This is a genomic window from Pseudomonas sp. A-B-19 (genome assembly GCF_019947515.1).
Lineage (GTDB): Bacteria > Pseudomonadota > Gammaproteobacteria > Pseudomonadales > Pseudomonadaceae > Aquipseudomonas.
Window position 1 is genome coordinate 1 of sequence record NZ_JAGYGN010000013.1, and the last position, 56,936, is coordinate 56,936.

Here is a 56,936-nt window from a genome sequence, read left to right on the forward strand (position 1 = left end):
TCCGTATGCATATCTAAAGGACGTTCTGACTCGTTTGCCGACGCAGCGGGCGAGTGAAATTACGGAATTGCTCCCGTACAAGTGGGCGCCCGTTTAACTACGCAAGGAGTGTTCGCCGGACGCTTACGCATAGCGAGACGGCGGACGCGACAACTACCTTGAAAGCGCCGCTTTTTTTAAAGCGTGGGCACGCTCCCTTGTAGGAGCTGGCTTGCCAGCGATACTCGTTAACGATGACGCGTGTAAATCGGATAAACGCGGCGCACGTGAGTCCATCGCAGGCAAGCCAGCTCCCACAATTTGATCGGTGTACATCCGTAAGAAACGGTTCGGTCATCAGGCCGCTTTCGCAGGCAAGCCAGCTCCCACAATTTGATCGGTGTACATCCGTAAGAAACGGTTCGGTCATCAGGCCGCTTTCGCAGGCAAGCCAGCTCCTACAATTTGATCGGTGTACATCTGTAAGAAACGGTTCGGTCATCAGGCCGCCTTCGCAGGCAAGCCAGCTCCTACAATTTGATCGGTGTACATCCGTAAGAAACGGTTCGGTCATCAGGCCGCTTTCGCAGGCAAGCCAGCTCCCACAATTTGATCGGTGTACATCTGTAAGAAACGGTTCGGTCATCAGGCCGCCTTCGCGGGCAAGTCTCGCTCCTTCGGGGTCCGTATTGACCCCTGAAGGAGCAATGCCAAACTCAGGCCAGGCTTTTGCTGACCACTTCAAACACATCGCTGGACAACTGCCCCGAAGCGCGAATCCGCTCCAGTTCTCCCTTCATCAAAGCCTGACGGGCGCTGTCGTACTTGCGCCAGCGAGTCAGCGGCGCCAGCTGGCGAGAAGCAATCTGCGGGTTAAAGCCATTCAACTCGATCACCAGATCCGCCAGGAACCGATACCCGGAACCGTCGGCCGCGTGGAAGTTGATCAGGTTCTGCCCGGCAAACGCACCCACCAGTGCCCGCACCTTGTTCGGATTCTTGATGTTGAACGCCGGGTGCTGCATCAACGCCTTGACTCTCTCCAGGCCACCGGGCAACACGCTGCCGGCCTGGACGCTGAACCACTGATCCATGACCAGCGGGTTGTCCTTGAAGTGTTCGGCGAAGCTGGCCAGTGCCTTGGCCTTCTCGGCTTCGAAGGGTGAGTTGACCAGCACGGCGAGTGCGGTCAGGCGCTCGGTCATGTTGTCGCACGCGTCGAACTGCTCCAGGGTTGCCGCCAAAACCTCCGGCTTGCCGCTGAGCATCAGGTAGGACAACGCGATGTTCTGCAACGCACGGCGGGCGAAATGCTCGGCTTCGGCCACGTACGGCGTTTGCTTCGACAATTCGCGATTGGCCTGATAACGCAGCCACAGGCCATCGAACAGCGCGTCAGCCAGTTGCTTGCGGGCAAACTCGCGGGCGACATGGATCGCCTCGACGTCCGCCACTTCGCTGATCTCGGTCAGGTACGCCTCGCTTGGCAGCGAGAGCATTTCGGCGACCATGGCCTGATCCAGCGACTCGTCCGAGAGCACCGTGCGCAGTGCCGACACCAGCCGCTGATCGAGTACCAGCGCTTCACCCTTCTGCTGCTGGGCGATCAACTCTTGCAGCACCTGCACCGACAGCTGCTGGCCGGCATCCCAGCGATTGAAGCCGTCGCTGTCGTGCTGCATCAGGAACATCAACTGGTCGCGGCTGTACGGGAAGCTCAGCTTCACCGGCGCCGAGAAGCCGCGCAGCAACGAAGGCAGCGGCTGTTCGGCGATGTCGACGAAGGTAAAGGTCTGCTCGGCCTCGTTCACGGAAATGACCCGCGAGGTGCCTTGCGCGGTGGCTTCACCGGACAGACGCAGGGCAATCGCTGCCCCTTTGGAGTCCAGCAGCCCCAGTTCGACCGGGATCACGAACGGCAGTTTTTCAACCTTGTCCGGAGTTTGCGGGCAGCTCTGGCGGAAGGTCAGACTGTAGGTTTTCGCCGTCGCATCAAAGGACTCACTCACCGCAAGACGCGGTGTGCCGGCCTGGCTGTACCAGCGTTTGAACTGGGTCAGGTCGACGCCATTGGCATCTTCCATGGCCTTGATGAAGTCATCACAGGTCACGGCCTGGCCGTCGTGGCGTTCGAAGTACAGGTCACTGCCTTTGCGGAAACCTTCGGCACCGAGCAAGGTATGGATCATGCCGACCACTTCCGAGCCTTTTTCGTACACGGTCAGGGTGTAGAAGTTGGAAATCTCGATGAAGCTGTCCGGGCGCACGGCATGGGCCATGGGGCCGGCGTCTTCGGCGAACTGGTGGGTGCGCAGGTAGGCCACGTCCTGGATGCGCTTGACCGTGGCCGAGTTCATGTCCGAGGAGAAACCGGCATCGCGGAACACGGTGAAGCCTTCCTTGAGCGACAGCTGGAACCAGTCGCGGCAGGTCACCCGGTTGCCCGACCAGTTGTGGAAGTATTCGTGGGCGACGATGGCCTCGACCCGTTGGTGCGCGGCGTCGGTGGCGGTTTCGGCCTTGGCCAGCACGGCGCTGGAGTTGAAGATGTTGAGGCCCTTGTTTTCCATGGCGCCCATGTTGAAGTCATTCACGGCGACGATCATGAAGATGTCCAGGTCGTACTCGCGACCGTAGACCTCTTCGTCCCAGCGCATGGATTTCTTCAGGCTGTTCATGGCGTGCTGACACTTGTCGATGTTTTCCGGCTCGACGTAAATGCGCAGCGCCACGTTGCGCTCGCTCATGGTGGTGAAGCTGTCTTCGACGCACCACAGGTCGCCGGCCACCAGCGCGAACAGGTACGCCGGTTTCTTGAACGGGTCTTCCCAGGTCGCCCAGTGCCGGCCTTCTTCACCGGGACCGGAGGCGATCGGGTTGCCGTTGGACAGCAGCACCGGATAGCTGTGCTGTTCGGCCACCACCGTGGTGGTGAACTTGCTCATCACGTCCGGGCGGTCGAGGTAATAGGTGATCTTGCGAAAGCCTTCGGCCTCGCACTGGGTGCAGAACATCGTGCCGGACTTGTACAGGCCTTCCAGCGCGGTGTTGGTTTCCGGGTGGATCCGGACGCTGGTGTCGACCGTGAAGGTGGAACTGGTCGGGTGCAGGGTCAGGTGACTCTCGGTCAGCTGGTACTGCGCATCGGAAAGCGCCTGGTCGGCCAACGTGACCGACAGCAGTTCCAGCTGCTGGCCGTCCAGCACCAGCGGCGGCAGGCCCGGGCCACGCTCGGGGTTGCGGCGCATCACCAGTTGCGCATGGACCAGGCTGTGGTCCTCGTACAACTCGAAGGTCAGGTGCGTTTCGTCGATCAGGTACTCGGGCGCCTGATAGTCCTTGAGGTAGATCATCTTCGGTTGTTCGGTGCGCATGCTGGAGTCCTTACTGATGCACGGCGAGCTGGTAAGCCGTGTATTTACGAATGTTGATCACGCCGGTGTCGAAGATCAGGTATTGACCCTTGACCCCCATCAACGTGCCTTCGGCAATCGGGTTCTTGTCCAGGTTGAAACTGACGATCTTCGCCGGGTATTGCTCGACCGGGTAGCGGATTTCCAGCGGCTCGACATCGGTCACCGGCTGGATCGCCTGCAAGCCGAATCGCTGCTGCAACACAAGCAGACCTTCAGCGCAGCGGTCGAACAGTTGATCACGGACCTCGGCCAGGTTCACCGCTGCCGCATCGCCCTTGAGTAAAGCACGCCAATTGGTCTTGTCGGCCACCTGACTGCGGAACAGGTCCTCGACGAAACCGGACTGCTGGCGGGTCGATACGCGCATGATCGGCAAGGCCTGGCTCGCACCCTGGTCGAGCCAGCGGGTCGGCAACTGGGTGGCGCGGGTAATTCCGACTTTCACCCCTGACGAGTTGGCCAGGTACACCACGTGATCGGTCATGCAGAACTTCTCGCCCCATTCCGGCTCGCGGCAGGTGCCGGCGTCGAAGTGGCAGCGCTCCGGGCTCATGATGCACACGTCGCACTGGGCCAGTTTGGTCATGCACGGGTAGCAGTAGCCCTGGCTGAAACTGGTCTTGGTCTTGCGTCCGCAATGGATGCAGTAGATCGCCCCCAGGTATTCCAGGCGCACTGTGGTGCCGATCAACGGATTGACCGGAACCTCGGTTTCGCCCAGACGCAAAGCGTATTGCACGTTCGGCCCGTCCAGGCGCGCCGACATTTTGCTGATTGCACCGCGACCAATCTCGATCAATGGATGGCATCCGACTTGAACAGGATGTTCGGTACTTCGATCGACTTCGAAGCGCATTCCTGCGGCCCCATGTAGCCGGTACGCTGGTCCTCGGGCAGGTTCTGCATTTCCCAGGCGATCATCGCCTGCAGCGACAGCTCGCGTTGCTCGGCGGTGAGTTTGCCACCGTCGGACCATTTGCCGATTTCCACGGCCAGCTTCAGGTTCTCGTAGATATCAGGGGTGATGTTCTTGATCATTTCGTTAAAAGAGGACATTGGGTCTCCGTCTCTTTATTGCATGTTCTTAAATTAGGCGGCCAGTTTACGGCGGTTATACAACCCGCCCAACAAACCGGTGAAGCATCCGATGAGCAACCCGCTGACATGGGCTGCGTTGGCGATTTCGCCGAAGCCGATCATCGAGACCAGTCCGGACAGGCACAGTAGCAACCACACCAGCATCATCACCAGCACGCCTCGCGGCAGGCGATAAGCCGGGTTTGGCGCCAGCAGCTGGAAGATCCAGCAATGCCCGAGCAGGCCATACAGCACACCGGACAAACCGCCGAACAAGGTCGGGCCGCTGAAGTAATACTGGGCGTAGTTGGACACCAGGCTGAACAGCAGGGTCAGGCCGATCAGGTTGATACTGCCCTGACGCGACTCGATGCGCCGCCCCAGTTCCCAGTACCACATGCCGTTCATCGCCAGGTGCAGGATGCCGAAGTGGATCAGCATCGGCGTGAACAGGCGCCACCACTGCCCCGCCGCCAGGCTGTCGGCCAGTGGCGTGAAGTGGAGGTACTCGCCGACCACGCGGAACTCTAGGAAGGTCAGCCAGCGCAACGTTTCAAGGTTGTCGCCCAGCAGGGTCACTGCACCGACGATCACGCTCAGCAACAGCACCAGCGCGGTGGCCCTGGCATATTTCAATTGTTCGACGAACCCCGGACGCTTGACGGTCTGTGCCAGCGGAATGTCCAGTTGCTGATCGGGGTCACCCGCCGGAAAACGTTCGTACAGCGCACGCACGTCTTCACTGATGTTCTGCGGCACCCACAGTACCTGCTCGCCAGCTTCTTCGCTGACCCGATGGGGCACTTGCATGCGCTTGAGCAAGGTGACGAACCCGCTCAAGTCCACCGCCAGTGGCAGACGCAATACCGCTACAGCACTCATTGCAGCACCTCCGGCCGCTCGACATCGACCCAGACGAATTTATGCGGATCCAGGCGGGTTTCCTGATCCAGTCGGTAGGCAACCAGCTTGCCGTACAGCACCGCGCTGTAATCCAGACAGGCCAGGTTCGGCCGGATCGGTGCCGGTTTGCCGCTACGCCAGTAATGACCGACGAACAACAACGGCTCATCGATGCCATAACGCAGCAAACTGTTCTTTTCGCTGGACGTCAGTGGCGTCCGGGCCACGGGCTCCGGCAGTGCATCGGGCTGGAACACGATGTCGCCGTAGGTTTTCGGATCGTCTTCCCAGAACTTGGTACGGAAAAACGAACGCACCAGCCCATCGCCGCTGGTCATGGTCAGGCCATGGGGCAAGCGCATGTCCGTGCCGCGCAACAGGCGATCGAATACGGTGCAGGCAAAAGATCCCGACTGCGCCGAAGCCTGGAGAAAAGGCTCGTCGACGCAACCGTTGGGGAACAACGCCCGCAGCGGCTCGATCAGCCCGGCATCCCAACAGGCGTGGACCACGCGAAAACGCCCGGCATCGACGAACAATGGCAGCTTATAGAACCATTGCAGGAAGTCGTGCCAGTCGCCCGGATGGCGTTCGAACTGGGTCAGGGTTTCATGCAACAGGCGGGCATGGCGCGGCGTGTGCTCGCGCACGAATTGCTTGCCGCTGCCGGGTAGCGCTGGCGTGCTCCAGCCCAGCGCATTGAACTCGTGGTTGCCCATGATGCACAGCGCCTGACCGGCCTCGACCATGTCGTGGACGATATGCAGCGCCTCGCGAATCCGCGGGCCACGATCGATGATATCGCCGACGAACACCGCCATGCGCGAGGCGTGTCGCCAGACGCCGCCCTGTTTGTGATAACCGAGTCGGTCGAGCAAGTGCTCCAGGGTCAGAGCGCAACCGTGCACGTCACCGATCAGGTCGTAGCTACGCGCGGGATCGAGCATCAGTCGCCTCCAACCCCCAACTTGCTGCCCCAGCCGAGCTTGGTTCGGCAGACCTCATAGTAGTTGTGGTCGAGCGGGTGAATCAGCCGCAGTTTCTGGGCTTTCTTGCTGACGGTAATGGTGTCGCCCGGCGCGCAGGTAAAGTGGTTCTGCCCGTCACACGAGACTTGCGGGTAAATCTGCATATCCTTGGACACGACGATTTTCAGCTCACTGTTGCCATCGACCACAATCGGTCTACCTGACAATGTATGGGGGTACATCGGCACAATCACAATAGCGTCGAGCTTGGGATGCATGATCGGCCCGCCAGCAGACAGCGCATACGCGGTGGAACCGGTCGGCGTGGCGACGATCAGGCCGTCGGCCTTCTGGCTGCAGACGAACTGGCCGTCGATGTACAGCTCGAACTCGATCATTCGGGTGGATTTGCCAGGGTGCAGGACCACATCGTTCAGTGCATCGCCCTGGCCGATGGCCTCGCCGTGGCGACGGACTTCGGCCTGCAACAGGAAGCGATTTTCCACCAGAAAGTGGCCTTCCAGCACTTCGGCGACCTTGGTTTCAAGCTCGTCGGGACGGATGTCGGTCAGGAAACCCAGGCTGCCCCGGTTGATGCCGAGCACCGGAATATTGTGTTTGGCCAGCGCCCGGGCGGCACCGAGCAGACTGCCATCACCACCAACCACAATGACCATGTCGCAGACTTCGCCGAGCATCTTGCGCGACGAGGTTTGCAGGCCGTGCCCTGGCAGCACTTCGGCGATGGTATCTTCGAGGATCACGTGCAGGTGACGATCGAGCAGAAACCGTTTCAGTCGGCGGACGGTATCCAGCACCTGGGAACTGCCCAGGCGACCGATGATGCCGATATTGCGAAATTGCTCCATGGGGCTCCTGCGGGGATCTGTGTGGCGGCGAAAACCACGATTATGGGCGAAAGCCGCCCGTAGACAAAATCCTTTCAGCTTCAAGGGTGTGCCCGGGTTTCAGGCTATGCTCGCAAGATGATGCTATTTCCGGATTTGCTCCACCTGCCCCATCAATTACGCCATCCCGAAGTGCGTGACCTGGCGTGGGTCATCCTCGCGCCGCCCATGCTGGACGGCACCCTGTGGCCACAGCGTCACCCGCTGGCCGGTAGCGACTGGGTGCAGACACCGCAGCGCCTGGAGCATTGGCTGCGGCAACTGGACCGGGACAGTTATGGCCTGCTGCAGTGGCTGGCCCAGGCCCGGACCCGGCGTCTGGGCCTGTATTACGAACGCCTCTGGCAATTCGCCGTGCAGCATGCCCCGGGCATTGAACTGATTGCCGCCAACATGCCGATTCGCCGCGAGGGGCACACCCTGGGTGAGCTGGACATGCTGCTGCGCGACCGCGACGGCGTGCATCACCTGGAACTGGCGATCAAGCTCTACCTCGGCCCGCAATCCGGCGACGGACACGACACTTCCCAGTGGCTGGGTCCGGGCTGCCACGACCGGCTCGACCGCAAACTGGCGCACCTGAGCAAGCACCAATTGCCGATTTCCGCTCGCCCCGAGAGCCGTGAAGTGCTGGCGGCACTGGATATCCAGGTGTTCAGCGCGCATTTGTGGCTGGGGGGTTACTTGCTGTACCCGTGGCCCGGGCAGGCTGCCTCGCCGGCGGGTGCCCATCCGCAGCATTTGCGCGGTCGCTGGTTGCATCAAAAGGATTGGCCGGCGTTGTTGGCCCAGAGCCCGCCCGGGCGCTGGCAACCCTTGCCCCGCCACGCCTGGCTGGCGCCGGCGCATTATTCGGCGGAGCACACCTGGAGCGCTGGCCAGATGCAGGCGTGGCTGGATGACCTGGACCCGTTGGCACCGGCACAACTGCTGGTGCGCCTGACGGAAAATGCCAATGGCGACTGGGAAGAGGCCGAGCGATTGTTCCTGGTGTCGGACCTTTGGCCGAATGTGCCGGGACAGGGTTGAGTCTTGCATTGTCTGATCCGGCCCCATCGTCGGAACGCCGCCCGGACCAAGCTCGCTCCTACACAATGACCATCAGACCTTCTTGTGCTGCTCGACCCATTGCCCATAGGCATTGATGAAATTTTGCAGGAACGGCCTTACCGACTCGGACAACTTGCCCGCCTCGTCGAATGCCGAACCGGCGTTCCCCAGATAGGCTTCCGGCTGCTGCATCATCGGCACATTCAGAAACACCATGGATTGACGCAGGTTGTGATTGGCACCAAACCCGCCGACGGCCCCCGGCGAAACACTGATAACGGCACCGGGCTTGCCGCTCCACGAACTCTTGCCATAAGGGCGAGAACCGACGTCAATCGCATTTTTCAACGGTGCCGGCACCGAACGGTTGTATTCCGGGGTCACGAACAACACCGCGTCGGATGAGCTCACCTGTTGTCGGAAAGTGCTGTAGGCTGCCGGCGGTGAAGCGCCATCGATGTCTTCGTTATAGAGCGGCAGATCGCCGATTTCGACGATGTTGAGCTTGAGATTGGCCGGCGCCAGCTCTATCAGGGCCCGTGCGACCTTGCGGTTGATCGATTCCTTTCTCAAGCTGCCGACCAGGACGGCGATCGTATAGACGTTGCTCATGGGGGATTCTCGACTGTCCGATAGGAAGAGCTTGTAGTTATAGATGACGATTCAAGCAGCGGGCGACTGAAAACGCCGTCCCTGACTATTTTTTTCCCGTAGGAAAACTTACCTCGCTCAAGTACGGTCTACAGTGCCGAAAATTGAGCGTTTTATCTCCAGAGGTTCCAAGCAGATGGCAGCAGTACTCGTCGGTCAGTTCCATGCAAGAGACGCGCAAGGCCGCATTTATTCGGTGCATGAGTTCCAGGACTCCACCCCGGCAGTAGACGGCTCAGGGCCTGTCACCACCTACAAGCTGGCCATTGGCGACCGCGTCAACAAGGTCGACGACAATGAGTTCATGCTGGTGCAAACCGGCGTGACCATTACCCGCGAACCGCAAATCGCCAGCGCTTCATAACCCGTCGTTATGAGCAGAAGTCATATGCGCGGACTTGGGGTAGGATTCAGCCACTGACTCCTCCACCTGCTGAACATGGACTTCATGCATGCGCTTACGCCATATCGAAGTGATCCAGGCGCTCCTGCAGACCGGTCACCTGGGCACCGCTGCCGAATGGCTGCAGCTGCCGGTGGCCGAAGTCGAGCGCTTGCTGCGCGACGCCGAGGATCAGTTGGGTTTCATGCTGTTCGCCAGTGTTCGCGGGCGTTTGCAGGCCACCCGTGAGGCTCGGGAACTGCAAATGGAAATTGCCCGGGTCTACGACGCGCTCGAACCCGTGCAGCGTCTGGCCAACAGCCTCAGGCAATACCTGGCGCCGCCGCTGCGCATCATCTGCACCCCGCCCCTGGCCAACCAATTGCTGCCACACAGCATCGCGACCCTGCGCCGACGTCTGCCCGATGCGCCTTGCACACTGCTGAGCCAGCCCACCCGCGACATCGTCAGAAGCCTGCTGCTGCGTGAAAGTGATCTTGGCCTGAGCCTGCATGATCCTGATCACGCCGATCTCGATTGCCAGGCGATTGCCCAGGGCAAACTTCAGTTGCTCGCCCCCCATGGCTGGCTGCAACCGAAACAGAAATACATTTCACTGCAGGATCTGGCCGGCCAATCGATGATCGGCCTGGAGGGACAGGACCCGCTGAGCCCGGCACTGGAAAACAAACTGCACGGCTTGCGCCCTGCTCCGGTGATTCAAACCCGGGTCCAGACGCATCAGATGATGCGCAGCATGGTCGAGGCCGGCGAAGGCCTGGCCATCGTCGACCCTTTCACCGCCCTCGGCGCCAAAGCCTCGGGACTGGACACCTGCCCGTTGGCGCCAGCCGTGCCGATCACTCTCTACGCCTTGTCGCTGAAAAACGTCGAACCGTCTCCGGCAGTTCAGGCACTGTTGGCTATCGTCACGGAACAAGCCGCGGCGATGCTGACGAACTGAACGGACTTTCCAGCGGATTTTCGAACAGTCGATACCAGAACAGCGCCACTTCGGCGGTGTTCGGGTCAATACCGCGATAGCGCAACTGGTCGATCCCGCCAATTACGTAACCGCAGCGTTCATAGAGCCGGCAGGCCCCCAGGTTGTTGTTCTGGGTTTCGAGCATGATGCCCGGGAGCTTTTTCTTGCGGCTCCAGAATTGCGCCACGTCCAGCAGGGCCTTGGCCACACCATGCCGTCGAGCCGGTGCATGCACCGCCAGTTCGTCGATATGGGCAAAGCCATTCCAGTTGGTACTGACCACCAGATGCCCCACGGGCTGGTCATCCAGATAGGCCATGAAAATCGCGCTGTCGGCCGCATTGCGAAAGCTGCTGAACTCCTCGGGGTCGATACCGTAACACTTGCGATAAGGCGTGATCGGGGTGACCGGCCACTGTGCTACCGGCTTGCCGATTTCGGCCGCACCGTAGGCCGCGACTTCAAAACTGAAATCACTGCCCCAGATGTAAGAGGCAAAACCCTCGTCGGCAACCCGTACCGACAACCCCGGGAAATTCGGATTTATAACCGGCTGCATACTGGGAAAGGTCCTCATTCCTTGATGCAATCGACGGTGTAGCACCGTCCACTGCCCTGATCTTCGTGTTGCAATCCGTGCACATCAGCAACGAACCCCGGAAAGCTGCTATCGAACGTGCGGGCAAACGCCAGGTAATCGATGATCGAGCGGGTCGACTCGGTAAAACGCTCGCCCGGCATGATCAGCGGAATGCCGGGTGGATACGGCACCAGCATCACTGCGGCGATCCGCCCGTCCAGCGCATCGATCGACACTGCTTCGACTTCACCTCGCACCAATTGATCATAGGCATCCGCCGGCTTCATCGCGACTTCCGGCAGTACGGTGTACATGCGTTTGAGGTGCCTGGCGGTGGCGTTGCTGCGATAACAGGCATGTAGCTGATCGCACAGATCACGCAGGCCCATGCCCTGATAGCGCGCGACATTCTCCTGCGCTACGCACGGCAGGCAACTGGCCAGACTGACGTTGGCGTCGTAGCTGCGCTTGAACTCCAGCAATTCGGTAAGCAGCGTGCTCCACTTGCCTTTGGTGATGCCCATGGAGAACAGCACCAGGAACGAATACAACCCGGTTTTCTCGACCACCAGGCCACGCTCCCAAAGGAACTTGCTGACCACCGCCGCCGGAATCCCGTGCTCACTGAGGGCACCACCGGCGGTCAGCCCCGGCATCACCAGCGTGACCTTGATCGGGTCGAGCAACACATAATCGTCGGTCACGCCGCCAAAGCCATGCCAGTCGGCATCGGGCTGCAGCAGCCAGTCCTCGGTGACGACCCGTTCGATGCCTTGCGCCGACGGCGGTTGCCAGATCGAAAACCACCAGTCATCCGCGGCAATGTGCTGGCGCAAATTGGCCAGCGCCCGGCGAAAACTCAGGGCTTCGTCGAACATTTCCTGCAACAGCGAACGCCCGGCCGGCCCTTCCATCATCGCCGAAGCCACATCCAGCGAGGCGATGATGCCGTACTGCGGTGAGGTCGAGATGTGCATCATGAAGGCTTCGTTGAAGCGATCCCGGTCCAGTTGCCGCGCGCCACCATCGCGCACGTGAATCATCGACGCCTGACTGAAAGCCGCCAGCAACTTGTGGGTGGAGTGGGTGGTAAACACCAACGGGCTGTCTTCATCACGGGACGTGCCCATGCCGTAGCGCCCGGCAAAAAACTCGTGAAACGCCGCATAGGCGTACCAGGCCTCGTCGAAGTGCAGCACCTCAACACTGTTGCCCAGTTGCTGCCTGATCAGTTCCGCGTTGTAGCAGAGGCCGTCATAGGTCGAATTGGTCACCACCGCGAGCCTGACCTTCGGCGAACGCCCCTTGGTCAGTGGACTGGCGTCGATCTTGGCCTGGATCGATTCGCGGCTGAACTCGCTCAGGGGAATCGGGCCAATGATCCCCAGTTCATTACGCTCCGGACACAAGTACAGCGGGATCGCGCCGGTCATGATGATCGAGTGCAGCACCGACTTGTGGCAATTGCGATCCACCAGCACCAGGTCATCGCGGGCAACCACCGAGTGCCAGACAATCTTGTTGGCCGTGGAGGTGCCATTGATCACGAAAAAGGTGTGATCGGCGCCGAAATTACGGGCTGCACGGGCCTCGGCTTCAGCCAGGGGACCGGTGTGATCGAGCAAGGAGCCGAGTTCAGGCACCGACACCGAAAGATCCGAGCGCAGGGTGTTTTCCCCGAAGAACTGGTGAAACGCCTGCCCGACCGGACTTTTGTGATACGCCACGCCACCGCCGTGACCGGGGGTGTGCCACGAATAGTTGGAATCCGCCGTGTGTTGCACCAACGCCTTGAAAAACGGCGGCAACAGGCCATCGAGGTATTTGCGCGCGGCGCGGGCCACCTGTCGGGCGAGAAAGGGCACCGTGTCTTCGAACAGGTAAAGGATGCCGCGCAACTGATTGAGCTCGGCCATGGCGTCGGCAGGCGCGTTTTCCAGGGTCACTGTTTCGCCCAGGGCGAAGATCGGCAGATCCGGTGCACGCACTCGCGCCAGACCGATCAGTTCGGCCATGTTTTGCAACAAATGGGAATGAGCGCTGGCGTCCTCAGAGGCAATCAACATGCAGGACAGGCCATGGTAAGTCGACGCCACCAATCGTCCTTCGGTGTAGTCCACCGCCGAAACGACGCTGAACCCTTCCTGCTCCAGCTCCCGGGCAATGCCCCGCACACGGTCGCCGGCAACGCTGTCGGACTTGATGTCGCGATGGACAATCAGGACCGGGAATTTCAAATCTTTATACATGGGGCTCAGCGTCCTGAGGCGGCAGACCAGAGCCTGCCAATCACCTCAGGGTAGAGTGTTGCGGCGGATGTGGCGAGCGGGATGCACCAACTTGTGGCGACCAGGGATCTTCCCTGTGGCGAGGGAGCTTGCTCCCGCTTGAGTGCGCAGCACTCACAAAATTTGCATTGACTGCAAAAAACCGGGGTCGCTTCGCAACCCAGCGGGAGCAAGCTCCCTCGCCACAAAGAGTACTCATTGGAAATGTGGAACTACGCCTGCGCTTCAGCCTCGGCCAACTGCACCCACAACGCCGGAGCACCCGCGGATTTGCCGATGATTTCCAGGCGCGCCGCGTGGCGGGTCAGGTCGTCTTCGCTGGCGCGGATGATGCGCGTCGGCTGGCGATCGGCTGGTAAACGGCGAATTTCGGTGGCCGAATTGTCCGCCCCTTCACCGGAGCCATTGCCATCGGAGGCGTTACCGGCCAGGGACAGACTGGTCTGCCCCCCGGTCATGGTCAGGTAGACGTCAGCGAGAATCTCGGAGTCGAGCAAGGCGCCGTGCAGTTCACGGCCGGAGTTGTCGACGCCATAGCGCTTGCACAAGGCGTCGAGGCTGTTGCGCTGCCCTGGGTGACGTTCCCGGGCCATCATCAGGGTATCGAGGATCGTGCAGTGCTGCGTGATGTCTGCGCGGTCCTGCTGCCCCATCAGGGCGAATTCGTTGTTGATGAAGCCAACGTCGAACGCCGCGTTGTGGATGATCAGCTGCGCGCCCTTGATGAACTCGAAGAACTCTTCGGCCACTTCGGCAAAACGCGGCTTGCCCACGAGGAACTCGTTGGTGATGCCGTGGACGCCGATGGCGCCCTCGTCACTCTCGCGGTCCGGTTGCAGGTACACGTGAAAGTGCCGGCCCGTCAGGCGTCGGCCGATCAACTCGACACAACCGATTTCGATAATCCGGTGGCCGTCGGTCACCGGCATGCCGGTGGTTTCGGTGTCGAGTACAACGGATCTGGTGGCCATCAGTGCTCAGCTCTCAATCGGTATTCGGGCAAAAGCCGCGATATTAACACGCTTGCCGGGGTCTTTCAGATACACCGTGTTGCCCCCATCGTCGGAGCGCCGCAACTCGGTGTATCGGTTGAACTCAATTCAGCTTTGCTTGTACCCGCGCACTTCATCCACGCCACGGTTGGCCAACTGGTCGGCCCGTTCGTTGCCGTGATGGCCAATGTGGCCGCGCACCCATTTCCAGGTGACCTTGTGGCGGTTGACCTGCTCGTCGAGCAACTTCCACAGGTCAGCGTTTTTTACAGGCTCCTTCGCCGCGGTTTTCCAGCCGCGCTTCTTCCAGTTGTCCATCCACTCGTTGATGCCTTTCATCACGTACTGGGAGTCGGTTACCAGCAGCACGTCGCAGGGACGCTTGAGCTCTTCCAGGCCACGGATCGCGCCCATCAGCTCCATGCGGTTGTTGGTGGTATTGGCTTCGCCGCCCCAGAGTTCCTTTTCGACGCCCTTGCACACCAGCAGCGCGCCCCAGCCGCCAGGGCCAGGGTTGCCCTTGCAGGCGCCGTCGGTGAACAGTTCTACGCTATCGCTCATGCCAGTCTATCCAGAAAATGCGCTGGCCCGCCGATCGCTGATCGACAACGGCCGAAGCCGGGGCAGGCCCGGCCGCAAATAAAAAGTATGTATTACGGTTCGATGTTGCGACGGTTGACCTTGGCCATCGGCAAAGGAATCAACTTGCCCATTGGCTCGCGCCGCTCCTGACGGAGCGGTCGCAGGCCCACCACGATCTTGCGCGCCACCAACAGATAGAAGCCGCCGCCCGACAGTTGCCAGTCACCGGCCTTGCGCTCCCAACCGGCCAGGCGGGTCTGCCATGCCGGTGACGCAAGGGGCGGACGATAGCACCCGAAGCGGCGTTTCTCCAGCGCGAAGCCCAGCAGGTTCAGCCAGTCCGCGACCCGTGACGGCGAAATGCAGCGCGCCTTGCGCAACGCATCCTGGGCAAACACATGCCGCAGGCCCCAACTGCTCCAGGGATTGATGCCAATGATCAGCAAATGCCCGCCGGGGCGTACGCTGCTGGCCGCCTCGCGAAGCAAACCGTGGGGCGACAGGCAGAAATCCAGACCATGCTGCAGCACCACCACGTCGGCAGCATGCTCGCTCAACGGCCAGGCCTGTTCCTCGCAGACGATCTCGACCCCCGGCAACGGCGCGCCCAGGCGCACATTACGCTGCACCTGCGGGGCTGACGGCGGGGTCTGGGCCGAGGGGCCGTAATGCACCAGATAACCACCAAAGAACCGCCCGAGCTCGTCTTCGAGCATGCGCCGCTCTTCGTCCAGCAGAAATTGCCCGATGGGACCGGCCAGCCACTCGCGGGCCGCGCTGATCAACGCCAGCCAGTCAGGATCAGCCTGTGCGAACGCTTTATCAGTCATTGCATTCTCCAACACGCCAGGAAGTTCTAAGATGCGCCAATGTTTTCCGCTTGGCGAATCCGACGATGATACAGATCACTGCCCTGCCCGCCTTCACCGACAACTACATCTGGTTGTTACAAGACCACGCCAGCAAGCGTTGCGCGGTCGTCGACCCGGGTGATGCCGCCCCGGTACAAACCTGGCTCGCGGCCAATCCGGGTTGGGTACTGAGTGATATTTTGATCACTCATCACCATCATGACCATGTCGGCGGCGTCGAGTTGCTGAAGAAAGCGACAAACGCGAAAGTCTATGGCCCGGCCAGCGAAAGAATCCCGGCGCGGGACGTTGCGCTCAAAGACAACGACAAGGTCAGTGTACTCGGCCTGGACTTCGATATCTTCACGGTCCCTGGCCACACCCTGGGGCATATCGCCTATTACCATCACGGCTTGCTGTTCTGCGGCGACACCTTGTTTGCCGCCGGCTGCGGGCGGTTGTTCGAAGGCACGCCACAGCAAATGTACAGCTCGCTGACACGCCTCGCTGCGTTGCCGGAAGACACACTGGTGTACTGCACCCACGAATACACCCTCGGCAATCTGAAGTTTGCGGCGGCCGTCGAACCGGACAATCCGCACACCGCCGAGCGCCTGGCCAAAGTCACCCGCCAACGGGAATCCGGGATCATGACGCTGCCGTCGACCCTGGCACTGGAAAAGCTCACAAACCCGTTTTTGCGCTCCGGTGAAACATCCGTTAAAGAAAAAGCGGACGAACGGACCGGCACCGATAACTCGGCGCCCGATATGGTTTTTGCTGCAATTCGAGCGTGGAAAGACACGTTCTAAAGGGGCTTCTCAAGATTGCAACAATTCTGAAAGGTTGACCGCGCAGGGTGCCCTTTCTAGAATCGCCCGACATTTTTGCCCGGAACTTACTTCCAGCCAATGTCGTCACCTATTCGCAAAGCCATCAGTTCAGACGCATTGACCCGCTTGGCTCAAGCCATTGCGGTGGCTGTGTCCGCCACCCTGGCGGGCTGTTCCAGCCATGCGCCGCAGACCGATGCGGCGCATACGTCGAACATCGCCGCGCGCGCCAAGCAGAAGCCGATCTGGCTCAGCGAAAAACCCAGCCCGCAAATTCCGCAGGACGTCTGGGAGCGTATGCGCCAGGGCTTCCAGTTGCAGGACGGGCTGGGCGTCAACCCGCGCATCGAGCAACAGCGCCTTTGGTTCGCCAGCAACCCATCTTTCCTCGAAAACGCCGGCGAACGTGGCAGCTTATACATTCATTACATCGTCGAACGCCTTGAAGAGCGCAACATGCCGCTGGAACTGGCACTGTTGCCAGTGATTGAAAGTGCCTACAACCCGATGGCCTATTCCCGGGCCGACGCGGTGGGTCTTTGGCAATTCATCCCCTCCACCGGGCGTTACTTCAACCTGCGTCAAACCCGTTTCTATGATGGCCGTCGCGACATCACCGCCTCGACCACCGCCGCGCTGGATTACCTGACCCGCCTGCACGACATGTTCAACGGCGACTGGATGCTGGCCCTGGCGGCCTACAACGCCGGCGAAGGCACCGTCAGCCGGGCCATCGAGCGCAACGAGCGTCTCGGCCTGCCGACCGACTACTGGAACCTGCCGCTGCCCGCCGAAACCCAGGCCTACGTGCCAAAGCTGCTGGCACTCTCGCAAGTGGTGATGGCACCGGAAGCCTACGGCGTGAACCTCAACCCGATCGCCAACGAACCCTACTTCCAGGTCGTCGAAATCAACCAGCGCATGGACCTGTCCAAAGTCGCTGAAGTCGCCAACATCGATGAAGACGAACTGTTCCAGCTCAATCCGGCCTTCAAGCAGCGCACCACCATCGACGGCCCGCAGCACCTGCTGGTGCCGACGTCCAAGGCGCAACTGCTGACCAGCAGCCTGCAGACCATGCGTCCTGAAGAGTTGATCAGCAAAAAATCGCTCAAGCCGGTCTTCGAAGGTGCCGACGACACCCAGGTCGCCAGTGTCAGACGCGCCTACCGGGTCAAGCGGGGTGACAACCTCGGCGCCATTGCCAAGGCCAACAACGTTGACGTGAAGGACCTGCAACGCTGGAACAAACTGACAGGCAAGAACCTCAAGCCCGGCCAGACCCTGGTCATGCAGGACACCGGCAAACGCAGCTCCGGGCGCGTCAACACCGTGATTGCAGCCAATACCAAAAAACAGCAGACCACGTACAAGGTCCAGCAAGGCGACTCGCTGTACATCGTGGCCAAGCGCTTCAACGTGGAGATGCAGCACCTCAAGCGCTGGAACCCGCGTGTCGGCCAGGCGCTGAAGCCTGGTCAGATGTTGACGGTGGCCAATCCGCATTAAAAAAAGCCCCTGAATTCAGGGGCTTTTTTATGGCGGGTCGCAAACCTGTAGGAGCTGGCTTGCCAGCGAAGGCGTCGGCACAGTCAACAACAGTGTGACGGTCAGATCGCTTTCGCTGGCAAGCCAGCTCCTACAGGATTGCGACCCGCCGATATTACGCATTAACCCCCCGTCTTTTTCCTGTCCATACAAGCTGTTACTGTACGATCCACAAAGCCCAAGCCGCCTGGATCGGATCCCCTATTTGAAGCGTCCCCTGCTCCTGTTCCTGATCAGCCTGGCGTTGAGTTCCACCGCAAGCGCGACGATCAGCGAAAGCCATGGTTATGCGCAGTTCGGCACGCTCAAGTACCCGGCCCGATTTACCCACTTCGACTGGGTCAACCCGCAAGCGCCCAAGGGCGGTACGTTGCGGGTGATGGCGTTTGGTACCTTCGATACGCTCAACCCGTACACCTTCAAGGGCACCAGCCCGGTCACCACAGCGAATTTCCTGCAATACGGCATCAACGAGCTCAACGAACCGCTGATGGTCGGCACCGGGCAGTACGCGCCGTCAGGTGACGAGCCCGCATCCAGCTATGGCCTGATTGCCCAGTCCGTGGAGTACAACGAGGACCGTAGCTGGGTGGTGTTCAACCTGCGCCCCGAAGCACGCTTCCATGACGGTACGGCGATCACCGCCTACGACGTCGCGTTCTCCTATCGCGTGCTGCTCAAGGAGGGCCATCCGCTGTACCGCACCAGCCTTCAGGAAGTACTGCGGGTCGACATTCTCAACTCGCAGAGAATCCGTTTCGTATTCAAGCGTGCCGGCAATCCGCTGCTGATCCTGCGCCTGGGTGAAATGCCGGTGCTGGCGCAGCACTACTGGAAAGGTCGCGACTTCAAGGCCACCACCTTCGAGCCGCCGTTGGGCAGCGGGCCCTATCGCATCACGTCGGTCACGCCAGGACGACAGATCGTCTTCGAACGGGTCAAGGATTACTGGGGCAAGGACCTGGCGGTCAATCGCGGCAAGTACAACTTCGACCGCATGGAAGTCGAGTTTTACCGCGACAGCGACGTGGCGTTCGAGGCGTTCAAGGCCGGTGAATTCGATATCTATATCGAGCATCAGGCGAAGAACTGGGACACTGGCTACAACTTCCCCGCCATACGCCGCGGTGAGGTAATCAAGGCACAGATTCCCCATCAGATCCCGACCCAGACCCAGGGCCTGTTCATGAACAGCCGGCGTCCGGCATTCTCGGACGCCAAGGTCCGTGAAGCGCTGGGGCTGATGTTCAACTTTGAATGGACCAACCGCACGCTGTTCAGCGGCGCCTACCATCGCGCCATGAGCTACTACCCCAACAGCGAATTCTCGGCCAGCGGTTTGCCGGTCGGGCACGAATGGCTGCTGCTCAAGCCTTATCGTGAACATCTGCCGGCCAGGCTCTTTACCGAGCCGTTCAGCCTGCCGCAGACCGATGGGCACGGCATCCCCCGGGAGACCTTGCGCAAAGCCCTTGGCCTGCTTGCCGAAGCCGGCTGGAAGCTCAATGGCCAGCGCATGCAAAATGCCACCGGGCAGCCCTTGCGACTGGAGTTGCTGCTGGTCAACCCGAACCTGGAGCGCATCCTCCAGCCTTACGTCGAGAACCTGGCCAGCATCGGCATCGACGCTCAACTGCGCACGGTCGATCGCGCGCAATACAAACAGCGCCTGGACCAGTTCGATTTCGACATGATTCTGATGACCCTCAACCAGACGCTCAGCCCGGGCCTGGAACAGTGGCAGTACTTTCATTCCAGCCAGGCCGGGGTCAAGGGCAGCAAAAACTACGCAGGCATAACCAACCCGGTGGTCGATCGTCTGCTCGAGCAGTTACTGGCGGCACAGACCCGCGATGAACAGGTCGCCGCCGGCAAGGCCCTCGACCGCGTGCTGCTGTGGCAGCACTACATCGTTCCCAACTGGTACCTCAATTATCACCGCCTGGCGTACCGCAATCGGCTCGCCTTCGTCACTACGCCGCCTTATACCCTGGGCCTTAACGCGTGGTGGCTGAAATCTTCGGAGAAAGATCAATGAAACCCATCCGCACCCTGCTCTTGCAGGCCAGCGGCCTGTTGTTCGCCGGGCTGGCCTGCGCCGCCCCGCAACATGCCTTGACTCTGTACAACGAGCCGCCGAAATACCCGGCCGACTTCAAACACTTCGATTACGTCAATCCCGACGCGCCCAAGGGCGGGATTTTCCGGCAGGCCGGTTTCGGCGGATTCGACAGCCTCAACCCGTTCATCAGCAAAGGCGTGCCAGCAGACGATATCAGCATGATCTACGACACCCTGGCCAAGCAGGGCCTGGACGAGCCGTTCTCCGAGTACGGCCTGATCGCCCGCCTGATCGAGAAAGCCCCGGACAACAGCTGGGTACGTTTCTACCTGCGCCCCGAAGCACGTTTCCACGACGGCCACCCGATCCGTGCCGAAGACGTGGTGTTCAGCTTCCAGATGCTGACCAAGGATGGCGCGCCGATGTACCGCGGCTACTACAACGACGTGGCCGAAGTGATCGCCGAAGACCCGCTGACCGTACTGTTCAAGTTCAAGCACACCAACAACCGCGAGCTGCCGCTGATCCTCGGCCAGTTGCCGGTGCTGCCCAAGCATTGGTGGGCCGACCGCGACTTCAACAAGGGCAACCTGGAGATCCCGCTGGGCAGCGGCCCGTACAAGGTCAGCGAAGTGAAGGCCGGACGCTCGGTGCGCTATGAACGCGTCAAGGATTACTGGGGCAAGGACTTGCCGGTCAATCGGGGGTTCTACAACTTCGACGTGATGACCACCGACTATTACCGCGACAACACCGTGGCCCTGGAAGCGCTCAAGGCCGGGCAGTTCGACTACTGGCTGGAAATGACCGCAAAAAACTGGGCCAATGCCTACAACACTCCGGCGGTCACCGAAGGTCGACTGGTCAAGGAACAGATTCCCAACGGTAATCCGACCGGTATGCAAGGTTTCGTCTTCAACCTGCGCCGCCCGGTGTTCCAGGATGTGCGCGTGCGCCAGGCCTTGTCGCTGTTGCTGGACTTCGAATGGACCAACAAGCAACTGTTCAACGGTGCCTATGTGCGTACCCGCAGTTACTTCGAGAACTCGGAAATGGCTGCCACTGGCCTGCCTGATGCCGAACAGTTGGCGATCCTCGAGCCGTTGCGCAGCAAGCTGGCGCCGCAAGTGTTCAGCGAAGCGTTCCAGAACCCGACCACCGACGGCAGCGGCATGATCCGCGCCCAGCAACGGCAAGCCTATCAACTGCTGCAAGAGGCCGGCTGGCGCATCGTCGATGACAAAATGGTCGATGCCACCGGCAAACCGGTGGTCATCGAATTCCTGTTGGCCCAGACCGAATTCGAACGGGTGCTGCTGCCGTTCAAGCGCAACCTCAGTGACCTGGGCATCGATCTGGTGATCCGCCGGGTCGACGTCTCGCAATACATCAACCGCGTGCGTTCCCGGGACTTCGACATGATCGTCGGCAGCTTCCCGCAGTCCAACTCGCCGGGGAACGAACAACGGGAGTTCTGGATGTCGGCCGCTGCCGACAAACCCGGCAGCCGCAATTCCATGGGCCTCAAAGACCCGGTGGTCGACCAACTGGTCGAGCAACTGATCAACGCCGATTCGCGCAACAGCCTGGTGGCCCACGCCCGCGCGCTGGACCGCGTTCTGCAATGGGGCTATTACGTAATACCCAACTGGCACATCAAGACCTGGCGCGTGGCGTACTGGAACCACATCGGCCATCCCAAGGTCTCGCCTAAATACGACATCGGCACGTCCACCTGGTGGGTCAAGCCCGATATCAAGCCGGCGCTGGAAGTCGAAACCACACTGCAGGCCGATCCTGCAGGCACGGAGTAATCAGATGCTGGCGTATATTTTTCGGCGACTGCTGCTGATCATTCCGACTCTTTTCGGCATCTTGCTGATCAACTTCGTGATCATCCAGGCCGCTCCGGGCGGGCCGGTGGAACAGATGATCGCCAAGCTCGAAGGCTTCGAAGGCGCCACCAGCCGCATCGCTGGCGGCGGCGCGGAAGTCTCGGTGGCAGGCTCGGCCTATCGCGGCGCCCAAGGCCTGGACCCGGCGCTGATCAAGGAAATCGAGCACATGTACGGCTTCGACAAATCGGCGCCGGAACGCCTGTGGATCATGGTCAAGAACTATGCGTCCCTGGATTTCGGCGACAGCTTCTTCCGCGACGCCAAGGTCATCGACCTGATCAAGGAAAAAATGCCGGTCTCGATCTCCCTGGGGCTGTGGAGCACACTGATCATGTACCTGGTGTCGATCCCGCTGGGGATCGCCAAGGCCAAGCGGCACGGCAGCCACTTCGACGTCTGGACCAGTTCGGCGATCATCGTCGGCTACGCGATCCCGGCGTTCCTGTTCGCGATCCTGTTGATCGTGGTGTTCGCCGGCGGCAGTTACCTGGACTGGTTCCCGTTGCGCGGGCTGACCTCGAACAACTTCGATGAACTGAGCATGGGCGGCAAGATCCTCGACTACTTCTGGCACCTGGCGCTGCCGGTGACCGCACTGGTGATCGGCAACTTCGCGACCATGACCCTGCTGACCAAGAACAGCTTCCTCGACGAAATCAACAAGCAGTACGTGATCACCGCCAGGGCCAAGGGCCTGACCAACCACCGCGTGCTGTACGGCCACGTGTTCCGCAATGCCATGCTACTGGTGATCGCCGGCTTCCCCTCGGCCCTCATCGGCATCTTTTTCACCGGCTCGTTGCTGGTGGAGGTGATCTTCTCCCTCGACGGCCTCGGCCTGATGAGTTTCGAAGCGGCGATCAACCGTGATTACCCGGTGGTGTTCGGCACGCTGTTCATCTTCACTTTGCTGGGGCTGGTGGTAAAACTGATCGGCGACCTCACCTATACCCTGGTCGATCCGCGCATCGACTTCGAAAGCCGGGAGCATTGAGATGAACCTGTCCCCTCTCAATCGCCGACGTTTCGAACTATTCAAGGCCAACAGGCGTGGCTGGTGGTCGCTGTGGCTGTTCCTGATCCTGTTTGGCGCCAGCCTGGGCGCCGAACTGATCGCCAACGACAAGCCGCTGGCGGTGCATTACGACAACAACTGGTACTTCCCGGCGCTCAAGCGCTACCCGGAAACCACCTTCGGCGGCGAATTCCCGCTGGAGGCCAATTACAAGAGTCCCTACATCCGCGAACTGCTCAAGGCCAAGGACGCCTGGGTGCTGTGGGCGCCGATTCCCTACAGTTACCAGAGCATCAACTACGACCTGAAAGTCCCGGCCCCGGCTCCGCCCTCGACGGACAACCTGCTGGGCACCGACGATCAGGGCCGCGATGTACTGGCCCGGGTGATCTACGGTTTTCGCATTTCGGTGCTGTTCGCCCTGACCCTGACCGTGCTCAGTTCGATCATCGGCGTGATCGCCGGGGCCTTGCAGGGTTTCTACGGTGGCTGGGTGGATCTGGCCGGGCAGCGCTTCCTGGAGATATGGTCCGGGCTGCCGGTGCTGTACCTGCTGATCATCCTCGCCAGTTTCGTGCAACCCAATTTCTGGTGGTTGCTGGGGATCATGCTGCTGTTCTCGTGGATGAGCCTGGTGGACGTGGTACGCGCCGAATTCCTGCGCGGGCGCAACCTGGAATACGTACGCGCCGCCCGCGCCCTGGGCATGCAGAACGGTGCGATCATGTTCCGCCACATTTTGCCCAACGCGATGGTCTCGACCATGACCTTCATGCCGTTCATCCTCACCGGCGCCATCGGCACATTGACCGCCCTGGACTTCCTCGGTTTCGGCCTGCCGGCGGGCAGCCCGTCCCTGGGTGAACTGGTGGCCCAGGGCAAATCCAACCTGCAGGCACCGTGGCTGGGCATCAGCGCCTTTGCGGTGCTGGCCTTGATGTTGAGTTTGCTGGTGTTCATCGGCGAGTCCGCTCGCGATGCCTTCGACCCGAGGAAGTGAAATGAATCAGGACAATCTGATCGAAGTGCGCGACCTGGCGGTCGACTTTGTCGTCGGCAATCGCTGCCAGCGAGCGGTCGAAGGTGTCAGCTTCGACATCAAGCGTGGTGAAACCCTGGCCTTGGTCGGCGAAAGCGGCTCCGGTAAATCGGTCACCGCACATTCGATCCTGCGCCTGCTGCCCTACCCGCTCGCCCGGCACCCGTCCGGCACCATCGAATATTCCGGGCAGAACCTGCTGGACCTGAAAGAAAAAACCATCCGTCACATTCGCGGCAACCGCATTGCGATGATCTTCCAGGAGCCGATGACCTCGCTCAACCCCCTGCACTCGATCGAAAAGCAGATCAACGAGGTGCTGGGCATCCACAAAGGCCTGACCGGCAAGGTCGCGACCAAACGCACCCTGCAGCTGCTGGAGATGGTCGGCATTCCCGACCCGCACAAGCGCCTCAAGGCCCTGCCCCACGAGCTGTCCGGCGGCCAGCGTCAGCGGGTGATGATCGCCATGGCCCTGGCCAACGAGCCGGAACTGCTGATCGCCGACGAGCCAACCACCGCGCTGGACGTGACCGTTCAGCTGAAAATCCTCGAATTGCTCAAGGAACTGCAGGCCAGATTAGGCATGGCGCTGCTGCTGATCAGCCACGATTTGAACCTTGTGCGAAGAATTGCGCATCGCGTATGTGTCATGCAGCAAGGTTGCATCGTCGAACAGGCATCGTGCGAAGAGCTGTTCCGCGCGCCGCAGCATCCGTACACTCGGGAACTGCTGGCAGCGGAGCCCGGCGGCAAGCCTGCAAGCAACGTGATCGGCCCGCCCTTGCTGGCGGTCGAGGACCTGAAAGTCTGGTTTCCGATCAAGAAAGGCCTGCTCAAGCGCACAGTGGATTACGTCAAGGCGGTCGACGGCATCAACTTCAGCCTGCCCCAGGGCCAGACCCTGGGGATCGTGGGCGAAAGCGGTTCCGGCAAATCGACCCTGGGCCTGGCGATTTTGCGCTTGATCGCCAGCAAAGGTGCGATTCGTTTTGAAGGCCAGCCGCTGGACTGCCTGACGCAGCAACAGGTCCGGCCGCTGCGGCGGGAGATGCAAGTGGTGTTTCAGGACCCGTTCGGCAGCCTGAGCCCACGGATGTGCGTGAACGACATCGTTGGCGAAGGCCTGCGCATCCACAAGATGGGCACCGCGGCGCAACAGGAACAAGCGATCATTGCAGCACTCAAGGAGGTAGGCCTGGATCCGGAAACCCGGCACCGCTACCCCCACGAATTTTCCGGCGGGCAACGGCAGAGAATCGCCATTGCCCGGGCATTGGTGTTAAAACCGGCGTTGATTTTGCTGGACGAGCCGACTTCGGCCCTCGACCGCACCGTACAACGCCAGGTAGTGGAGCTTTTGCGTTCGCTGCAAACCAAGTACAACCTGACGTATCTGTTTATCAGCCATGACCTGGCTGTGGTGAAAGCGCTGAGCCACCAGTTGATGGTGGTCAAGCATGGCCAAGTGGTCGAACAGGGGGACGCGCAAAGCATTTTTGCCGCCCCCCGACATCCGTATACACAGCAGTTGCTGGAAGCCGCTTTTCTGGCTCCGGCCACTGCGCAATAACCTGAAAAGAGGAGCAACACATGGGTTTTCTCGCCGGTAAGCGCGTCCTGATCGTCGGTGTCGCCAGCAAGCTGTCCATCGCATCCGGCATCGCTGCCGCCATGCATCGCGAGGGCGCTGAGCTTGCCTTCACTTATCAGAACGACAAACTCAAGGGTCGTGTCGAAGAGTTCGCACAAGGCTGGGGGTCGAACCCCGAGCTGTGCTTCCCGTGCGACGTGGCCAGCGATGAAGAAATCGCCAAGGTCTTCGAAGCACTGAGCAAGAAGTGGGACGGCCTGGACTGCATCGTGCACTCCGTAGGCTTCGCACCGGGCGACCAACTGGACGGCGACTTCACCGAAGCCACCACCCGTGAAGGTTTCCGCATCGCTCACGACATCAGCGCCTACAGCTTCGTGGCCCTGGCCAAGGCTGGCCGCGAAATGATGAAAGGCCGCAACGGCAGCCTGCTGACCCTGTCGTACCTGGGCGCCGAGCGCACCATGCCGAACTACAACGTCATGGGCATGGCCAAGGCTTCCCTGGAAGCCGGCGTACGTTACCTGGCCGGCTCCCTGGGCCCGGAAGGCACACGCGTCAACTGTGTATCGGCCGGTCCCATCCGCACCCTCGCCGCTTCCGGCATCAAGAACTTCCGCAAGATGCTGGCCGCCAACGAAGCGCAAACCCCGCTGCGTCGCAACGTCACCATCGAAGAAGTCGGCAACGCCGGCGCCTTCCTGTGCTCGGACCTGGCGTCCGGCATCAGCGGTGAAATCATGTACGTGGACGGTGGCTTCAACACCACGGCCATGGGCAGCCTCGAAGAGTAATCTTCGGTCAGCCTGATAAAGAACCCGCCTCTTCACCGGCGGGTTTTTTATGGCCTGCGATTTCCCTGCCCGATGCAGCCCCTCTGTAGGAGCGAGCTTGCTCGCGAAAAACCCGGGCACGCCGCGTTCATCCAGACTGCGCGCGTTATCGTTGACGACCTTCGCGAGCAAGCTCGCTCCTACAGGGGGCTGTGTTGTTTCAGACATTGCGCAAACAACTGCTGAATCGGCTGCATCCGCTGGCTGTAGCGCTGCAACAGCACGATCTCCCGATAAAAAGTCAGTTCACCCAGCGGGACGATCCGCACCCCTGCTCCATGCTCAAGCCATAATCCGGCTTCGGGCAGCAATGACACGCCTAACCCACACTCGACCATTTTCACGATGGCCTCCAGTTCATCCAGCTCCAGGGCCACATGCACCTCGATCTTCTGTTCGCGCAGAAACCGCGTCACCAGCCGCCCGCCAAACGAATTGCGGTCGTAGCGCACATGCGGGTGCTGGGCGAGCAGTCGCAACGGATCATCGCTGTCCAGATCCGCCGGTACGATGAGCACGAACGGTTCCCGGCGAATCACCTGCGCGAACAACTCCTTGGGCAACTCGAACGGCGGTTTGATCAGGATCGCCAGGTCCACTTCTCCGGTGTCCACCTGACTCAGCAGATTCAGTGACACCCCGGGCACCAGCTTGGGTTCCAGCAAGGGCGCCTGTTGGCGCAATTTCAACAATGCCTGGGGCAGCAGGCCAGTCTGGGCGGTGGCCACCGCGCCGATTTTCAGTTCGCCACGGTACTCACTGACATCATCACTGACGGCCATGCGGCTGAAGGTTTCGAGTATCTCCCTGGCCATCGGCAACGCGCGCTGCCCCGCCGCATTGAGCAGCGCCTGACGCCCGGTGCGGTCGAACAGACGGATGCCCAGCGCCTGTTCCAGGTTGCGAATCTGCGCGCTGACCGCCGATTGTGTCAGGCCGATGTGCATGCCGGCCGCAGCGAAGGTGCCGTGGCGCGCCACGGCGATAAAGGTTTTCAGTTCTCGCAGCATGGCGACCTCGATTGATCGAAATAATTTGAGCTCGATGCAAAAATTATCGTCTTTCAATCAAAAATCACAGGACTAAACTCAACACGTCCACACCCGCCAACGAGGTTCTCCTGATGCAACTGTCCCCATTTCACTTGGCCATCCCGGTCTACGACTTGCCGGCCGCCCGACAATTCTATGGTTCAGTGCTGGATCTGGAAGAAGGTCGCTCCAGCGATCATTGGGTGGATTTCAATTTCTTCGGTCATCAACTGGTGATTCACCTGGCACCGAAAACCCCTTCGCAGGAAGCCGCGCACACCAATGCCGTCGATGGTCACGATGTGCCGGTGCCGCATTTTGGCGTGGTGCTCGGGATGGCGGAATGGGAGGCGCTGGCCGCACGATTGAAGTCGCTGGGGACTCGCTTCGTGATCGAGCCAGGCATTCGTTTTCAGGGGCTGGTGGGTGAACAGGCGACGATGTTTCTGTTTGATCCTTGCGGCAATGCGCTGGAGTTCAAGGCGTTCAAGGACATTGGGCAGTTGTTTGCCAAGTGAACGTTGTGGTGCCTGTTCGGACCTCTTCGCGGGCAAGCTCGCTCCCACAGGTTTTTGTGAACGCCACAAATCCACTGTGGGAGCGAGCTTGCTCGCGATGAGGCCCGCCAACCCAACTGCGATCTAACGGCTCATCACCCGCTCGGCCTCACCCAGCAGCTCCTCGATCGAGTCATGAACAACGGGGTCATATTCGACCTGGGTAACACTGAACCGAATGTCATAACTGCGATGCGCCGTGGCGTTGCGCTCATCGAGAATCTCATTGAGCCGGGCCTTGATCGCCTCAATCTCCACGACGCTGGAACCGGTCAGCAATGCCACGAACCGGTCGCCTTCGAGTCGGCCGACCACATCGCTTTCACGAAAACCGATACGCAGGACATCGGCGAACGTCTTGAGTGCATCGTCACCTTTGGTCCGGCCATACAGATAGCAGATGTGTTTGAATTCATCGAGGGTGAAGTACAGCAGCGTCGCCGACGTCTCCAGTTCCCGGCAAGCCTCCAGCCCGAGCCGGGCCAGTTCGGTGAAACCATGGCGATTGGACAGCAGCGTCAGCTCGTCCATGCTCGCCATCTGCACCCCCGCCAGCTCTTGCTCGGCCTGACGCGCCAGATCCCGCAGCCGTTCACGTTCTTGCTGTGGCGTGAGCAACGGGTTCGCGGATCGACCCGATTTGCCCGCTTTACCTGAAATCAACATCGTTCACTCCTTGGCGGATATGTTCATTAGAGTCGCCCATGCCCGCATTGACTCCCTGTTAGCGTGCCGCTGGTCAGCTACCCGCCACCGGACACGGCCCTCCTGCATCGGCCCAGCGCTTGAACCGGGTGACGAAGATATCGTGTGGTACCGGCACCGGCGCGCGATTGCCGCCCGGATTCCAGCCCCACAGCACCAGTTTGTCGTCGCTGACGTGTTTGATCAGCGCGGCGAAGTCCCGGTCGCCGTTGCTGGAGCGATCCTTGATCATCGCGCACAGCCGGTCGGCCGGGAGGCCAATCCAGGCCATCCGCTGTGCTGCCGGCGGCAGGCTCCAGTGTGGCGCCCCCGGCGGCGCGTGCGGACCGTAACTGGCCGGCGGATTGCTTTGCCCATGGCACGTTGCACAGGGCAACCCGGCCGAGCCCTTGCCGTCCATGCCGCGCACGACATTCATCGCGTGGGGCACGCCGGCATCGAATTGCAGCGGCGAATCACCGGGAATGTGGCAGTTCTGGCAACGCGGGCTCTGGAAGACTTTCTGCACGGTGTCGAACGCCTGCAAGGCCTCGCGGTCTTCGGCGAACACGTGCGATGCGTAGGCGATGAGACAGATCAGGATCACCGTCCCAAGCAACCAGTGATGTCGTTTCATCTCACACTCCCGACAGCTGCAACGGCAACTCCCGCAGGCGCTGCCCGGTCAGGGCAAACACTGCATTGGCCACCGCCGGTGCCGTGGGCGGCACACCGGCTTCGCCGATACCGCCGGGTTTGTCGCTGCCGGGTACGATATGCACTTCGACCACCGGCATTTCGTTGAGCCGCAGCACCTGATAGTCGTGATAGTTGGACTGCACCACCTGCCCGTCCTTGAGCGTCAGCTTACTGTGCAAGGCGAAGCTGAGGCCAAAGGTGATGCACGATTCCATCTGCGCGGCGACGCTCTGCGGGTTCACCGCAATGCCGCAGTCCACCGCACACACCACCCGATGCACGCGGATGGCGAGGTTGTCCTGGGACACCTCGGCCACCTGGGCCACGTAGCTGCCGAACGACTCATGCACCGCCACACCCAATGCATGGCCGTCCGGCAGCGGCGCGGTCCAGTTGGCCTTCTCCACCGCGAGGTTCAGCACACCGAGGTGACGCGGATGGTCCTTGAGCAAGGTGCGTCGATATTCCACCGGATCCTTGCCGGCCGCCGTGGCCAGTTCATCGATCAGCGATTCCATGACAAACGCCGTGTGGGTGTGCCCCACCGAACGCAGCCACAACACGCTGATCCCGGTTTGCGGTGAGTGCAGTTCGATCTGGTGATTGGCCAGTCCTTCGAAGTAAGGGCTGTCGGCCACGCCTTCGACGGAGGTCTTGTCGATCCCGTCCTTGACCATCCTCGCTTCAAGGGAAGTCCCGGCCATGATCGACTGTCCGACCAGCACATGCTTCCATGCCAGCGGCAGGCCGTCGGCCCCCAGCCCGATACGCGCATGGTGCAGGAACGCCGAGCGGTAATAGCCACCGCGGATGTCATCTTCCCGCGCCCATACGGTTTTCACCGGTGCACCGGCGGCCTTGGCGACGTACACCGCTTCGCTGACGAAGTCCGAGGTCGGGTTGGCCCGGCGCCCGAAGCCGCCACCGAGAAACTCGGTATGGATCTCGACCTGTTCGGGTTTGAGCCCGGTGATTTTCCCGGCGACCATTTGGTCCAGGGTCTGGAACTGGGTGCCGGTCCAGATTTCGCACTTGTCCTTGGTGATGCTCACCGTGCAGTTCAGTGGCTCCATCGGCGCGTGCGCCAGATAAGGCACGCTGTATTCAGCGTCAATCGTCTTGGCCGCTTTCGCCAGCGCAGCCTGGGTATCACCGGCCTGACCGGCGTTCAGGCCGGGGGTAGCGGCGAGTTTGCGGAAGTTTTCCAGCAGCGCCTGGCTATTGAGCCCGGCATTCGGCCCCGGGTTCCACTCGATTTTCAGCGCATCGCGCCCCAGCTTCGCCGCCCAGAAATGATCGGCGATCACCGCGATGCCGGTCGGCACTTGCACCACTTTGTGCACGCCCGGAATCGCCAGCGCTTCGGCGCCTTCAAAGGATTTGACGCTGCCGCCGAAGGTGGGTGAACGGGCGACCATCGCTGTCATCAGCCCGTCGAACTGCACATCCATGCCGAATTTCGCCCGGCCAGTGATTTTCTCCGGCGTGTCCAGACGCTGGGTGGGTTTACCGATCAGCCGCCAGTCTTTGGCGTCCTTGAGTTTGATCGAGGCCGGGTCCGGCCGTGGCAATTGCCCGGCGTCATCGGCCAACTCGCCATAAGTTGCACGATGCTCACCGGCAATGACTACGCCCGATTCGGTATGAATCTCGGATGGAGCGACATTGAAGCGCTTGGCCGCCGCGTCGATCAGCATCAAGCGTGCCGCCGCGCCGGCCTGTCGATAGCGGTCGAATTCCATCCAGGTCGAGGTCGAACCACCAGTGATCTGCATCCCGCCAAACCCGGGCATGCCGTAATCGGCGGCCGATGCCGGGGAATGCTCGACGCGGATTTTCGACCAGTCGGCGTCGAGTTCTTCGGCGATCAGCATGGTCAGGCCGGTCCAGATGCCCTGGCCCATTTCCGAATGGCCGAGCAACACGGTGACGCTGTTGTCATTGCCAATGCGCAGGAAGGCGTTGGGCGCAAACACATTGCCCTGGTTCTCTGCGCCCATGGCGAACCGATGAGCGCCAGGAATGACAAAGGCGACCACCAGTCCACTACCCAGCAACGCACTGCCCTTGAGAAAACCACGGCGCGATAACGCGTTGATGCTGTTCATGGCCACCTCAACCCAGCTCGGCGGCGCGCTTGACCGCCGCGCGAATGCGCGGGTAAGTGCCGCAGCGGCAGATGTTGCCGGACAGCGCCTGATCGATGTCGCTGTCGGTCGGTTTCGGAGTTTTCGCCAGCAACGCCGCCGCCGACATGATCTGCCCGGACTGGCAGTAACCACACTGGACCACGTCGAGTTCTGCCCAGGCCTGTTGCACCGGGTGCGAACCGTCCGCGGACAGGCCTTCGATGGTGAGAATCTTCTGTCCATGGGCCACGGCGGTGGCCGGTGTGATGCAAGAGCGTAGCGGAGCGCCATCGACGTGCACGGTGCAGGCCCCGCATTGGGCTATGCCACAACCGAATTTGGTGCCGGTGAGGTGGGCGACATCGCGCAAGACCCAGAGCAGCGGCATGTCGGCGGGGACATCCAGCTCCTGATCCTGGCCATTGATGTTCAGGGTCAGCATGGCGCAATTCCTCAGACTCACAGTGATCTGAAGGGGCGTCGCTGCAGCCTTGTACAACCTGCGCGCGCCTCGGGTTATCCCTTCAGCTAAGCGCAGATTTGCCGGCAGACCGTGGTGCATCGACCACCGGTCATCAAAAGGCCGCCTCGATGGGCGGCCATGGGGCCATTTTCTCGATCTACGGTACGACCGAGCGACCACAGGCTGACTACGCTGAAAGTCCGGGACATGCGTAACCTGCAGAGGAGTTGGCACCATGCTACATGTACAAAAACTCACACCCTGCCTGTGGTTCGACGATCAGGCCGAAGAGGCCGCGAAATTCTATTGTTCGATCTTCGATCATTCGAAAATCACTGCCGTCACCTACTACGGCCACGCCGGTTTCGAGCTCCATGGCCGGCCGGAAGGTTCGGTCATGACCGTCAGCTTCGAACTCGACGGGCAGAGTTTCACCGGTCTCAACGGCGGGCCGTCATTCAAGTTCAATGAGGCGGTGTCGTTTCAGGTCAATTGCCTGACCCAGGAAGAAGTCGACCATTACTGGGGCAACCTGTCGGCCGGTGGCGCGCCCGAGGCCCAGCAATGCGGTTGGCTCAAGGACAAGTTCGGGCTGTCATGGCAGATCGTGCCCGTGGCAATGATGGACATGATCAAAGACCCCGACACGAAAAAATCCCAACGGGCCATGCAGGCGATGATGCAGATGAAAAAACTCGATATTGCGGCATTGCAGCGCGCCTTCGACGGCGAGAGCTAATACACTCGGGCACTGACCTGCCCAGGAGTGAGCATGAAGCACGCCGTTGCCAAAAACGCCGACAAGGCCCCGCGCTTCTGGCGCGATGACGCCCTGCCCTTCATCGAAGCCCGCTCCATCGCCGACGGGCGCGAAGTCTGCTACACCCGGCATGCCCACGAACACTTCTCCATCGGGGCGATCACCGCCGGACGCAGCACCTATCTCCATGAGCAGTCGGCGTTCGAGGTCAGCGTCGGTACCGTCGTACTGATGAACCCTGGCGACGTCCATGCCTGCAACCCGATCGAAGACCAATCCTGGTCGTACCTGATGCTGTACGTCGACACGCCGTGGCTGACCGATTTGCAGCATCAGCTCGGGTTCAGCGATGACGCTGCGTTTCGCCGGTTTTCGGTCACCCATACGCGGGATGCCCGTCTGTTTGCAGGCCTCAACGATTTGTATGAGGTGCTGGTCGATCCGCAACAGGACGTCTTGCGCAAACAAAGCCTGGCGGTGGAGTTCTTCAGCGAAGTGCAATTGCAGCTCAACCCGGTAGCACAGCCGCTGCGCGAGCCCAACTTCAAACTGGAACGCGCTGCCGAATATATCCGCGACAACTGTACACACCAGCTCAAGCTCGAAGACATTTGCGCGGCGGCACAACTGTCACCGTCCTACCTGATACGGGCGTTCAAACTACATTTCGGCATGACGCCCCACGCGTTCCTGGTCAACCGGCGCATCCAGTACGCCCAGGATCAACTGCGCAGCGGCAAACTGATCGCGGACGTGGCACTGGAAGCGGGGTTCGCCGATCAGGCGCATTTTCAACGGACATTCAAACAGCACCTGGCGGCGACGCCGGGGCAGTATCGGGGGGGAGGCACTGGCTGAGTCTGTGGCCCGACTGAATCTGTGGTTTGGTTGAGTCTGTGGCCTGACTGAGTCTGTGGCTTGGTTGAGTCTGTGGCGAGGGAGCTTGCTCCCGCTCGGCGGCGAAGCCGTCGCAAATCCTGCATGCAAGATTTATCTGAAGGAAAGCGGGGGCCGCTTCGCAGCCCAGCGGGAGCAAGCTCCCTCGCCACAAAAGCTGTAACTTCGCCACAGAATTTGTAGTGACCGCCGTTACGGCAGCAACAGATACACCGCACTCACTACCAGCAACAACGCCATCGCTCGATTGAACAGACGCATCCCCGCCGCATTGTTCAGAAAACCGCTCAAAAACGTCCCGGCATAAGCCCAGCTACCGACCGACACATAACAGATCACCAGATAAATCGCCGCGAACTGCCACACCAGCCGTGCCTCGCCATCAGCAACAAACGCGCCCATGCCGGCCACGCAGGCCAGCCAGGCCTTCGGGTTGAGCCATTGCATGATGGCGCCATACAGCATCGACGGGGCCTGGGCCGCTTCCCGGGCTTGCACCTGCCCGTTGTCAGCCGCCAGCTTGAAGGCCATGTACAGCAGAAAAGCCACGCCCGCCCATTGCACCCCCTGCGTCAGCGCCGGCCAGCGTTGCAACAATTCATGCAAGCCCAACCCCATCAGCACCAGCAGCAAGACAAACCCCAGCGTAGCCCCCGCCACATGGCGCTGGCTGGCCCTGAAGCCGAACCGGGCGCCCGAACTCAGCGCCACGATATTGACCGGCCCCGGCGTGATCGAGGCGACCAGCGCAAACGCCGCCATGGACATCATCAGACTCATTGCACACCTTCTTCCATCGAGTTGAACAAGGCCCTCAAGGTAAAGAGCCGAGCGGCTCGCGTATTGAAGAAAACTGCCCTGTATCGCTATGACCTTGTATCGCTATGACCCTGTATTTCTATGAGTAGTAACCCACGACGCTTTTCACTTTGGTCAATGCAACACGCAGCGAGTCCATGTCCACGGAGCCCAATGCCAGGCGGATCGCGTGGGGCACATGGGTTGATATCGCAAAGGGCTCGGCCGGCGATACCGACACCTGTTCGCGCATCAGCGCCATGGCGATCTGGTCAGCGCGGGCGTCCTCCGCCAATGGCAGCCAGATGAAATAAGAGTTCGGGTGACTGATGGTCCTGAGCCCTGCCAGCACCTCGCGAGCCAGGGCTTGCCGGGCCTGGGCGTCCGCGCGTTTTTGCGCCTCAAGCTGGCTGACAGTGCCATCGTCGAGCCAGGCCGTGGCGATGGCGGTCATCACGCCGGGGGTGTTCCAGGTGGTCGCCATGACGGTGCGCTCGAAGGCAGCGATCCATTGCGCGGGTGCGGCAATGAAGCCAACGCGCAGCCCGGTGGCGATATTCTTCGACAGACCGGACACGTACACCGTCCGCTCAGGCGCCAATTCGGCCAGCGGTGGCGGTACGTTTTCGGCCAGAAACGCGTAGGCGGCGTCCTCGATGATCGTCAGGTCATGCCGACGCGCGATCGCCACCAACTGCTCACGCTGATCGAGGTCCATCACCCAGCCCAAGGGGTTATGCAAGGTCGGCATCGAGTAGACGGCCCGTACCGAACGGCTGCGGCAGAGTTTTTCCAGGGCGGGCAGGTCAGGCCCGGTATCCGTGACCGGAATCGGCAAGACCTCCAGATGCAGGGTTTCGGCCAGCGTCTTGAAGCCGGGATAGGTCAGCGCATCGGCGGCGATCACATCGCCGGGCTTGAGCAGCGTCATCATCGCCACCGCCAGGCCATGCTGGGCGCCGCTGACGATCAACACCTGCCCGGCCGGCACGCTCAGCCCGCGGTCAAGCAGATGACGCGCGACCGAAGCCCGCTCATGCAGGCGCCCCGCGTGAGGCTGATAGCGCAGAAGGGATTCCAGGTCACCGGACAACGCCAACTGACGCAAGGCAGCACGCAGCAGGTCGGCCTGACCGGGCAAGGACGGGTAGTTGAAATTCAGGTCGATCATCCCCGCCGCCACCACGTGCTGGGAGATGCCCTGCCCCGGCGGCAGCGAAGTTTCCCTGACAAAGGTCCCGCGACCGGTTTCGCCGCTGACCAGCCCCATGCCTTCCAGTTCGGCATACACCCGGCTGGCGGTGACCAGCGCCAAACCGTGCTCGGCGGCCAGTTGCCGGTGAGTCGGCAGGCGCGTGCCAGGCGGCAATCGCCCGCAACGGATGTCGGCAGCAAAGGCATCCACCAGGGTTTTGTAGCGGGATCGAGGCATGTCGAGATGTATCCATGACAATTTTTTGATTGTATCGATAGTCGCTCATACGATGAGTTTCGTGCAATCAGCCAATGAGCGTAAGCCAAATGGAACGGACCTCGAACCTGCAACACCAGACGCTGGAAAACAGCACCGGCGGCTGGATCAACGGCCTGATCGGCGTGGTCATTTTCAGCGGCTCGCTGCCGGCGACACGGGTGGCGGTGCTGGAGTTCGATCCGCTGTTCCTGACGGTCGCCCGCGCGACCATCGCCGCGATCCTGGCGCTGTGCCTGCTGGGGTTATTCAAGGAAAAACGTCCGGTGCGCCAGCAACTGATACCGCTGCTCATCGTTGCCATGGGCGTGGTCATCGGTTTCCCGTTGCTGACAGCGCTGGCACTGCAATACGTGACGTCCGCGCACTCCATCGTCTTCGTCGGCCTGCTGCCTCTGGCGACGGCGGTGTTCGGCGTCCTGCGCGGCGGCGAGCGGCCACGGGCGGCATTCTGGATTTTCTCGGTGCTGGGCAGTTTGCTGGTGGTCGGGTTTGCCCTGTCCCAAGGCCTGACCGCCTCCCCGCAAGGCGACATTCTGATGCTGCTGGCCATCCTCGCCTGCGGCCTGGGTTATGCCGAGGGCGCGAAGCTGTCGCGCACGCTCGGTGGCTGGCAGGTGATTTGCTGGGCGCTGGTGCTGTCGCTGCCGGTCGTGGCGGCGCTGAGCTGGATGCGTATGCCGGCTTCGTTCACCGGCATCAGCACGCCGGCCTGGTTCAGCCTGGCTTACGTCTCGCTGTTCAGCATGCTGATCGGTTTCGTGTTCTGGTATCGCGGACTGGCCCAAGGGGGCATCGCCGCCGTTGGACAATTGCAGCTGCTTCAGCCGTTTTTCGGGCTTTCCCTGGCCGCCACCCTGCTGCATGAGCATGTGAGCCTCGGCATGCTGGGTGTCACCGTTGCCGTGATCCTTTGCGTCGCCGGGGCGAAAAAATTCGCCAGATAGCCCGGCGTAGCAAGCAAACAATCACTCCCCGTTCAGCGCATCGATGATAGGGCAAGCGGCTCCGTCGCCTGCATCGCATTGCCGCACCAGTTCGCCAAGCACCTGCTGCATTGCACCAAGGTCGGCCATCTTTTTCTCGATCATGCCCATCTTTCGCACGGCCAGCGCCCGGGTCTCGCTACAAGCGCGGGCCGCATCCAGTGTCAGCAGTGTGCCCACCTCATCCAGGGTGAATCCCAGCGCCTGTGCCCGTTTGATAAAGCGCAGCCGCTTGACCTGCTCCGGTAGATAGTAGCGATAACCAGCGAGCGGTTTTGGCGGCTCATCCAGCAAGCCGCGTCGCTGGTAATAGCGAATAGTCTCGATGTTCACTCCGGCAGCTTCCGCCAATTTGCCGATACTCATTGCCATCGCTATCACACCCCCCTTGATTCTGTACTTGGGTACGGAGTGTAAAGTGACTCTAGGTTAGACCGATTCAATGGAGAAGACGATGGTTCAACCAATCGGCAAGGGGACGAATGCCGGCGATCCCTCCACCGTGCACAAATGAGGCCGCCATGAGAGCCATCATCCTGGAATCCGTGTTGACCTGCCCCCACTGCAATTTCGCCAAGCGCGAAGCCATGCCCACAGATGCTTGCCAGTTTTTCTACGAATGTGGCAATTGCAGGACTCTGCTGCGTCCAAATCCCGGTGACTGCTGTGTGTTCTGCTCGTTTGGCTCGATGAAGTGTCCGCCGATCCAGGAGCGGCGCGGATGCTGTGGCATCGGGACGGACGCTCCCCCACACGTGGGGAAGCCCGTTTTTGGGGGGAGAGGTAGGGGCAGGAAGTAGCCGGAACGTAGTGCTAAAGGCCCAAGGCTTGCGGCCAAACGTCTTTTACTCAAATGGCCTGATTATTGCTCTATTGCTCATAGGAGCTCCCAATTTACCAGGCACCCATGTAAAAGCAGCGGTTATGGGAGGTGTGTCATGTGGAATCAGCCTCTGATGCTTATGATGATCTACCTTACGATCACCCTCAGCATCGGCTGGTTGTGGTCCATTGCTATCCTGTATTGGCTTTGATCCAGGGGAAAAGTGAATCACTACCTGATTTTATAAACACAAATGGCTGGCAGCTTCACGCACTGAGGAAGTCAGTCAACCAAAATCGAGGTTCTCGAGGAGAGACTGTTTTACTCGTTCAACCTGAAGATCACATCCCCGCCAATCACCTTCTGCGCAGCATTGATCAGTGCCTCGATCTGAACGCCCCCCTGGAGTCGAAGAAAATTTCCACCTTGTTTGGTGAAGTATCTGCCGCCCATCGACGGGATAATAAGTGTAGACATAAATAGCAAGATTTTACTGTATGGATAAACATATTGCATACAGTCATTGTTTAAGGTAAGTAAAAAGTGCCTTGGCGGGACTTGCAGGGAGCATCTGCAGGGACCGCGACCGGGCTGGATGTTGACGCATCCAGCCCTGGTCGCTCTTTTCCACTTCGGTGCCGAGACCACGTTGGCGCAGGCCGTCAGAGCCATCCCAAGGGTCATGGATTTTTTCCAAAAAAAACCCGCGCAAGGCGGGCAAGAAAGTAAGGAGCCTGAGGGGATCAAGCGGCACGAGTGTAGACCATCAATCCCATAGCGTGACCTGTTCCTGTGCAGCAGCGGTTTCGGTGCGGCTGATGGCTCGTCGTGCCTGAGGGATTCGTTTTTTTGTGGTCGATTGCTTTGCGGTCCGAAATTCGCTGTCGATTTTCCGGTGGAGGCCACCCGTGACGCGATCTATGCTGCGCCCATGAACCTACATAGAACGTTGCTTCCACTCCGTGCCGAAATGGTTCGCGCCATGCTCGAGCGAGACACCTCCTACGAGGGCGTGTTCTTCACGGCGGTCAAGACCACAGGCATCTTCTGCCGCCCCGGTTGCACCGCCCGCAGCCCGAAGCCTGCGAACGTCGAGTTCTTTGCCAGCGCCGAACAGTGCCTGGCGGCGGGTTACCGCGCCTGCCTGCGCTGCAAGCCGATGGACACCGCCGCCAGCGCGCCGGACTGGGTGCAGAAACTGTTCAAATCGATAGACGCCGACCCGGAACAGCGCTGGACCGACGCCCATCTGTTGGCCGAAGGCATCGAACCGCTGAAACTGCGCCGCTGGTTCAAGCAGCATTTCGGCATGACCTTCCACGCGTGGCTGCGCGCCCGGCGCCTGGGCATGGCGCTGGGCGGGATCAAACAGGGCGACTCCATCGACGACGTTGCTTTCGATTCCGGCTACGAGTCCCTGAGCGGTTTTCGCGATGCCTTCCAGAAGTCGTTTCACGTCACTCCAGGCCGTGCGGCCAACAGCGAGCCTTTGCTGTTCACGCGCCTGACCACACCGTTGGGGCCGATGATCGCCATGGCCGAACGGCGAGGGCTGGTACTGCTGGAGTTTCTCGATCAGGCATCGCTGAATCCGGCGGTCGACGCGCTGCAGAACCGTTTCGGATATGCCGTGGCGCCGGGACACAACGTTCATTTGCAGCAGATCGAAGCGCAATTGTCCGCGTATTTCGCCGGCATCCTCACTGAGTTCAGCGTTGCCCTGCACATGCCCGGCAGCGAGTTCTCCCGCCGGGTCTGGGCTGAACTGGCGAAGATCCCTTACGGCCGGACCACCACCTACGGCGCCATCGCGGCGAGCCTGGGCAAGCCCGGTGCCAGCCGCGCAGTGGGCCTGGCCAACGGGCATAACCGCTTATCGATTGTCGTGCCATGCCACCGCGTGATCGGCGCCGACGGCTCGTTGACCGGCTACGCTGGAGGCCAGCCGCGCAAGGCGTTTTTGCTCAGGCTGGAGAACGCGGCGATGCAGCTCACGGAGCAACTGGCGCTCTGATCCCCCACGTCTATTTCATAAGGAAGGAAGCTCGATGGACAGGCTCGACAATCAACTGCACCAACTGCATCACGAGGGCTTGCTGATCCTCACCAACGTCGCCGATGCCGCCGGGGCGCGGCTGGTGGAGCAACTGGGCAACAAGGCCGTGGCCACCAGCAGCGCGGCGGTGGCCTGGGTGCATGGCTACCCGGACGGCAACACCTTGCCCCTTGAACGCCTGGTCTCGACCGTCGAGTCGATTGCCCGGGTCATCTCGGTGCCGCTGACGGTGGACATCGAAGCGGGGTATTCCGATGACCTGGAACGGGTGGCCCAGGTGGTTGATGCGGTGATCGCCGCCGGCGCTGTCGGGATCAATATCGAAGACGGCTCCTCACCGCCGGAGTTGCTGGTACGCAAGATTGAAACCGCCCGCCAGGTGGCCGATCGCCGTAACGTGAACCTGTTTATCAATGCGCGCACCGATGTCTACCTGCGGGGCCTGGTACCTGCCGAAGATCGCGTCGCCGAAACCCTCAGGCGCGCCGCGCTGTATCAGGCGGCCGGGGCCAATGGCCTGTTTGCGGCGGGCGTTACCGCCGAGTACGAGATCAAGGCGCTGTGCCAAGGCACCTCGCTGCCACTGAATGTGCTGGGATTCCCCGGCCTGCCGGCCCCCGAAGTGCTCGAGGCACTGGGCGTACGCCGGCTGACCGCAGGTTCGGGCATCGCCGAATTCCTCTACGGTGCCATGGCCTGCATAGCCAAAAGCTTTATGCAAACCGGCAAGCTCGACACCCACAACCTGAAGGCCTTCACCTATGGCGAAGTGAACGCCCTGTTGAAACCGTCCGGGAAAGCCTGAGCCCATGTCTGACGGCTATCGGGCGGCCAGTGAGTTCCTGGCCGCCATCGATGACGACTGGCGCCGCCACATCGACGCCATCGGTCCGTGCCTGCACCAGCCGCATGCGGCGCGTGATCCGTATGAGTCGCTGGTACGGGCGATTGCCTATCAGCAACTGCATGCCAGGGCCGGCGATGCGATTGTCGGCCGGCTGCTGGCGTTGTTCGGTACGGATTCGTTTCCCAGGCCTGAACAGATCGTCGCGACAGATTTCGACCAACTGCGCAGTTGCGGCTTTTCCGCGAGCAAGATCGCGACCATTCAGGGCATCGCCCAGGCGTCGCTGGCCGGCGTGGTACCGGATTACGCCACGGCGCTGGCCATGGACGATGAAGCGCTGATCGAACGTCTGATCACGCTGCGCGGTGTGGGCCGCTGGACCGTGGAGATGCTGCTGATCTACAGCCTGGAGCGGCCGGATATCCTGCCGGCCGATGACTTTGGCGTGCGTGAGGGTTATCGACGGCTCAAGGGCCTGGAGGTGCAGCCGACGCGCAAGCAGATGATCGAGATCGGCTCGGCGTGGAGCCCTTATCGGACGGTAGCTTCCTGGTATTTGTGGCGGGTGCCCGGGCGGTAGACCGCGTTATCGTTCTTCGCTGCGATGCGGCGACCCGACAAGCCAGCTCACAGGCCTTATGTCGAACACAAAACCCGTAGGAGCTGGCTTGCCAGCGAAGGGGCCAACCCATTCACCACCAATGCAACGGCCTATCACGCTTGCTGATCAATGATGACTCTCCCCGGAGCCCGGCGCATGTTGAATACCCGACCGCAGGGATTCGCCAGCGCGACACACTCCAACAGATCAACTCGACCTCAGCCTTCAAACGCTGGGCAGGCTTCGAAGTCACCCTGACGGTCTAGGCTGTACCGGGTACGTTCAAGATAGCCGGAGGCTCTCATGCAACTCGAAGGTTCCTGCCATTGCGGCGCGGTGTCGTTCAGTTTGACCAGCGCCCACCCCTACCCTTACCAGCGCTGCTACTGCTCGATCTGCCGCAAGACCCAGGGCGGGGGCGGTTATGCGATCAACCTCGGGGGCGATGCCGCCAGCCTCAGGGTCCGCGGGCGCAAGCACATCGCGATCTACCATGCACGGATCAAGGAAGAAGGCGACAAACGCGCCCACAGCAGCACCGCCGAGCGGCATTTCTGCTCAGTCTGCGGCTCGGGTCTGTGGTTGTTCAGCCCGGAGTGGCCGGAGTTGATTCACCCGTTCGCTTCGGCCATCGATACACCACTGCCGGTGCCGCCGGAGCACACGCACCTGATGCTCGGCTCGAAGGCGCCCTGGGTGGAAGTCCAGGTCCTGCCCGGCGATAAACAGTTCGACGAATATCCCGAAGAGTCCATCGCCCAATGGCATGAACGGCTGGGTGTGAGCCGTTAGCTTTGTCCTGCTGATGGTCCCTTCGCAAAAACAACACCGAATAATCAGGCCGCTGCCGGCACACCACTATGAAAGCGGAACTCCACGTCGGGCGATTCGATCAGTTCCTGTTCGGCGGCGCGGACCTTGTCGATCACCTGGGCGATGTCCTTGGCGTCCCCATATTGATAAGCCAGCTTCAGGTAACCCTGGAAATGCCGGGCCTCGCTCTTGAGCAGACCGAAATAGAACTTGCCCAGTTCTTCGTCCAGATGCGGCACCAGCGCTTCGAAACGCTCGCAACTGCGGGCCTCGATGAACGCCCCCACCACCAATGTGTCTACCAGTTTCACCGGCTCGTGACTGCGTACCACCTTGCGCAGCCCCGAGGCGTAACGCCCGGCGGACAGCTGGCGCAGTTCGATCTTGCGGCGTTTCATCAGGCGCATGACCTGTTCGTGGTGCACCAGCTCTTCCCGGGCCAGGCGCGACATCATGTTGATCAGGTCGACGTGGGAGTGATACTTGGCGATCAGGCTCAACGCGGTGCTGGCGGCCTTGAATTCGCAGTTCTTGTGGTCGATCAGCAGGGTTTCCTGATCGGCCAGCGCGGCCTGGATCCAGCCGTCGGGGGTGCGGCAGCCAAGGAACTCGTGAATTTCGGGAAGGATCATGGGGCTCACGGACTAATAGGTTCAAACGAAGGGCGCCGATTATACCGGCCTGCCCATAGACCACCAGTCTGCCAACCGTTGATATGCGTCAACTCCCCGAATCGCACACAACAACTATAGTTGTGCAACGCCATGCTTTTTTTATTTTCAGGAGATCGCGCTCATGCAATCCGTACGCAGCATTCTGGTGGTCATCGACCCCGAACACTCCGAAAGCCTGGCGCTCAAACGGGCCAAGCTGATTGCTGGCGTGACCCAGGCGCATCTGCACCTTCTGGTGTGCGACCCCAAGCATGATCACAGCGGCATGCTGGGCGTGCTCAAGGCCGCTTTAGTGGAGGACGGTTACAATGTCACCACCGAGCAGGCCTGGAACAAGAGCCTGCACGAAACCATCATCGATGTGCAGCAGGCGGAAGGTTGCGGCCTGGTGATCAAGCAACACTTTCCCGACAGCGCACTGAAAAAGGCCCTGCTGACACCCGAGGACTGGAAACTGCTGCGCCAATGCCCTTCCCCGGTACTGCTGGTAAAAACCGCTGGCTCGTGGAAAGACAAAGTGATCCTGGCAGCCGTCGACGTCGGCAACACCGACCTGGAACACCGCCACCTGCACGACACTATCATCGATCATGGTTATGACATCGCAACCCTGGCCAAGGCCCACTTGCACGTAGTCAGTGCCCACCCGTCGCCGATGCTGTCGGCGGCCGACCCGACGTTTCAACTCAGCGAAACCATCGAGGCGCGCTATCGCGAGCAATGCAAGTCGTTCCAGGCTGAATTCGACATCGACGATGATCACCTGCACATCGAGGAGGGCCCGCCGGACGTGCTGATTCCGTTCATGGCGCACAAGCTGCAGGCGGCAGTGACGGTGATCGGTACCGTAGCGCGTAGCGGGTTGTCGGGGGTGTTGATCGGTAATACGGCGGAAGTGGTACTCGATTCGGTCGAGAGCGATGTGCTGGTGCTCAAGCCGCAGGAGATTGAGGATCATCTGGAGGAAATTGCCGGCAACCATTGAGATTTTTGGCGCCTGTGAAATCGCCTTCGCTGGCAAGCCAGCTCCTACAGGTCTTGCACCGTCCTGCAGGAGCTGGCTTGCCAGCGAAGCTTTTGACGGTCAGCCGCCAAAAACATCCTTGAGGAACCCCGGCGCAATGTAGCGCTGGTAATGGGCCTCGGAGAGCAGGAAAAATTCCCGATCGATGGCATCGCGCAATTCCGGCAGATTCCACTCGCGAAACTCCGGCAGCAACACCATCCCGTAGGCTTCCAGGTTATTGATCACCCGCGCGCCCCGGGCGATCAACTGGTAGGCCCAGCAATATTCCGACTGATGGGGCACGAAGCGGATCTTGCGTTGCTCCAGCTGCATTCGGAGCAGCGCCGGATCGAAAATCTCCACCTTGGCAGCCATCACCTGGGACAGCAACTGCTCAAGACGCAGCCATACCGCGCGCTTTTCTTGCTCGTTGTAACCGTTCCAGTGGATCACTTCGTGGTGGAAACGCTTGCAGCCACGGCACACCAGGTCACCGTAGACAGTGGAGCAAAGGCCGACGCACGGCGTCTTGATGGTCTGATTGGGCATAGATAGGCAAAACGCGAAAAAGCAGAACAGGCCGGCATGTTAGCCCTTTGTCGGCCATTGATCACCCCTCAAAGTTCAAGGCCTTGGGGGAATCGGGGTTTGCCGGCGGCCTCCACCAAAGTCCAATAAAACCTGACTTACCTTTAATTTTTTTTTGCCGTAGAATCAGCCTGCCTTTTTAGGCGCCAATGTCCGTTAGAAGCTGTTTTCAAAGCGTCACGAGCACAGTCGTTCCTTCAGAGCGGTGTTGGCGAGGGGTTTTTCCAGCGGGGAAAAGCCCAACGCCAACCCTCATCAGCTCCCGTTCTGCAGGCGTAAAACTTTGAAAGCAGCTTCTGTAAGGAATTGTCGGCAATTCTGGCTAAGTGGCTCACAACGCCATGCAGCGCATGAGTACGGCAATTTCGGGATGAGCGTCCCGGACACCCATTTGGGACCACTGATGAGGGTAATACTGTGCTTGAAGCCTACCGCAAACATATCGAAGAGCGCGCAGCACTGGGTATCGTTCCCCAGCCGCTAAACGCCGAACAAACTGCAGGCCTGGTCGAGCTGCTGAAAAATCCCCCGGCTGGCGAAGAAGCATTCCTCGTTGACCTGATCACCAATCGCGTTCCGCCAGGCGTGGACGAAGCAGCCTATGTCAAGGCCGGTTTCCTGTCCGCCATCGCCAAAGGCGAAGCCAAATCCCCCCTGATCGACAAGAAGCGCGCTGTTGAACTGCTCGGCACCATGCAGGGCGGCTACAACATCGTGACGCTGGTAAACCTGCTGGACGACGCCGAACTGGCGCCAGTGGCTGCCGAAGAACTCAAGCACACCCTGCTGATGTTCGATGCCTTCCACGACGTCGCTGAAAAAGCCAAGAGCGGTAATGTTCACGCCAAGGGCGTGCTGCAATCCTGGGCTGACGGCGAGTGGTTCGTGAAGCGCCCGACCCTGGCCGACAAGATCAGCCTGCGCGTGTTCAAGGTCACCGGCGAAACCAACACCGACGACCTGTCCCCTGCCCCTGATGCCTGGTCCCGTCCGGACATCCCGCTGCACGCCCTGGCCATGCTGAAAATGGCTCGCGACGGCATCGTGCCGGACGAGCAAGGCGTCACCGGCCCGATGAAGCAGATCGAAGAAATGCGCAACGCCGGCTTCCCGATCGCCTACGTCGGCGACGTGGTCGGTACCGGTTCTTCGCGTAAATCGGCGACCAACTCCGTACTGTGGTTCTTCGGCGACGACGTTCCTTACGTGCCGAACAAGCGTGCCGGCGGTTTCTGCTTCGGCAGCAAGATCGCTCCGATCTTCTACAACACCATGGAAGATGCCGGCGCACTGCCAATCGAATTCGACGTATCCAACATGCACATGGGCGACGTGATCGATCTGTACCCGCATGCTGGCAAAGTCTGCAAGCACGGCACTGACGAAGTCCTGACCACCTTCGAAATGAAGACCCCGGTCCTGTTGGACGAAGTGCGCGCTGGCGGCCGTATTCCGCTGATCATCGGCCGTGGCCTGACCGAGAAGGCTCGCGCCGAGCTGGGTCTGCCACCTTCGACCCTGTTCAAGAAACCTGAAGCACCGGCTGAAAGCACCAAGGGTTTCACCCTGGCGCAGAAAATGGTCGGCAAGGCTTGCGGCGTGACCGGCGTTCGTCCGGGCACCTACTGCGAACCGAAGATGACCACCGTCGGCTCCCAGGACACCACCGGTCCAATGACCCGTGACGAACTGAAAGACCTGGCGTGCCTGGGCTTCTCGACCGACCTGGTGATGCAGTCCTTCTGCCACACCGCGGCCTATCCAAAGCCGATCGACGTGACCACCCACCACACCCTGCCTGACTTCATCATGACCCGCGGCGGCGTTTCCCTGCGCCCGGGCGACGGCATCATCCACTCGTGGCTGAACCGCATGCTGCTGCCAGACACCGTCGGTACCGGTGGTGACTCCCACACCCGTTTCCCGATCGGCATCTCGTTCCCGGCCGGTTCCGGCCTGGTCGCGTTCGCCGCAGCCACTGGCGTCATGCCGCTGGACATGCCTGAGTCGATCCTGGTTCGCTTCAAAGGCGAACTGCAGCCAGGCGTCACCCTGCGTGACCTGGTTCACGCCATTCCTTACTACGCGATCCAGGCTGGCCTGCTGACCGTAGAGAAGAAAGGCAAGAAGAACGCCTTCTCCGGTCGCATCCTGGAGATCGAAGGTCTGCCTAAGCTGACCGTCGAGCAAGCGTTCGAACTGTCTGACGCCTCGGCCGAACGTTCGGCTGCCGGTTGCACCATCCAGCTGTCCAAAGAGTCGATTGCCGAATACCTGCAGTCCAACATCACCCTGCTGCGCTGGATGATCGGCGAAGGCTACGGCGATGCACGTACTCTGGAACGTCGCGCTCAAGCGATGGAAGCCTGGCTGGCCAACCCTGAGCTGCTGCAAGCGGACAAGGACGCCGAATACGCCGAAGTCATCGAGATCGACCTGGCCGACATCAAGGAGCCTGTGCTCTGCGCGCCGAACGACCCGGATGACGCTCGCCTGCTCTCCAGCGTTGCTGGCGAGAAGATCGACGAAGTGTTCATCGGTTCGTGCATGACCAACATCGGTCACTTCCGCGCCGCCGGTAAACTGCTGGAGCAGGTCAAGGGTCAGCTGCCAACCCGTCTGTGGCTGTCGCCGCCGACCAAGATGGACGCTCACCAGCTGACCGAAGAAGGCTACTACGGCATCTACGGCAAGGCCGGCGCACGCATGGAAATGCCAGGCTGCTCGCTGTGCATGGGTAACCAGGCACGTGTAGAGCCGAACTCGACTGTCGTGTCGACGTCGACCCGTAACTTCCCGAACCGTCTGGGTGACGGCGCGAACGTCTACCTGGCTTCGGCCGAGCTGGCGTCCGTGGCCTCCATCCTGGGTCGCCTGCCGACCGTCGAGGAGTACATGGAATACGCTGGCAAGATCGACAGCATGGCGGCCGATGTCTACCGCTACCTGTCCTTCGACCAGATTGCCGAGTTCCGTGAAGCTGCTGCGAACGCCAACATCCCGGTCGTTCAAGCTTAACGTTGCAACGCAATGAAAAACGCCGCCCATCGTGAGATGGGCGGCGTTTTTTTATGCCTTCTCCCACAGGTTATGCGCCAGCCTTCAGGGCATGCTGCACCGCCCCGTCCACACTCAGACCACTCAGAATCACACCGCTGGATTGCACCTGCGCCAACGCCGTTTGCGCGTCGTCCTTCAGGCGCGCCAGAATCAGCCGCTTACCCTCTTGATGCACCCGCACGAAAAACTCCTGCAACGCCTCGATGCTGGTGCCATCCAGATCTGGCGATTCCTCAAGACTTAGAATTACCGTATGAATCGGCGTTTGCGAATGCCGGATCAGACGCAAGGCCCCACCCAGAATCCGCTCGACGTTGGCAAAGAACAACGCTTCCCCCGGTCGCACAATCAGCACGCCAGGCACGGCTTGCGCCGTTGGATGGCGTTGCAGGTCGACAAAGTCGTGACCGCCATCGATGCGTCCCAGGATCTGTATATCCGCCGCCGACATCTGCTTGAGCATCAGCAACACACTGATCGCCACCGACACCAGCAAGCCATCCAGCACCCCCAGCACCAACACCGCACCCACGGCGCAGATCACCAGCAAGCGGTCTCGGCGCCAGATGAAATAGCGTCCCAGCGGCTGCAGGCTCAAGCCTCGCCCCAGGGCATGGATGACGATGGCGGCGAGGATCGGTTCCGGGGTCAGGGCGATATAAGGCAACACCGTCAGCACGATGAGCAGCACCACCAGCGCCGCCACGATACCGGCCAGGCGCGAAGTGGCACCCGCCGCCTCATTGGCCGACGAGGCCGAATACCCCGCTCCCGCCGGCATGCCGTGGAACAGACCGGACAGCAGGTTGGAAGCCCCCAGGGCCAGCAGGTCGCGGTTCGAGTTGACCCGGTCGCGATGTTTTAGAGCAAAAGAACTGATCGAGCCGTAGGACTCCGCATACAGAATCATCACCATGGCGAACGCCAATTCCCCCAGACGCAGCCAGTCGGCAAACGGCAGTACCGGCAGCTCAGGCACCTCCAGGCTCAGGTCGATCACGCCGATCAGCTTCACGCCATAGGCCGGCAGGGCCAGCCACTGCCCCGCCGCAATGCCGATCACCACCACCAACAAACCTCCCGGCAAGCGCCGAAACCGCGCAAATAGCCATAACAAGGCCAATGCCACGCTGCCGACGCCAGCCGCCACCCAGTTCCACTGCGGCAGTTGCTCCAGCAATTGCGGCAGCAAGCGCACCAGATTGGCATTGGTCAAATGCACGCCGACCACGCTGGCGACCTGTTTGAGAATGATGGTCAGCGCCAGGCCAAAGGCAAACCCGCGCAACACCGGCTTGGCGATGAACGAGGTCACACTGCCGAGCTTGAACAGCCCGGCCAGCAAGAAAAACGCCCCGGTCACCAGCACCAGGCCGATGGCCAGGGTTGAGCGCAACTGAGGGTCGCCATTGGCCAGGGTGGCGGTCGCGGCGGCCAGCACGGCGGCGGAAGATGAAGTGGCCGAGACAATCGCAAAGCGGCTGGTGCCAAACAGGCCATAACACAGCAACCCGGCAAACAGGGCGATCAGCCCGGCCTGGGGCGCCAGTGCGGCGATGCTGGAATAGGCGACCGCTTCGGGCAGCAGCAGGCCGGCAATCGACAAACCCGCCAGCAGGTCCTGCCAGCGATTGGGTTGCTCGGTGGGGTTAGCGTTTGGGGCGCTCGACAATCCAGTGTCTCCAGGCGAAAAAAAACCGCTGCACGTATCGCGTGCAGCGGCCACTGTAGCTGAAAATCAAAAGATCGCAGCCTTCGGCAGCTCCTGCGCTGACCGAGTACATCCGCGGGTGCCCCCGATCCCTGTAGGAGCTGCCGCAGGCTGCGATCTCTTGATCTTTGACCTCAGGCAGTCAGCGAGTAGATCAACGCCGTGATCGCTACCAGGCCCACCGCCGTCACGAAGACGTTGGACGCCTGGCCGCGATAGCGCGCCATCGCCGGCACCTTGCGGATGGCGTACATCGGCATCAGGAACAGGATCGCCGCGATCACCGGGCCACCCAGGGTTTCAATCATGCCGAGGATGCTCGGGTTGAGCGTGGCGACGATCCAGCAAACCACCAACATGAAGGCGGCGGTCATGCGGTCCAGGGCCTTGGCCGACGGACGCTTGCCGCTCTTGACGATCAGGCCCTTGAGGCCTTCGCTGGCGCCGATGTAGTGCCCCAGGAACGACTTGGAAATGGCCACGAAGGCAATCAACGGCGCTGCAAAGGCGATGGTCGGGTTGCTGAAGTGGTTGGCCAGGTACGACAGGATCGACAGGTTCTGCGCCTTGGCTTCAGCCAGTTGCGCTGGCGACAGGGTCAGCACGCAACTGAAGACGAAGAACAGCACCATCACCACCATCAGCAGGTGGGCGCGGGACAGGATCTGCGAGCTGCGCTCCTCGGCGTGCTCGCCGTAGCGACGCTTCTGGTCCACGGCGAACGCCGAGATGATCGGCGAATGGTTGAACGAGAACACCATCACCGGAATCGCCAGCCACATCGTGTGCAGCAACGCCGAAGGCGCCGGTACGCTGCTGGCGGTGGCCAGGATCCCGCCGTTCCAGTGCGGAACCAGGTACACCGCCAGGAACAGCAGCGCGACAATGAACGGGTAGACCATCAGGCTCATGGCCTTGACGATCAATTGCTCACCGCAACGTACCACTGCCAGCAGGCCGAGGATCAGCACCAGCGACAGCACGGCGCGCGGTGGCGGCATGATGTGCAGTTGATGCTCGAGGAAACTGCCCACGGTATTGGTCAGCGCCACGCTGTAGATCAGCAGGATCGGGAAAATCGCGAAGAAATAAAGCAAGGTGATCAGGGCACCGGCCTTGATGCCGAAATGCTCTTCCACCACTTCGGTGATGTCGGCGCCTTCGCGACCGGACAGCACGAAACGGGTCAGCCCGCGGTGTGCGTAGAACGTCATCGGGAACGCCAGCAACGCCAGGATCAGCAGCGGCCAGAATCCGCCCAGGCCTGCGTTGATCGGCAAAAACAGGGTTCCGGCACCAATCGCCGTGCCAAACAGGCCCAGCATCCAGGTGGTGTCTTGGCGATTCCAGCTCGACAGCGTCGCTGGTGTCGCGTCTACATAGCGTTCGTTAACGCTATTGGCCTGATCATTCATCCGGTGGGATCTCCACATTCCGGTCACTTGCCACCCGGTCAGGACGCGTCGGAATACCCGACAGGCGGCGCCCTGGCCGGAACAGGGGCGCGATTCTGGAGGATTAGTTAGCAGAAGCAAAGACTTAGGTGAGGAACGGTGGTACCAGATAGCCGAAGATCCCCTGTGGGAGCGAGCTTGCTCGCGATGGCTTTGGCACATCCAACAACTATTTGACTGACACACCGCTATCGCGAGCAAGCTCGCTCCCACAAGGAATTGCGGTGTTTTCGAGGCTACGTTTCATCGCCAGATGGTATCCGTCACTTGATAAAGGTCCAACGCAATGTATTTTTAACTGACCTGTGTCCCCCTCGGAGTCTTCCCATGCCACTGGTTCGCGTCGACATCAAAAAACATCAGGACCCTACCCACGCCAAGCGCATCGGCCAACTGATCTACGCGGCCATGCACAGCACCATCGGCGTGCCGGAGAACGATAATTTTCAGATACTCGCCGAACACGATGCGCAGCATTTCATCTTTGATCCCGGTTATCTGGGTATCAACCGCACGGACCAGTTGGTGGTGATCCAGATCACCATGAGCGAAGGCCGGACCGTCGAGCAGAAAAAAAACCTCTACAAAACCATCGCCGAAAGCCTTCATGCAGAGCTCGCGGTGCGTCTGGAGGACATTTTCATTAATCTGGTGGAAGTGAAAAAAGAGAACTGGTCGTTTGGCAACGGGATTGCCCAGTACGCCCTCTGAAGTTCAACCTGCAGACCCGAGAGAGCCCCATGCCCGTAACCGTTCTGGTACTGGTTGAAACCATCAATGATTACCTGCCCATCCTCGAACATCAGGGCTTCCATCTGATTCTGGCCCCGACGCCCGCCGAGCGCACCGAGGCCATCGCCCGCCACGCCGGGCAGATCGATGCCGTCCTCACTCGCGGCCCATTGGGGCTGTATGCCGATGAAATCGCCGCGCTGCCCCACCTCAAGATCATCTGCGTGCTCGGCGCCGGCTATGAACACGTCGACCTGCAGGCCGCCGCCGACCGGGGTATCACCGTCACCAATGGCGCCGGAGTCAACGCCTCGTCCGTCGCCGACCATGCCATGGCGCTGCTGCTGTCGCTGGTGCGCGACATACCCCGCTGTGATGCGGCCGTACGACGCGGCGAGTGGCCGAAGATCATGCGCCCTTCCCTCGCTGGCAAACGCCTGGGCATCCTTGGCCTCGGCGCGGTCGGCATGGCCATCGCCAAACGCGCCAGCGCCGGTTTCGACATGAGCATTGGTTACCACAATCGCCAGCTGCGCAGCGATGTGCCCTACACCTACTGCTCGACCCTGACTGAACTTGCGCACACGTCGGACTTCCTGATCGTCGCCACGCCCGGCGGTCCGGCCACCAGGCATCTGGTCAATCACCAGGTGCTCGAAGCCTTGGGCCCCAAGGGGTTTATCGTCAACATCGCCCGGGCCAGTGTGATGGCCACCGCTGACCTGATCAGCGCCCTGGAGCAACGCCGGATCGCCGGTGCCGCGCTGGATGTGTTCGACGCCGAACCGAAGGTGCCGGATGCGCTCAAGACCCTGAGCAACGTGATCCTCTCGCCCCATGTCGCCGGGCTGTCTCCGGAAGCCGCCCAAGGTACTGTCGAACTGGTGGGCAAGAACCTCGTGGCGTTTTTCTCCAATCAACCGGTACTGACGCCGATCGACTTGCCACCCGCCACGAGCCATGTCGCCCAGTGACGGCGATTCAAACAGCTGTATCAAAAACAATGATTGGCCGGCAACACGCTCACCTATAAGAGCCGTTCGCGGTTGTGGGCGTGTCATGTGCGCATTAGATTAGCCAATAGTTTCAGGCCTCCAGAATAAGCAGAAGGGATAAGCATGGCGCTTAATGACCAGTCCACCCGTATCCGCACCGGCGAAGAACTCGATGCCAGCCTGATCGATCCGTACCTCAAGGCCCATATTCCGGGGCTCAGCGGTTTGCCGCGGATCAGCCAGTTTCCGGGCGGCGCTTCCAACCTCACCTACCTGCTGGAATACCCCGAACAGGAATTCGTCCTGCGTCGACCGCCCTTCGGCCACAAGTCCAAGTCGGCCCACGACATGGGCCGTGAATTCCGCATCCTCAATCAACTGCGCGACGGTTTTCCGTACTGCCCGAAAGCCTATGTGCACTGCACTGACGAATCGGTGATCGGTGCCGAGTTCTATGTCATGGAACGGGTCAATGGCATCATCCTGCGCTCGGACCTGCCGCCGGAGCTGGGCCTGGATCCGGCGAAAACCCAAGCCTTGTGCAAGAGTTTCATCGACAAGTTCGTCGAACTGCACCGCGTCGATTACAACGCCTACGGCCTGGGTGATCTGGGCAAACCCGAAGGTTACGTGGCGCGGCAAATCAAAGGCTGGAGCGACCGCTACGAAAAAGCCCTGACCCCCGATGCGCCACAATGGCAAACGGTCAAAGCCTGGCTCAACGACAAGATGCCGGCCGACCATCCGGTTTCCAGCATCGTGCACAACGACTACCGCTTCGACAACGTGATCCTCGACACGAACAACCCGATGAAGATCATCGGCGTGCTCGACTGGGAACTGACCACCCTGGGCGATCCGCTGATGGACCTGGGCAACACCCTCGCCTACTGGATCGAAGCCGATGATCCAGCGCCGGTGCAGATGATGCGTCGCCAGCCAAGCCACGCGCCGGGCATGCTGACCCGCCGCGAGTTCGTCGACTACTACGCCGAACGTTCGGGCATCCGCATCGACAATTTCGACTTCTACTACACCTACGGCCTGTTCCGCCTGGCCGGCATCGTGCAGCAGATCTACTACCGCTTCTACCACGGCCAGACCCAGGACAAACGCTTCGCGCAGTTCATCCACATGAACAAGCTGCTGGAGCAGATGAGCTTGCAGGTCATCCAGAAATCCAGCCTCTGAGCCCGATTCGGTTCGATTACACACAATCCCCTGTAGGAGCGAGCTTGCTCGCGAAGGTCGTAAACGATAACGCGAGCCTACTGACCAAACGCAGCAAATCCACCTCCACCGAACAGCATTGGCCTCTACCCCGGCATTCGACTGCATAACAAGACTCTTTATAAGGGAATCCCATGTCCAAGACTCAGTTGTTCGACCTCGACGGCAAGATCGCTTTCGTCTCCGGCGCCAGCCGTGGCATCGGCGAAGCCATCGCCAAACTGCTCGCCCAGCAAGGCGCCCACGTGATCGTCTCCAGCCGTAAACTCGAAGGCTGCCAACACGTGGCCGACGCGATCATCGCCGCCGGCGGCAAGGCCACCGCCATCGCCTGCCACATCGGCGAAATGGAACAGATCAGCCAGGTCTTCGCCGGCATCAAGCAACAGTTCGGCCGCCTCGACATTCTGGTCAACAACGCCGCGACCAACCCGCAATTCTGCAACGTGCTGGACACCGACCTCGGCGCCTTCCAGAAAACCGTCGACGTGAACATCCGCGGCTACTTCTTCATGTCGGTCGAAGCCGGCAAACTGATGCGCGAAAACGGCGGCGGCAGCATCATCAACGTCGCCTCGATCAACGGTGTTTCGCCGGGGATCTTCCAGGGCATCTACTCGGTGACCAAGGCGGCAGTGATCAACATGACCAAGGTGTTTGCCAAGGAGTGTGCGCAGTTCGGGATTCGTTGCAATGCATTGCTGCCGGGGTTGACGGACACCAAATTCGCTTCGGCACTGGTGAAGAATGAGGCAATCCTGAATACCGCACTGGCGCAGATTCCGTTGAAGCGCGTGGCGGATCCGAGTGAGATGGCGGGGGCAGTGCTTTATCTGGCGAGTGATGCGTCGAGTTATACGACTGGGATTTCGTTGAATGTGGATGGGGGGTTCCTATCCTGATTCAGTAGTTTGATGCAAAGAGAGGCAGCGATTGCTGCCTCGATTGACCGGCGATTAGTGATCGACACATTTTTTGTCCCCCCCCCCAGAACCGGTGCGCAAAATCCACCCACCTGGCACAAAAATAAAGATCCGCGAATCATTTATGGCCCGGCCGTTGGCATTTGCACCTTATCGCTGCCCCTTGGGCCGCCACTCTTTCGAGAATCCCCCCCGCTCCCGCGCCCAGACAATCGCTTCATTGCGGCTGTGCACATTGAGTTTGGAATACAGCGCCGCCACATGGTTTCGCACCGTATACGGTGCGAGTTTCAGGCGCGCGGCGATTTCCTTGTCGGCCCGGCCTTCACAGATCAGGCCCAGCACTTCGCGCTCACGGGCAGTCAGGTCGGTGAAGGGCATACGGGGCCACTTCGGTGAATTGACGTCCTTCACCCTGGCCAGTTTTTCGATCAGCGTACGGCTGAACCATGAGGCGTCCTTCATCGCTTCCTCGATGGCCGACACCAGTTCCAGCTCGGTGCGCCTGCGCTCGGTGATGTCCACCAGCACCAGCAGATAGCAGGGGTTGTCCTGAATGTTCACCGTGTCCGCCGACACGGTGCAATCGATCAGCCCGGCGTCTTTTCTGCGCACGCGCACATCGATGCGGTCCAGACTGCCGGTTTTCTCCAGCGCGGCGAACAGCCAGATGCGCGCGTTTTTGTCATCGATGAAATCGATCTGCGCAATGCTGACCCCAAGCACTTCCTCACTGGGATAGCCGAGGGTATCGAGGAACGCTTCATTGACATCCAGCACCCGTTGATCAGCCGCGCCACACAGCAGAATCGGCACCGGGGACAGGCGAAACGCTGTGGCGAAGCGTTGCTCGGCGCTGACCCGGTCGGTGACATCGTCCATGATCAACACCAGCGATTCCGGTTTGCCATGGCTGTCGGTCAATACCAGGCCGCGCACGCGGTGGACCCAGGCACGCCCTTCGTCCGCCGCCGAGGACACCTCCACCAGCACATCGCTGAACGTCTCGCCACGGGCCACACGGTTGATCGGATAGCTGTCGGCTGGCACCCCATGGTTGTTGCAATGGCGCAAGGCGAAGCGTTTGGCATAAGCCTCGGCGTTGGCACCCAGATCGCCGACTTGCGAGACACCGTGCATGGCCAGCGCCGCCTCGTTGGCCCACAGGATGCTCTGGTCGGGGTCCAGCAGAATCACCCCGTCGGACAGGCCGGCGATGATTTGCTGCAGCTGACGGCGATTGGTTTCGGTGGTCAGGACGTCCTGGCTCATAGGATCTCCACGCGTGCAGCGGCGCAGTCATGCGCCGGTCTGTGAAGATTACGACCACGGGCGTTCATGATCGTGCAGTTGTGTCTGCGTAGGAGCTGCCGCAGGCTGCGATCTTTTGACTTTCAGGCTGCCGATTGACTGGCAATCGTCGCCGAAGCCGCCAGCATCGCCCGCAACAGCACCGCACACCCCGCCGCCAGGTCATCCGGCGCGGCGTTTTCGATTTCGTTGTGGCTGATGCCGCCTTCGCACGGCACGAAGATCATCCCGGCCGGGCCGAGTTCGGCGAGGAAGATCGCGTCGTGCCCGGCGCCGCTGACGATGTCCATGTGTGACAGGCCCAGACCCTGGGCGGCGCCGCGCACCGCTTCGACGCAGCCCTTGTCGAAATACAGCGGCGGGAAGTCGGCCGTTGGCGTGAGCTCGAAGGTCAGGCCGTGTTCTTCGCAGGTGGTTTCGATCACTTCGCGCACTTCGGCGATCATCGAGTCCAGACGCGCCGGTTCCAGATGGCGGAAGTCCAGGGTCATGCGCACTTCGCCGGGGATGACATTGCGCGAGCCGGGATAGGCTTGCAGGCAACCGACAGTGCCACAGGCATGGGGTTGATGGCTGAGGGCGGCGCGGTTGAGCGCACCGACGATCACTGCGGCACCGACCAGGGCGTCCTTGCGCAGGTGCATCGGGGTCGGGCCGGCATGGGCTTCGACGCCGCGCAGTTTCAGGTCGAACCATTTCTGCCCGAGGGCGCCCATCACCACGCCGATGGTCTTGCGTTCGTCTTCCAGGATCGGGCCTTGCTCGATGTGGGCTTCGAAATAAGCGCCCACGGCATGGCCGGTGACCTGACGTGGACCGGCGTAACCGATGGCGTTCAATGCCTGCCCCACGGTCACGCCATCGGCATCGACCTTGGCCAGTGTTTCCTCAAGGGTGAATTTCTCGGCGAACACGCCGGAACCCATCATGCACGGCGCGAAGCGCGAGCCCTCTTCGTTGGTCCAGACCACCACTTCCAGCGGCGCTTCGGTTTCGATGTTCAAGTCATTGAGGGTGCGCAGCACTTCGACGCCGGCCAATACACCAAAGCAACCATCGAACTTGCCGCCAGTGGGCTGGGTATCGATGTGGCTGCCGGTCATCACCGGCGGCAGGTCGGGATTGCGCCCGGCTCGACGGGCGAAGATATTGCCGACGGCGTCGATGCTGACGGTGCAGCCGGCATCGCTACACCACTTGACG

At 60.8% G+C, this 56,936-nt stretch carries 52 protein-coding genes and 1 pseudogene (1 of these 53 running past the window's edge); 27 read left to right on the forward strand and 26 right to left on the reverse strand.

Annotation, left to right across the window (positions count from 1 at the left end; all coding sequences use genetic code 11):
* The coding region (locus KGA81_RS15880; protein WP_223545205.1) for a transposase domain-containing protein at nucleotides 1-97 on the forward strand (97 nt) is incomplete at its 5' end.
* A 598-nt stretch (nucleotides 98-695) separates the two neighbouring features.
* Here the strand turns inward: KGA81_RS15880 and pepN are convergent.
* From pepN to KGA81_RS15910, 6 genes are read right to left on the reverse strand one after another with little or no spacing between them, the layout of a single operon-like run.
* Nucleotides 696-3,353, reverse strand: coding sequence for an aminopeptidase N (gene pepN / locus KGA81_RS15885; protein ID WP_223547146.1), 2,658 nt, complete (start codon nucleotides 3,351-3,353; stop codon nucleotides 696-698).
* Nucleotides 3,354-3,363: 10 nt separating this feature from the next.
* The gene (locus KGA81_RS15890) at nucleotides 3,364-4,194 is read right to left on the reverse strand and encodes a DUF2797 domain-containing protein (protein ID WP_223547147.1); all 831 of its coding nucleotides are present in this window, start codon (nucleotides 4,192-4,194) and stop codon (nucleotides 3,364-3,366) included.
* Nucleotides 4,191-4,451, reverse strand: coding sequence for a YeaC family protein (locus KGA81_RS15895; protein WP_223547148.1), 261 nt, complete (start codon nucleotides 4,449-4,451; stop codon nucleotides 4,191-4,193). Before KGA81_RS15895 ends, KGA81_RS15890 begins: the two co-directional genes overlap by 4 nt.
* Nucleotides 4,452-4,484: 33 nt before the next feature.
* Complete coding sequence (locus KGA81_RS15900; RefSeq protein WP_223547149.1) at nucleotides 4,485-5,354, reverse strand: rhomboid family intramembrane serine protease; 870 nt, start codon at nucleotides 5,352-5,354, stop codon at nucleotides 4,485-4,487.
* Entirely contained in the window at nucleotides 5,351-6,325 is a 975-nt protein-coding gene (locus KGA81_RS15905; RefSeq protein WP_411736561.1) for a metallophosphoesterase, read from the reverse strand. Before KGA81_RS15905 ends, KGA81_RS15900 begins: the two co-directional genes overlap by 4 nt.
* Nucleotides 6,322-7,212, reverse strand: a complete 891-nt coding sequence (locus KGA81_RS15910) for an NAD(+) kinase (RefSeq protein WP_223547151.1) — start codon at nucleotides 7,210-7,212, stop codon at nucleotides 6,322-6,324. Before KGA81_RS15910 ends, KGA81_RS15905 begins: the two co-directional genes overlap by 4 nt.
* Before the next feature lie 117 nt (nucleotides 7,213-7,329).
* Between KGA81_RS15910 and KGA81_RS15915 the strand changes: the two genes are divergently transcribed.
* Nucleotides 7,330-8,280 (forward strand): DUF1853 family protein, encoded by a 951-nt coding sequence (locus tag KGA81_RS15915; protein ID WP_223547152.1) that lies wholly within the window; start codon nucleotides 7,330-7,332, stop codon nucleotides 8,278-8,280.
* Between the two features lie 72 nt (nucleotides 8,281-8,352).
* On the opposite strand, the gene KGA81_RS15920 is transcribed toward KGA81_RS15915, so the two are convergent.
* Nucleotides 8,353-8,913, reverse strand: coding sequence for an NADPH-dependent FMN reductase (locus KGA81_RS15920; RefSeq protein WP_223547153.1), 561 nt, complete (start codon nucleotides 8,911-8,913; stop codon nucleotides 8,353-8,355).
* Nucleotides 8,914-9,088: 175 nt separating this feature from the next.
* Here KGA81_RS15920 and KGA81_RS15925 point away from each other — a divergent pair, with 175 nt between their 5' ends.
* Both KGA81_RS15925 and KGA81_RS15930 read left to right on the forward strand, forming a co-directional pair.
* Complete coding sequence (locus KGA81_RS15925; protein WP_223547154.1) at nucleotides 9,089-9,316, forward strand: hypothetical protein; 228 nt, start codon at nucleotides 9,089-9,091, stop codon at nucleotides 9,314-9,316.
* 88 nt (nucleotides 9,317-9,404) lie between these two features.
* Nucleotides 9,405-10,298, forward strand: a complete 894-nt coding sequence (locus KGA81_RS15930; protein ID WP_223547155.1) for a LysR substrate-binding domain-containing protein — start codon at nucleotides 9,405-9,407, stop codon at nucleotides 10,296-10,298.
* Here the strand turns inward: KGA81_RS15930 and KGA81_RS15935 are convergent.
* From KGA81_RS15935 to KGA81_RS15955, 5 genes are all read right to left on the reverse strand, one after another.
* On the reverse strand, nucleotides 10,264-10,878 hold the full coding sequence (locus KGA81_RS15935; RefSeq protein WP_223547156.1) for a GNAT family N-acetyltransferase: 615 nt from the start codon (nucleotides 10,876-10,878) through the stop codon (nucleotides 10,264-10,266). The genes KGA81_RS15930 and KGA81_RS15935 overlap by 35 nt on opposite strands.
* Nucleotides 10,879-10,892: 14 nt before the next feature.
* Entirely contained in the window at nucleotides 10,893-13,148 is a 2,256-nt protein-coding gene (locus KGA81_RS15940; RefSeq protein ID WP_223547157.1) for an Orn/Lys/Arg decarboxylase N-terminal domain-containing protein, read from the reverse strand.
* Between the two features lie 251 nt (nucleotides 13,149-13,399).
* The gene (gene dnaQ / locus KGA81_RS15945; protein ID WP_223547158.1) at nucleotides 13,400-14,158 is read right to left on the reverse strand and encodes a DNA polymerase III subunit epsilon; all 759 of its coding nucleotides are present in this window, start codon (nucleotides 14,156-14,158) and stop codon (nucleotides 13,400-13,402) included.
* A 129-nt stretch (nucleotides 14,159-14,287) separates the two neighbouring features.
* Nucleotides 14,288-14,740, reverse strand: coding sequence for a ribonuclease HI (rnhA, locus tag KGA81_RS15950; protein WP_223547159.1), 453 nt, complete (start codon nucleotides 14,738-14,740; stop codon nucleotides 14,288-14,290).
* A gap of 92 nt (nucleotides 14,741-14,832) precedes the next feature.
* The gene (locus KGA81_RS15955; protein WP_095946203.1) at nucleotides 14,833-15,591 is read right to left on the reverse strand and encodes a class I SAM-dependent methyltransferase; all 759 of its coding nucleotides are present in this window, start codon (nucleotides 15,589-15,591) and stop codon (nucleotides 14,833-14,835) included.
* A gap of 65 nt (nucleotides 15,592-15,656) precedes the next feature.
* On the opposite strand from KGA81_RS15955, the gene gloB reads away from it, so the two are divergent.
* From gloB to fabI, 8 genes are all read left to right on the forward strand, one after another.
* On the forward strand, nucleotides 15,657-16,424 hold the full coding sequence (gene gloB / locus KGA81_RS15960) for a hydroxyacylglutathione hydrolase (RefSeq protein WP_223547160.1): 768 nt from the start codon (nucleotides 15,657-15,659) through the stop codon (nucleotides 16,422-16,424).
* A gap of 99 nt (nucleotides 16,425-16,523) precedes the next feature.
* Complete coding sequence (locus KGA81_RS15965) at nucleotides 16,524-17,954, forward strand: transglycosylase SLT domain-containing protein (RefSeq protein ID WP_223547161.1); 1,431 nt, start codon at nucleotides 16,524-16,526, stop codon at nucleotides 17,952-17,954.
* A gap of 256 nt (nucleotides 17,955-18,210) precedes the next feature.
* Nucleotides 18,211-20,031 (forward strand): extracellular solute-binding protein, encoded by a 1,821-nt coding sequence (locus KGA81_RS15970; RefSeq protein ID WP_411736562.1) that lies wholly within the window; start codon nucleotides 18,211-18,213, stop codon nucleotides 20,029-20,031.
* Nucleotides 20,028-21,869, forward strand: a complete 1,842-nt coding sequence (locus KGA81_RS15975; protein WP_223547163.1) for an extracellular solute-binding protein — start codon at nucleotides 20,028-20,030, stop codon at nucleotides 21,867-21,869. Before KGA81_RS15970 ends, KGA81_RS15975 begins: the two co-directional genes overlap by 4 nt.
* 4 nt (nucleotides 21,870-21,873) lie before the next feature.
* Nucleotides 21,874-22,947 carry a microcin C ABC transporter permease YejB gene (locus KGA81_RS15980; RefSeq protein WP_223547164.1) on the forward strand — a complete coding sequence of 358 codons (1,074 nt, stop codon included), beginning with the start codon at nucleotides 21,874-21,876 and terminating at the stop codon, nucleotides 22,945-22,947.
* A gap of 1 nt (nucleotide 22,948) precedes the next feature.
* Nucleotides 22,949-23,968 carry an ABC transporter permease gene (locus KGA81_RS15985; protein ID WP_223461820.1) on the forward strand — a complete coding sequence of 340 codons (1,020 nt, stop codon included), beginning with the start codon at nucleotides 22,949-22,951 and terminating at the stop codon, nucleotides 23,966-23,968.
* A gap of 1 nt (nucleotide 23,969) precedes the next feature.
* Nucleotides 23,970-25,580, forward strand: coding sequence for an ABC transporter ATP-binding protein (locus KGA81_RS15990; RefSeq protein ID WP_223547165.1), 1,611 nt, complete (start codon nucleotides 23,970-23,972; stop codon nucleotides 25,578-25,580).
* 20 nt (nucleotides 25,581-25,600) lie between these two features.
* Complete coding sequence (gene fabI / locus KGA81_RS15995) at nucleotides 25,601-26,395, forward strand: enoyl-ACP reductase FabI (RefSeq protein ID WP_223547166.1); 795 nt, start codon at nucleotides 25,601-25,603, stop codon at nucleotides 26,393-26,395.
* A gap of 179 nt (nucleotides 26,396-26,574) precedes the next feature.
* Here the strand turns inward: fabI and KGA81_RS16000 are convergent, their stop codons facing one another.
* On the reverse strand, nucleotides 26,575-27,444 hold the full coding sequence (locus tag KGA81_RS16000; protein WP_223547167.1) for a LysR family transcriptional regulator: 870 nt from the start codon (nucleotides 27,442-27,444) through the stop codon (nucleotides 26,575-26,577).
* A gap of 113 nt (nucleotides 27,445-27,557) precedes the next feature.
* Here KGA81_RS16000 and KGA81_RS16005 point away from each other — a divergent pair, with 113 nt between their 5' ends.
* Nucleotides 27,558-27,983, forward strand: a complete 426-nt coding sequence (locus tag KGA81_RS16005; protein WP_223547168.1) for a VOC family protein — start codon at nucleotides 27,558-27,560, stop codon at nucleotides 27,981-27,983.
* Between the two features lie 123 nt (nucleotides 27,984-28,106).
* Here the strand turns inward: KGA81_RS16005 and KGA81_RS16010 are convergent, their stop codons facing one another.
* The 4 genes from KGA81_RS16010 to KGA81_RS16025 all read right to left on the reverse strand — a co-directional run bounded on the left by KGA81_RS16010 (nucleotide 28,107) and on the right by KGA81_RS16025 (nucleotide 31,976).
* Complete coding sequence (locus tag KGA81_RS16010; RefSeq protein ID WP_223547169.1) at nucleotides 28,107-28,688, reverse strand: GGDEF domain-containing protein; 582 nt, start codon at nucleotides 28,686-28,688, stop codon at nucleotides 28,107-28,109.
* 73 nt (nucleotides 28,689-28,761) lie between these two features.
* Nucleotides 28,762-29,343, reverse strand: a complete 582-nt coding sequence (locus KGA81_RS16015) for a hypothetical protein (RefSeq protein ID WP_223547170.1) — start codon at nucleotides 29,341-29,343, stop codon at nucleotides 28,762-28,764.
* A gap of 1 nt (nucleotide 29,344) precedes the next feature.
* A complete protein-coding gene (locus tag KGA81_RS16020; RefSeq protein ID WP_223547171.1) occupies nucleotides 29,345-31,513 on the reverse strand; it encodes a xanthine dehydrogenase family protein molybdopterin-binding subunit in 2,169 nt (722 codons plus the stop codon).
* A 7-nt stretch (nucleotides 31,514-31,520) separates the two neighbouring features.
* Nucleotides 31,521-31,976, reverse strand: a complete 456-nt coding sequence (locus tag KGA81_RS16025; protein ID WP_223547172.1) for a (2Fe-2S)-binding protein — start codon at nucleotides 31,974-31,976, stop codon at nucleotides 31,521-31,523.
* Between the two features lie 256 nt (nucleotides 31,977-32,232).
* Between KGA81_RS16025 and KGA81_RS16030 the strand changes: the two genes are divergently transcribed.
* Complete coding sequence (locus KGA81_RS16030; RefSeq protein WP_223547173.1) at nucleotides 32,233-32,736, forward strand: VOC family protein; 504 nt, start codon at nucleotides 32,233-32,235, stop codon at nucleotides 32,734-32,736.
* A gap of 33 nt (nucleotides 32,737-32,769) precedes the next feature.
* Nucleotides 32,770-33,615 carry an AraC family transcriptional regulator gene (locus tag KGA81_RS16035; protein ID WP_223547174.1) on the forward strand — a complete coding sequence of 282 codons (846 nt, stop codon included), beginning with the start codon at nucleotides 32,770-32,772 and terminating at the stop codon, nucleotides 33,613-33,615.
* Between the two features lie 231 nt (nucleotides 33,616-33,846).
* Here the strand turns inward: KGA81_RS16035 and KGA81_RS16040 are convergent, their stop codons facing one another.
* A complete protein-coding gene (locus KGA81_RS16040; protein WP_223547175.1) occupies nucleotides 33,847-34,434 on the reverse strand; it encodes a LysE family translocator in 588 nt (195 codons plus the stop codon).
* Nucleotides 34,435-34,552: 118 nt separating this feature from the next.
* Entirely contained in the window at nucleotides 34,553-35,884 is a 1,332-nt protein-coding gene (locus KGA81_RS16045) for a PLP-dependent aminotransferase family protein (protein WP_223547176.1), read from the reverse strand.
* An 89-nt stretch (nucleotides 35,885-35,973) separates the two neighbouring features.
* Between KGA81_RS16045 and KGA81_RS16050 the strand changes: the two genes are divergently transcribed.
* Nucleotides 35,974-36,870, forward strand: a complete 897-nt coding sequence (locus tag KGA81_RS16050) for a DMT family transporter (RefSeq protein WP_223547177.1) — start codon at nucleotides 35,974-35,976, stop codon at nucleotides 36,868-36,870.
* 21 nt (nucleotides 36,871-36,891) lie between these two features.
* Here KGA81_RS16050 and merR read toward each other — a convergent pair whose 3' ends face one another.
* Nucleotides 36,892-37,281: an Hg(II)-responsive transcriptional regulator gene (merR, locus tag KGA81_RS16055; protein ID WP_263293358.1), complete on the reverse strand. Its 390-nt coding sequence runs from the start codon at nucleotides 37,279-37,281 to the stop codon at nucleotides 36,892-36,894.
* Nucleotides 37,282-37,430: 149 nt separating this feature from the next.
* Between merR and KGA81_RS16060 the strand changes: the two are divergent.
* From KGA81_RS16060 to KGA81_RS16085, 5 genes and pseudogenes are all read left to right on the forward strand, one after another.
* Nucleotides 37,431-37,637 (forward strand): annotated as a pseudogene (locus tag KGA81_RS16060) (GDCCVxC domain-containing (seleno)protein); the annotation flags it as partial.
* 1,026 nt (nucleotides 37,638-38,663) lie between these two features.
* Nucleotides 38,664-39,746, forward strand: a complete 1,083-nt coding sequence (locus tag KGA81_RS16070; protein WP_223547179.1) for a bifunctional transcriptional activator/DNA repair enzyme AdaA — start codon at nucleotides 38,664-38,666, stop codon at nucleotides 39,744-39,746.
* Between the two features lie 34 nt (nucleotides 39,747-39,780).
* Nucleotides 39,781-40,593: an isocitrate lyase/phosphoenolpyruvate mutase family protein gene (locus KGA81_RS16075; protein ID WP_223547180.1), complete on the forward strand. Its 813-nt coding sequence runs from the start codon at nucleotides 39,781-39,783 to the stop codon at nucleotides 40,591-40,593.
* A gap of 4 nt (nucleotides 40,594-40,597) precedes the next feature.
* The gene (locus tag KGA81_RS16080; RefSeq protein WP_223547181.1) at nucleotides 40,598-41,215 is read left to right on the forward strand and encodes a DNA-3-methyladenine glycosylase family protein; all 618 of its coding nucleotides are present in this window, start codon (nucleotides 40,598-40,600) and stop codon (nucleotides 41,213-41,215) included.
* 324 nt (nucleotides 41,216-41,539) lie between these two features.
* Complete coding sequence (locus KGA81_RS16085; RefSeq protein ID WP_223547182.1) at nucleotides 41,540-42,028, forward strand: GFA family protein; 489 nt, start codon at nucleotides 41,540-41,542, stop codon at nucleotides 42,026-42,028.
* 44 nt (nucleotides 42,029-42,072) lie between these two features.
* On the opposite strand, the gene KGA81_RS16090 is transcribed toward KGA81_RS16085, so the two are convergent.
* The gene (locus KGA81_RS16090) at nucleotides 42,073-42,681 is read right to left on the reverse strand and encodes a tRNA-(ms[2]io[6]A)-hydroxylase (RefSeq protein ID WP_007986374.1); all 609 of its coding nucleotides are present in this window, start codon (nucleotides 42,679-42,681) and stop codon (nucleotides 42,073-42,075) included.
* A gap of 163 nt (nucleotides 42,682-42,844) precedes the next feature.
* Between KGA81_RS16090 and KGA81_RS16095 the strand changes: the two genes are divergently transcribed.
* Entirely contained in the window at nucleotides 42,845-43,708 is an 864-nt protein-coding gene (locus KGA81_RS16095) for a universal stress protein (RefSeq protein WP_223547183.1), read from the forward strand.
* Between the two features lie 99 nt (nucleotides 43,709-43,807).
* Here KGA81_RS16095 and KGA81_RS16100 read toward each other — a convergent pair whose 3' ends face one another.
* Entirely contained in the window at nucleotides 43,808-44,278 is a 471-nt protein-coding gene (locus tag KGA81_RS16100; RefSeq protein ID WP_223547184.1) for a DUF1289 domain-containing protein, read from the reverse strand.
* Nucleotides 44,279-44,734: 456 nt separating this feature from the next.
* Between KGA81_RS16100 and acnB the strand changes: the two genes are divergently transcribed.
* Complete coding sequence (gene acnB, locus KGA81_RS16105) at nucleotides 44,735-47,335, forward strand: bifunctional aconitate hydratase 2/2-methylisocitrate dehydratase (protein ID WP_223547185.1); 2,601 nt, start codon at nucleotides 44,735-44,737, stop codon at nucleotides 47,333-47,335.
* Between the two features lie 70 nt (nucleotides 47,336-47,405).
* Here the strand turns inward: acnB and KGA81_RS16110 are convergent, their stop codons facing one another.
* On the reverse strand, nucleotides 47,406-49,049 hold the full coding sequence (locus KGA81_RS16110; protein ID WP_223547186.1) for a SulP family inorganic anion transporter: 1,644 nt from the start codon (nucleotides 49,047-49,049) through the stop codon (nucleotides 47,406-47,408).
* A 173-nt stretch (nucleotides 49,050-49,222) separates the two neighbouring features.
* Nucleotides 49,223-50,503 carry a serine/threonine transporter gene (locus tag KGA81_RS16115; RefSeq protein ID WP_223528806.1) on the reverse strand — a complete coding sequence of 427 codons (1,281 nt, stop codon included), beginning with the start codon at nucleotides 50,501-50,503 and terminating at the stop codon, nucleotides 49,223-49,225.
* A gap of 366 nt (nucleotides 50,504-50,869) precedes the next feature.
* On the opposite strand from KGA81_RS16115, the gene KGA81_RS16120 reads away from it, so the two are divergent.
* From KGA81_RS16120 to KGA81_RS16135, 4 genes are all read left to right on the forward strand, one after another.
* Entirely contained in the window at nucleotides 50,870-51,253 is a 384-nt protein-coding gene (locus tag KGA81_RS16120; RefSeq protein ID WP_223547187.1) for a tautomerase family protein, read from the forward strand.
* Between the two features lie 29 nt (nucleotides 51,254-51,282).
* Nucleotides 51,283-52,248 (forward strand): 2-hydroxyacid dehydrogenase, encoded by a 966-nt coding sequence (locus KGA81_RS16125; protein WP_223547188.1) that lies wholly within the window; start codon nucleotides 51,283-51,285, stop codon nucleotides 52,246-52,248.
* 144 nt (nucleotides 52,249-52,392) lie between these two features.
* Nucleotides 52,393-53,460 (forward strand): phosphotransferase family protein, encoded by a 1,068-nt coding sequence (locus tag KGA81_RS16130; protein ID WP_223547189.1) that lies wholly within the window; start codon nucleotides 52,393-52,395, stop codon nucleotides 53,458-53,460.
* A 173-nt stretch (nucleotides 53,461-53,633) separates the two neighbouring features.
* Nucleotides 53,634-54,401 (forward strand): SDR family oxidoreductase, encoded by a 768-nt coding sequence (locus KGA81_RS16135; protein WP_223547190.1) that lies wholly within the window; start codon nucleotides 53,634-53,636, stop codon nucleotides 54,399-54,401.
* Between the two features lie 171 nt (nucleotides 54,402-54,572).
* Here KGA81_RS16135 and KGA81_RS16140 read toward each other — a convergent pair whose 3' ends face one another.
* Nucleotides 54,573-55,694, reverse strand: a complete 1,122-nt coding sequence (locus tag KGA81_RS16140) for a helix-turn-helix transcriptional regulator (protein WP_223547191.1) — start codon at nucleotides 55,692-55,694, stop codon at nucleotides 54,573-54,575.
* A gap of 122 nt (nucleotides 55,695-55,816) precedes the next feature.
* Nucleotides 55,817-56,936: the 3' portion of a Zn-dependent hydrolase gene (locus KGA81_RS16145; protein ID WP_223547192.1), read on the reverse strand. The gene runs 161 nt beyond the window's last position; the window shows 1,120 of its 1,281 coding nt (coding positions 162-1,281); its start codon lies beyond the right edge, outside the window; the stop codon is at nucleotides 55,817-55,819.

What these genes read in the sequence shown, in the direction of transcription:
- pepN (WP_223547146.1), bottom strand. Translation starts at nt 3,353, where the DNA reads ATGCGCACCGAACAACCGAAGATGATCTACCTCAAGGACTATCAGGCG.
- KGA81_RS15895 (WP_223547148.1), bottom strand. Translation starts at nt 4,451, where the DNA reads ATGTCCTCTTTTAACGAAATGATCAAGAACATCACCCCTGATATCTAC.
- KGA81_RS15900 (WP_223547149.1), bottom strand. Translation starts at nt 5,354, where the DNA reads ATGAGTGCTGTAGCGGTATTGCGTCTGCCACTGGCGGTGGACTTGAGC.
- KGA81_RS15910 (WP_223547151.1), bottom strand. Translation starts at nt 7,212, where the DNA reads ATGGAGCAATTTCGCAATATCGGCATCATCGGTCGCCTGGGCAGTTCC.
- KGA81_RS15915 (WP_223547152.1), top strand. Translation starts at nt 7,330, where the DNA reads ATGATGCTATTTCCGGATTTGCTCCACCTGCCCCATCAATTACGCCAT.
- KGA81_RS15920 (WP_223547153.1), bottom strand. Translation starts at nt 8,913, where the DNA reads ATGAGCAACGTCTATACGATCGCCGTCCTGGTCGGCAGCTTGAGAAAG.
- KGA81_RS15925 (WP_223547154.1), top strand. Translation starts at nt 9,089, where the DNA reads ATGGCAGCAGTACTCGTCGGTCAGTTCCATGCAAGAGACGCGCAAGGC.
- KGA81_RS15930 (WP_223547155.1), top strand. Translation starts at nt 9,405, where the DNA reads ATGCGCTTACGCCATATCGAAGTGATCCAGGCGCTCCTGCAGACCGGT.
- KGA81_RS15935 (WP_223547156.1), bottom strand. Translation starts at nt 10,878, where the DNA reads ATGCAGCCGGTTATAAATCCGAATTTCCCGGGGTTGTCGGTACGGGTT.
- KGA81_RS15940 (WP_223547157.1), bottom strand. Translation starts at nt 13,148, where the DNA reads ATGTATAAAGATTTGAAATTCCCGGTCCTGATTGTCCATCGCGACATC.
- dnaQ (WP_223547158.1), bottom strand. Translation starts at nt 14,158, where the DNA reads ATGGCCACCAGATCCGTTGTACTCGACACCGAAACCACCGGCATGCCG.
- rnhA (WP_223547159.1), bottom strand. Translation starts at nt 14,740, where the DNA reads ATGAGCGATAGCGTAGAACTGTTCACCGACGGCGCCTGCAAGGGCAAC.
- KGA81_RS15955 (WP_095946203.1), bottom strand. Translation starts at nt 15,591, where the DNA reads ATGACTGATAAAGCGTTCGCACAGGCTGATCCTGACTGGCTGGCGTTG.
- gloB (WP_223547160.1), top strand. Translation starts at nt 15,657, where the DNA reads ATGATACAGATCACTGCCCTGCCCGCCTTCACCGACAACTACATCTGG.
- KGA81_RS15965 (WP_223547161.1), top strand. Translation starts at nt 16,524, where the DNA reads ATGTCGTCACCTATTCGCAAAGCCATCAGTTCAGACGCATTGACCCGC.
- KGA81_RS15975 (WP_223547163.1), top strand. Translation starts at nt 20,028, where the DNA reads ATGAAACCCATCCGCACCCTGCTCTTGCAGGCCAGCGGCCTGTTGTTC.
- KGA81_RS15980 (WP_223547164.1), top strand. Translation starts at nt 21,874, where the DNA reads ATGCTGGCGTATATTTTTCGGCGACTGCTGCTGATCATTCCGACTCTT.
- KGA81_RS15985 (WP_223461820.1), top strand. Translation starts at nt 22,949, where the DNA reads ATGAACCTGTCCCCTCTCAATCGCCGACGTTTCGAACTATTCAAGGCC.
- KGA81_RS15990 (WP_223547165.1), top strand. Translation starts at nt 23,970, where the DNA reads ATGAATCAGGACAATCTGATCGAAGTGCGCGACCTGGCGGTCGACTTT.
- fabI (WP_223547166.1), top strand. Translation starts at nt 25,601, where the DNA reads ATGGGTTTTCTCGCCGGTAAGCGCGTCCTGATCGTCGGTGTCGCCAGC.
- KGA81_RS16000 (WP_223547167.1), bottom strand. Translation starts at nt 27,444, where the DNA reads ATGCTGCGAGAACTGAAAACCTTTATCGCCGTGGCGCGCCACGGCACC.
- KGA81_RS16005 (WP_223547168.1), top strand. Translation starts at nt 27,558, where the DNA reads ATGCAACTGTCCCCATTTCACTTGGCCATCCCGGTCTACGACTTGCCG.
- KGA81_RS16010 (WP_223547169.1), bottom strand. Translation starts at nt 28,688, where the DNA reads ATGTTGATTTCAGGTAAAGCGGGCAAATCGGGTCGATCCGCGAACCCG.
- KGA81_RS16015 (WP_223547170.1), bottom strand. Translation starts at nt 29,343, where the DNA reads ATGAAACGACATCACTGGTTGCTTGGGACGGTGATCCTGATCTGTCTC.
- KGA81_RS16020 (WP_223547171.1), bottom strand. Translation starts at nt 31,513, where the DNA reads ATGAACAGCATCAACGCGTTATCGCGCCGTGGTTTTCTCAAGGGCAGT.
- KGA81_RS16025 (WP_223547172.1), bottom strand. Translation starts at nt 31,976, where the DNA reads ATGCTGACCCTGAACATCAATGGCCAGGATCAGGAGCTGGATGTCCCC.
- KGA81_RS16030 (WP_223547173.1), top strand. Translation starts at nt 32,233, where the DNA reads ATGCTACATGTACAAAAACTCACACCCTGCCTGTGGTTCGACGATCAG.
- KGA81_RS16035 (WP_223547174.1), top strand. Translation starts at nt 32,770, where the DNA reads ATGAAGCACGCCGTTGCCAAAAACGCCGACAAGGCCCCGCGCTTCTGG.
- KGA81_RS16040 (WP_223547175.1), bottom strand. Translation starts at nt 34,434, where the DNA reads ATGAGTCTGATGATGTCCATGGCGGCGTTTGCGCTGGTCGCCTCGATC.
- KGA81_RS16045 (WP_223547176.1), bottom strand. Translation starts at nt 35,884, where the DNA reads ATGCCTCGATCCCGCTACAAAACCCTGGTGGATGCCTTTGCTGCCGAC.
- KGA81_RS16050 (WP_223547177.1), top strand. Translation starts at nt 35,974, where the DNA reads ATGGAACGGACCTCGAACCTGCAACACCAGACGCTGGAAAACAGCACC.
- merR (WP_263293358.1), bottom strand. Translation starts at nt 37,281, where the DNA reads ATGGCAATGAGTATCGGCAAATTGGCGGAAGCTGCCGGAGTGAACATC.
- KGA81_RS16070 (WP_223547179.1), top strand. Translation starts at nt 38,664, where the DNA reads ATGAACCTACATAGAACGTTGCTTCCACTCCGTGCCGAAATGGTTCGC.
- KGA81_RS16075 (WP_223547180.1), top strand. Translation starts at nt 39,781, where the DNA reads ATGGACAGGCTCGACAATCAACTGCACCAACTGCATCACGAGGGCTTG.
- KGA81_RS16080 (WP_223547181.1), top strand. Translation starts at nt 40,598, where the DNA reads ATGTCTGACGGCTATCGGGCGGCCAGTGAGTTCCTGGCCGCCATCGAT.
- KGA81_RS16085 (WP_223547182.1), top strand. Translation starts at nt 41,540, where the DNA reads ATGCAACTCGAAGGTTCCTGCCATTGCGGCGCGGTGTCGTTCAGTTTG.
- KGA81_RS16090 (WP_007986374.1), bottom strand. Translation starts at nt 42,681, where the DNA reads ATGATCCTTCCCGAAATTCACGAGTTCCTTGGCTGCCGCACCCCCGAC.
- KGA81_RS16095 (WP_223547183.1), top strand. Translation starts at nt 42,845, where the DNA reads ATGCAATCCGTACGCAGCATTCTGGTGGTCATCGACCCCGAACACTCC.
- KGA81_RS16100 (WP_223547184.1), bottom strand. Translation starts at nt 44,278, where the DNA reads ATGCCCAATCAGACCATCAAGACGCCGTGCGTCGGCCTTTGCTCCACT.
- KGA81_RS16115 (WP_223528806.1), bottom strand. Translation starts at nt 50,503, where the DNA reads ATGAATGATCAGGCCAATAGCGTTAACGAACGCTATGTAGACGCGACA.
- KGA81_RS16120 (WP_223547187.1), top strand. Translation starts at nt 50,870, where the DNA reads ATGCCACTGGTTCGCGTCGACATCAAAAAACATCAGGACCCTACCCAC.
- KGA81_RS16125 (WP_223547188.1), top strand. Translation starts at nt 51,283, where the DNA reads ATGCCCGTAACCGTTCTGGTACTGGTTGAAACCATCAATGATTACCTG.
- KGA81_RS16130 (WP_223547189.1), top strand. Translation starts at nt 52,393, where the DNA reads ATGGCGCTTAATGACCAGTCCACCCGTATCCGCACCGGCGAAGAACTC.
- KGA81_RS16135 (WP_223547190.1), top strand. Translation starts at nt 53,634, where the DNA reads ATGTCCAAGACTCAGTTGTTCGACCTCGACGGCAAGATCGCTTTCGTC.
- KGA81_RS16140 (WP_223547191.1), bottom strand. Translation starts at nt 55,694, where the DNA reads ATGAGCCAGGACGTCCTGACCACCGAAACCAATCGCCGTCAGCTGCAG.